This is a genomic window from Corynebacterium sp. HMSC059E07, assembly GCF_001814395.1.
GTDB lineage: Bacteria > Actinomycetota > Actinomycetes > Mycobacteriales > Mycobacteriaceae > Corynebacterium > Corynebacterium hesseae.
Map to the genome: position 1 here is coordinate 2,483 of NZ_KV816299.1, position 41,380 is coordinate 43,862.

Below are 41,380 nucleotides of genomic sequence, written 5' to 3' on the forward strand. Positions count from 1 at the left end.
GGCCGAGGCTTTCGGCACGGTCACCGCAGATTAGGCCCTACATATGGAAAGTGCCCTAGTTGCCAAAACCATTGCTCCCGCCGCGGGTGGCGGGGCGAAGTTTGGCAACTAGGGCAGTTGCACGGCCGAGAAAGCTCGAGCCATGCGCCGGTTGTGTGGCTAGCGGGCGGAGCTGGCCTCTAGGTGCTCGAAGAGCTTCATGACGGTGTCATGGCCCTCGGTGGTGGAGATCTTGATGTTCTTGGCCGCGATCTCGCCGGCGCGAAGGCTGGCCATCTCCTGGTGGTAGCGGAAGACGACGGCAATGGTGGCGGCGACCGGCACAGCAAGGAAAGCGCCGATGATGCCGGCGAGGGCGGAGCCGACCGTGACGGAGAGCAGCACCATGGCGGCATGCAGCCCCATGGCCTTGGACTGGAGCATCGGCTGGAGAACGTTGCCCTCCACCTGCTGGACCACGATGATGAGCAGCAGGGCGAGAAGGGCCTTGGTGAGGCCGTCGGAAACCAGTGCGATGATGACGGCCAAGGCGCCTGCGGTCACCGCACCGATGACGGGGATGAAGCTGGCGAAGAAAGTCACCACGCCGATAACCAGGGCCAGCGGGACCTGCAGGGCCCAGAGGCCGAGGCCGATGAGGAGGCCGTCGACAGCCGCCACGGCAGCCTGGGCCTGGATGAAACCGGACAGCGTATTCCACACGCGGGTCAGCAGCTCAGTGGCGTGCCAGCCGGCGGAGTAGCCGGTGTAGGTGCGCAGCCACGGCAGGAATCTATCGCCGTCCTTGAGGATGAAGAAGGACACGAACAGCATGATGGCCAAGGCCATGACGATGGAGCTGGCCATGGAGACACCAGAAATGACGCCGGTAGCGATCTGGGAGGCTTGGCCCTTGATGAACGCCATGGCGTCATCAAGCACTTCCTGCACCTTCGCCGCATCAATTTCGAAGGGGAGATCCTTCGCCATGACGACGAGCTTGTTCAGGCCGTCCTCGGCCTGATTGACCAGCGCCGCGCCTTGCGTGGACACGACCGGTGCCATCGCGGCGAAGACACCGCCGATGATGGCCAGGAAGCCGAGCAGGGTGGTGATGGCGGCTAGGGCGCGGGGGAATTTCTTGCCCCGCAGCCAGGTGGTCACCGGGAAAAGCACCGTGCAGACCAGGATGGCAAGGATGACGGGCAGAAGGCCTACCCAAATGAATTTCAGCAGGTAGCCGGCCAGGCCCACGCCTGCGACCACGATGATGAAGATCAGGCAGATCTTCGCCAGGGAAATGGCATCGCGGCCGAGGACACGGGACTTGTCGTCGGTTTCTGAGGGGTGAAGGGTGGCTTCTTCATTGATGGGCTTCGCCACCGCGTCGGAGGCCCCATTGTGCTGGGCGTCCGAAGCGGTGGCATCACCGGTGTTTTGACTCATGCGCTACATCTTCTCATATGAGCGCAGGAAAGTAACTATGCGCGGATGCTGCCCACCTCGCGGATGATGCCGAAGCGGTGCATGGTCACCGATACGGCCTGCTCGAGGAGGAAGGGGAGGAGCTCGCGGCGGCCGTCGGCAAGCACAGGCTGGTCCAGCACCACCGAGTTGGACTGTACTGCGGCCTCAAAGACGCCCTCTTCCACGGAGCCTACCGAGCGCACACGGCCGGACTCGAGACTGGAGACCTCGCGGATAAAAGCCTCGAGTGCTACGCCATCGACGCCAAAGCCGAGCTCGCGCAGCTCCGCAGCCTTCTCCGGGGCGGCGCTGAAGCGAACCGGGGAGTTGGTGCGGGTAGCGGCGAGGGTGAGGCGGGCGACGTCGCGAAGCTCGGCGTCCTCAGAAATGCGCACCTGCAGCGGGCTTAGCAGCGGGCGGTAGCGGAAGACGTTGGCCTCGCAGACCAGGCCAGCGCGGTCGTGGTCGCGACCGAACTCCTGCTGCCAGGCCAGCTCGTCGAGCTCGGCAGCACGCCACAGCCAGGCGGTGTCCTCATCAGAAAGGGACAGGTTAGCGAAGGCACGCAGCTGGGCGGCCACCGGCTGGGAAATGTCGACGTCGAAGGGGCGCAGCGGGCCCTCGGACCAGGTGCCGAACTGTGCCACGTAGTTCGGGCCGCCTGCCTTGGCACCCGGGCCCATGACGGACTTCTTCCAGCCGCCGAAGGACTGGCGCTGCACAATCGCGCCCGTGATGCCGCGGTTGACGTAGGCGTTGCCCACTTCGACGCGCTCGAGCCAGTAATCGATCTCATCGTTATCCAGCGTGTGGATGCCGCCGGTCAGACCATAACCGGTGGAGTTCTGCCACTCGATGGCCTCCTCCAGGGTCTCCGCGTGCATGATGCCCAGCACCGGGCCGAAGCACTCGTTGACGTGGAACCAGGAGCCCGGGCGCACGTTATCGCGGATACCCGGGGACCACAGGGTGCCTTCCTCGTTGAGCTTCTCCGGCTTCACCAGCCACTTTTCACCCGGCTCCAGCTGGGTGAGGCCACGCAGCAGCTTCTCGCCCGGGGCCTCGGCTAGGCCATTCATCGTCGTGGTGATGTCGTAGCCGGGGCCGGTGATGAGGGTCTTGACGGCGTCGACAAGCTGCGAGCGCAGGCGCTGCGATTCGCCAGCCGCGCCGACGAAGATGACCAGGGAGGATGCGGAGCACTTCTGGCCGGAGTGGCCGAAGGCGGAGAGGTAGAGGTCCTGGATGGCCAGATCCGGGTCCGCGGACGGGGTGATGATGAGCGCGTTCTTGCCGGAGGTCTCCGCCATGATGTTGAGCTCCGGCTTCCAGGAACGGAAGAGCTTGCCGGTATCGGAAGCACCCGTGAGGATGACGGCATCGACATCGTCGTGGGAGATGAGCGCGCGGCCGGCGTCACCCTCGTCGGTGAAGACGAGCTGGACCAGATCCGGGTCGAGGCCCTGAGCCTCGAGGCCGGCGCGGAAGGCCTCCACGACGAGCTTCGCGCAGTGCACGACCTGCGGCGCTGGCTTGATGATGACGGCCGAACCCGCAGCGAGTGCTGCCGCGATGCCGCCGGTGGGGATGGCCACCGGGAAGTTCCACGGCGGGGTCACCACGGTCACGCGGTGGGGCGTGAACTCGGCGGCGTAGCTCTCCAGCAGGCGCGCGGACTGTGCGTAGTAGGTGCAGAAGTCGATGGCCTCGGAGATTTCCGGGTCGGTCTGCGTGACAGTCTTGTTGGCCTCGTAGGCGGCCACGGAGATGAACTCGCCGCGGCGGTTGGCCAGCTCATCGGCCACGGCCTCGAGGGCGCGGGCGCGGTCCTCGGCAGGGCGCGCGCCCCACTCGGCGCCGAGCTCGGCGGCGCGGGCCACGTGATTGTCGACGACCCCCGCATCCGTCACCTCCTCCACGCCATGCTCACCCGGGTCGGTGGCCAGGGCCTTAAGCGCCCATTCGCGGTTGGCTTCCAGGGCCGGGTCGGTGTCCGGCTCGTTGGCGAAGCGCCCTGTGCGCGGTGCCTGGCGGCCGGCAGCCTGCTCGGCCTCCTCCAGGCGGTTTTGGGTGCGGCGCGGGCCGGCGAAGGTATCCCAGCGCTGCTCGACGGCCTCCCGGAAGACCTCCTCCTGGTCCTTCAGTGCCTTCTCCTCTGGGGCGAAGAGGGCGTAGAGGAAGTTCTGCGGTGCAGAGTTCTCCTCCAAACGGCGCACCAGGTAGGAGACCGCGACATCGAAGTCCTCCATGTGCACCACTGGGGTGTAGAGGATCTGGCGGCCCTCGAAAGCCTCGCGGACCGCAGCCTGCTGGGCCGGGGACATGCCCTGGAGCATCTCGGAATCCATCATGCGCATGACACCGCGCTTGGTACCCAGCTTGTAGGCAAAGGCCGCGGTGTAGAGGTTGTGGGTGGCCACGCCGATGCGCACGCAGTCGGCGAACTCGGGGCGCAGGATGTAATCGAGCAGGCGGTAGTAGTTGGCGTCCACCTCATCCTTGGTGGCATAAGGTGCTGCCGGCCAGCCGTGGATTTCACCCTGGACGTGCTCCATGGAAAGGTTCGCGCCTTTGACGATGCGAATCTTGATGTGGGAGCCGCCCTCGGCCACGCGCTGCTGAGCGAACTCCGCGAGGTGGGCCAGGGCGTCGAAGGTATCCGGCAGGTAGGCCTGCAGGACGATGCCTGCCTCGAGGTTGGTGAACTCCGGCTCGCTGAGCAGCTCGGTGAACAGGCGCACCGTGAGGTGGAGGTCGTGGTATTCCTCCATGTCCAGGTTGATGAAGACCTTATCCGGGCGGCGCGCGGCGGCCTCGTAGAGCGGGCGCAGGCGCTCCTTGAGGCGGACCAGGGAACCCTCGATATCCCACGGGTTGAGCTGGGCCACCATGGAGGAGGCCTTGACGGAGACGTAGGTCACGCGCGGGTTATTGATGAGCTTGAGGGTGCGCTCAGCGCGGGAGCGCGCTTCGTCGTCGCCCAGCACGGCCTCACCGAGAAGGTTGAGGTTGAGCTGCTCGCCGGACTCGGCGGCCTTGTCCAAGGTCTTGTTGAGGGCGTCGCTCTCGGCGTCGAGGACCAGGTGGCCGACCATCTGGCGCATGCGCATGCGGGCCAGCGGCATGACCAGGTTGGGCAGGATGGGCCCGAAGAAACCGCCCAGGCCCACCAGCGAACCGTTGATGAGACCGAGGAAGGACGCGTCATAGGTGGTGGTGACGGACTTCAGCGCGTGTGCGGCTACCTTGTCATCCTCGGGGCGCATGACGCGGTCCACGAAGTCCATGGTGAAGGCCACCCCGTCCGGGTTGCGCAATAAGTCTGCGAGCTGTTCTGTGGCCGGATCCTGCTCGTCGGCGGTGGAGGCGAGCCAGGAGTGGGCCTGGGCCGCGGCGTCGGCGATCAGAGCGGCGTCAATGTCGGTGGATTCGGGCACGGGGGTGTGAGCATCGTTAGTCATGGATTACAACCTTTATGGGTCTCAAGGCACACTGGTACAGCCTTATGGAATGCGGAAAGAACACAAACTATCGAGTCCAGCAGTTGCTCAAGCTCTGTGCGGCGCTGATTAGCCTGTCCAGTTTGTGTGATAAGAGGGCTTACTTAACGTTGGCGTGCACAACTGGAGGCCGGTCGGAAGAACGACGCTGTCTAATGAAGTAAGCATTCATATGTGACCACCCTTCTTGCGTGGGGAAACGGCCAAGCGGTGGCTTGGCCGGGCCAGCGAAAAATAGGCGCCTTTAACATGGTCCGCCACACAGTGGGTGCAGACATGTAACCCATCTCGCTTATATGAAAGCTAGCCCCTTATGTTGGGGTGAGTCAATCCCACAGGTGTTGTTTTGAGGGGAGGTTGCTACCCCCGTGTTAGTGACTGAGATACTCCGTGAGATCTGTCGCGATCTTCTGTGCGCCCATTGGACCTAGGCCGAGTGCCCACGTATCGTCGCTGACCTCGATAGCATGGCCGTCTTTAACCGCTGGAAGCTGCTGGAACGCCGCAGTGGAAATGGCGGTGTCTTGGCCGGTGGCGGAGGGATCTCCGTAGCTGCAGTAGAAGATGTAGTCGGCGTCCGCTTGGTCAATGTTCTCCGGTGAGATTTCTGCAGCGAGCTCTTCGATGTCCTGGTTGGCGGGGCGGGCGAGGCCGGCGTCATCAAGCACCGTTCCAATGAGTGAAAGGCGCCCGTAGAGGCGTACTTTGCCCGGCATGAAGCGCAGAATGGTGACGGTGGTGTCTTCGCTAGCTGGCCCGTCCTTAATGACCTTCTTTACTTCTTCGATCTTCTTGTCGTAGTCGGCCATGACTTGTTCGGTGCGCTCTTCCTCGCCGAGGGCTTCACCGATCAGGTGGAAGTTTTCTTTCCAAGTGTACCCAGGGCGAATCGAGAAAACGGTAGGCGCGATGGAGCTGAATTGGTCATAATACTTATCCATGCGCAGCTGCGAGCCGATGATGAGGTCCGGTTGTAGTGAGGCGATCTTTTCCATATTGACTTCGTTGATCGTGCCTACCGTTTCGATGTCACTTGCTTTGTCGGCCATGTAATCGGGGACGGGGTTCTGACCCTTAGACGTGGTCATGCCGACTGGCTTCATGCCAAGGGCAAGGACGGAGTCGAGCTCGCCGCTTTCGAGAACGACTACTCGTTGAGGCTTCTCTTTGAGCTCGGTCGTACCACGGGCATGTGTGACGGTGCGGGGGAACTGGCCGGGAGCTGCATCGCTGCCAAAGGATTGGGTCTTCTCTCTGGCTCCAGCAAAGCCCTCGCCACCAGTTGCCACGGAGTCATTTCCTGCGGCGGAGTTGGATTTTCCTGTTTCCTTCTCTGCTGGAGAGGATGAGCTGGACCCGCCGGTGTTTGAATCGGCGTTTTCGAGGCTGGCGCAACCGGTGAGAGCTAGCGCTGCGGTAAGGCCAACAGCGGTAAGGCGGAGGAGTGGGATGTGAGACGCGATTTTCTTTCGAGTAGTCATAAAAGGTAGCCTAACCTAAAATAGGTCAAGCTAAGGAAACGTGAGCGTATGAAGGTGTTTGGGTGGTGTTGGTGATTGAGCAGGGGGTGCACACCGGAAAGGGAAATACTCGGCGTCTTGGTCGGGTAGTAGTTGCTGGCCTTGCCATTCTCTGTATCGGCGTGGGGCTGTCGCTGGCGTTGGGGGCGCGCAGCATTCCTTTCAGTGACGTGTTGGCCGCCCTTCGAGGTCAGCCTGGTATAGCTTCCTCGATCGTGTGGGAGAGGCGGCTTCCCCGTACTCTCGTGGCCGTTTGTGCGGGCTGTGCTTTGGCTCTCGCTGGTGCAGTTCTGCAGATTATGACGCGCAACCCTTTGGCAGATACCGGAGTTTTCGGGATTAACGTAGGCGCCAGCTTGGCCGCGGCCATTGCTCTGGGCTGGTGGGGGTGGCAATCACCTTTTGCTTTTTCGCTCGCAGCCATCATCGGTGCGGCAGTGACCATGCTGCTGGTCACCGCGGTAGGGCGTGGCAGAGCTGGCGATGTTGATCCGCTGAGACTGATTCTTGCAGGTGTAGCCATCGGGGCGGTATGTGAAGGGCTTTCCTCCGCTCTCATCCTGGTAGATCCGCACTCTTTTGCACGTATCCGCGCGTGGGTGACGGGCTCTGTTGACGTGGCCTCGTGGACACCGGTGGCGATTACAGCCGGCGGGTTAGCAGTTGGTGTGGTGCTGCTGATTGCCTTTGCGCGCCATTTGCCGCCCCTTGCTCTGGGGGATGACGTTGCGGCGGGTCTCGGTATCAACCTCAAACTGACTCGTTTGGGACTTGTCGCGGCGGTAACAGTGTTGGCTGCTACCGCTACCGCAGCGGCGGGGGTGATTGTATTTGTCGGATTAGTCATCCCGCATGTTGTCAGGCTGTGCGGGATATATGAAGAACGGGCACAGCTTGTCGCCGCTGCCGTGGTGGGGCCTTTGTTTTTGTTGGGAGCCGATATTGTGGGGCGCTACCTCACTGCTGCTGAGTTGCCGGCTGGCGTCACGGTGTCGCTCATTGGTGCCCCAGTATTGATTGCGCTGTCCCATCGCGCTGGAAGGAGGCTGTGATTGTGAGCGTGAGAAGTGTTTTGTCCTTTACGGGCATTGTGATCGTCGCACTGGCTATTGCTGCCTATTCGCTCTTCTCGCCTGGTGCCGGGCAAGAAAGCGCAGCGTTGTGGTCCGTGGCTACGAATCCCAATAGCACTGACTTTGCGGCCACCGTCGTGTGGCAATGGCGTGCTCCGCGGGTGGTTGCTGCGATTGTCGTAGGAATGTGTTTGGGCATAGCGGGCGCCATCTTTCAGATCCTTACTCACAATCCTCTGGGGTCGCCCGACATCATCGGGTTTAATACCGGTGCCTATACCGGTGTCATCGCGGTTTCCTTGGCGGGCTTTAGCTCCGCGTTCAACATTGCGCTAGGCGCATTGGTGGGTGGGGCTCTCACTGCGTTACTCATCATGGGGCTTTCATTTGCAGGAAGGCTTACGGGAGCAAGACTGATTGTGGTGGGGATTGGAGTGACGTTCTTTCTTTCAGCAATAAACAAGTGGTTGATTCTTAGCGGTGAGTTGGAGCAATCCTTAGGCGCGGCGACTTGGGCTGCTGGAACATTGAATGCTGTGTCCTGGGCACGAGTTATTCCATTGGGGGTGCTGGGAGGCGCGGCGTGCGTCGCTGGGTTGCTGCTGCGTGGCTGGTGCGACGCGCTTGCCCTGGGGGATAGCGCGGCGAGTGCGTTGGGGTTGAACGTGAGTCGTGCACGTGTGGTGATGGTTCTGGTTGGCACAGTTCTTGTCGCTGTATCGACGGCGATAGCGGGTCCAATCTCATTTATCGCCCTCGCGGCCCCGCATATGGCTCGGTTGCTCTCGCGTCCAGACAGGACACCGGTGTTGCTCTCTGGAGTCCTCGGTGCTCTTTTCTTGCTCGCTGCCGACTTAGCAGGGCAGCGACTGTTTTTCCCAATTACTCTGCCTGCCGGTCTTATTACGGTGTGCGCCGGTGGCATCTATCTGGCGGGTCTGCTGCTGTGGCAATCCCGAGCTGCCGGAATGAAAGGTCAGTAAAGTGAACCAGCAAAAAGTATGTGACGGTGCGCCGAGCGTGCGGGCTGAGGGGGTGAGCATGTCCTACGGGAGGACTGCCCCGCTAATTCTCGACTCGGTGGATGTGTCTTTTCCGGCCGGGAAATTCACTGCCATTATCGGTCCCAATGGTTGTGGAAAATCCACTTTGGTCAAGGTGTTGGCGCGGTTGGAAACACCGAACGCGGGCGCGGTGCGCATTGGCGAACAAGATGCAGCCGCATTCTCTCGGCGAAGCTACGCTCGGCGCGTCGCCGTGATGTCGCAGCAATCCATAGCTCCCGAAGGGATCAATGTCAGGGAACTGGTCGCGCGCGGGCGCTTCGCCCACCAAGGATTTATGGGGTGGAGGAGTCAGGAGGACGAGCGTGCTGTTAGTCGCGCGCTAGCAAAGGTAGGCCTTGAAGAACTGGAGACGGCCGAGGTAGCGGCGTTGTCTGGTGGTCAGCGTCAGCGTGCTTGGCTGGCTATGGCCCTCGCCCAGGAAACGCCTGTGCTCTTCTTGGATGAGCCAACGAGCGCTCTTGACATCGGATACCAGCATTCCTTCATGCGGCTGATGCGACAGCTGGCAGGAAACAAAACCCTCATTGCGGTCATTCATGACTTGGCGCATGTATTGCGCTATGCGGATCGCGTCGTGGCGATGAAAGATGGAAAGGTGTGGGACGCGGGCGTGCCGCGCGACGTCATTACCCCTGCCCTTATTGAGGAACTCTATGGGCTGACAGTCCGCGTTGTAGATGTGGACGGTGAGCCAGCAATCGTCCCTGTGGGGTGAGTTTCCGCCAAACCGGTTTTGTTTTCCCAGCGTGTGGGCGGTAATTAAAAAAAGTTGAGTGGATCGGGAACAACTTTGGGTTTGCCCGCGTTGTGTAGGTTGAGTGACCGGCGCTCAGGTTTGGATGACAATGGGTGCCGCTTCTGTTAGAGTTCAACCCTGAACGCGGCGGAAGTTGAGTCGCGCACTATCAACTTAAGAACAAACCCCAACAAGCAAGGAGAAGAGATTATGGGACGCGCAGTAGGAATTGACCTCGGTACCACCAACTCGGTCGTATCCGTTCTGGAAGGTGGCGAGGCCACCGTTATCGCTAACTCGGAGGGTTCCCGCACCACCCCGTCCGTCGTGGCTTTCGCTAAGAACGGCGAAATCCTCGTCGGCCAGTCCGCTAAGAACCAGGCGGTCACCAACGTTGACCGCACCATCCGCTCCGTCAAGCGCCACATCGGCACCGACTGGACCATCGACATTGATGACAAGAAGTACACCCCGCAGGAGATTTCGGCCCGCACGCTGATGAAGCTGAAGCGCGACGCCGAGGCTTACCTGGGTGAGGACGTTACCGACGCCGTTATTACCGTCCCTGCTTACTTCGAGGACTCCCAGCGCCAGGCCACCAAGGAGGCCGGCCAGATCGCAGGCCTCAACGTCCTGCGCATTGTTAACGAGCCGACCGCCGCTGCACTGGCCTACGGCCTGGAGAAGGGCGAGCAGGAGCAGACCATCCTGGTCTTCGACCTGGGCGGCGGTACCTTCGACGTCTCCCTGCTGGAGATCGGTGACGGCGTGGTTGAGGTTATGGCTACCGCTGGTGACAACCAGCTCGGTGGTGACGACTGGGACCAGCGCATCGTCGACTGGCTCGTCGATAAGTTCAAGGCTTCCCAGGGCGTTGACCTGACCAAGGATAAGCGCGCTGTCCAGCGCCTGCGTGAGGCTGCTGAGAAGGCCAAGATTGAGCTGTCCTCCTCCCAGTCCGCCAACATCAACCTGCCGTACATCACGGTGGACTCTGAGAAGAACCCGCTCTTCCTGGATGAGACCCTGTCCCGCACCGAGTTCCAGAAGATCACCCAGGACCTCCTGGACCGCACCAAGGAGCCGTTCAACCAGGTCATCAAGGATGCTGGCCTGTCCCTGTCCCAGGTTGACCACGTGGTCCTCGTCGGTGGTTCCACCCGTATGCCGGCCGTGTCCGACCTGGTCAAGGAGATGACCGGCAAGGACCCGAACAAGGGCGTTAACCCGGACGAGGTCGTGGCAGTCGGCGCTGCTCTCCAGGCAGGCGTGCTGCGCGGTGAGGTCAAGGACGTGCTGCTTCTCGACGTCACCCCGCTCTCCCTCGGCATCGAGACCAAGGGTGGCGTGATGACCAAGCTCATCGAGCGCAACACCACCATCCCGACCAAGAAGTCCGAGACCTTCACCACGGCTGATGACAACCAGCCTTCCGTGCAGATTCAGGTCTACCAGGGCGAGCGCGAGATGGCTTCCGCCAACAAGCTGCTCGGCTCCTTCGAGCTCGGCGGCATCGCCCCGGCACCGCGCGGTGTCCCGCAGATTGAGGTCACCTTCGACATCGACGCCAACGGCATCGTCTCCGTCTCCGCTAAGGACAAGGCCACCGGCAAGGAGAACACCATCAAGATTCAGGATGGTTCCGGCCTGTCCCAGGAAGAGATCGACCGCATGGTCAAGGACGCCGAGGCACACGCCGAGGAAGACAAGAAGCGCCGCGAGGAGCAGGAGACCCGCAACCAGGCCGAGTCCACCTCCTACCAGACCCGCAAGTTCATGGATGAGAACTCCGACAAGCTGCCGGAGGACTTGAAGAACCGCGTGACCGAGGCTGCCGATGCCGTCGATGAGGCGCTGAAGGGCGATGACATCGAGGCGATTAAGTCGGCCGTCGAGAAGCTCGGCACCGAGTCCCAGGAGCTGGGCAAGGCCCTGTACGAGGCACAGGCTGCTGAGGCGGGCGCCGAGGGTGCCGCTGCTGGCGACGCCGCTGGTGACCCGAACGTCGTCGACGCCGAGGTTGTCGACGAGGACGACGAGAACAAGGAGAAGTAAACCATGACCTCCCCTCAGGACCCGGGCAACCCGGCCAATACCGACCCTGAGGCAACCTCCGCTGAGGCTGCGGAGGCTGCCGCCGCCGAGGCCGCTTCTGCCGACGGCGCCGTGGATGACGCCACGGCGAACACCGCTGAGGCAGAGGCCGCGGTAGAGGACGCCGCCCGCGACATCACCGATGAAGCGGCCGCGGGTGAGGAGACCGTTGCGGAAAACTCCTTGGAAGCTCAGCTCGCTGAGCGCACCGAGGACCTGCAGCGCCTCAACGCGGAGTACACCAACTACCGCCGCCGCACCGAGCGCGACCGCCAGGCCGTGATCGAGACCACCAAGGCCAAGGTCTTGGCAGACTTCCTGCCAATCCTTGATGACATGGAGCTCGCTCGCCAGCACGGTGACCTCAACGAGGGCCCGCTCAAGGCCATCGCGGACAAGCTCACGGGCGTGCTGACCAAGAACCAGCTGACCCCGTTCGGCGCCGAGGGCGATGCCTTCGACCCCGAGGTGCACGAAGCGATCCAGGACTTGTCCACCGGTGACGAGCAGGTCATCGGCACGGTTCTGCGCCGCGGCTACACGGTGGGGGAGCGCGTTGTGCGCACCGCCATGGTGATTATCGCCGCCCCTGCAGAGTCAGCCGATACCGCTGAGAGTCCGGATAGCTCGGACAACGCAGAATAGGTATTGCAGGTGGCGTCAGGGCTCAATGTTCCTTGGCGCCACTCTTCTTTTCTCTACTTAGTTAGCTTTTTACTTAGCAAAAAATCTTAAAACCCAACCATGAATCGACTCTCCTGAAAGGAGGAGATGCCCAGTGAACGCTAAGCCAGAATGGGCAGACAAGGATTATTACGCGGATCTGGGGGTCTCCTCATCCGCTACCGCCGAAGAGATTAAGCACGCTTACCGCAAGCTGGCCCGCCAGAACCACCCCGATGCCAACCCGGATAACCCCGCGGCGGCGGAGAAATTCAAGCAGGTGGCTGAGGCCTATGACGTGCTCTCAGATAAAGCGACCCGCAAGGACTATGACCAGTTCAAGGCCATGATGCGCGGCGGTGGCTTTGGACGGAGAGGAGGCGCCGGGTTTCCCGGCGGGTTTCGATCCACGCACATGGGTGGACCGGGTGCGCAAGAATTTGACATCTCGGACATCTTCGGAGGATCCGCTCGAGGAGCGTCTCAAGGCGGCGGTCTTGGGGATATCTTCGGTGGCGTTTTCAACCGCGGCGGTGGTGCTGGCCACACAGCTCGGCCGTCGCGGGGGGCCGACGTCGAAACGCAAATAACCCTCGACTTCCGCGAGGCAGCAAAGGGAACCACCATCCCGCTGCAGCTCAGCGGCGAAGCTCCCTGCACCACGTGCCACGGCTCCGGTTCAAAGAGTGGCAAGTTGTCGACGTGCTCGACGTGCGATGGCACCGGTTTCACTTCTGAGCAGCGCGGTACCTTCGGTTTCTCGGCGCCGTGCACGGACTGCGATGGCACCGGCCAGCGCGCCGAGGATCCGTGCGCGGATTGCTCCGGTTCCGGAACGGTGCACCGCACCCGTTCCATCACGGTGCGCATCCCCGCAGGCGTGATCGATGGCCAGAAAGTGCGCCTTGCTGGTCAGGGTGAAGCTGGCCCGAATGGCACGCCGTCCGGTGACCTCTTCGTGGCGGTCACGGTAAAGCCCGACAAGGTCTTCACCCGGGAGGGCGACGACCTGCACGTCACCGTCCCCGTCTCCTTCGCGGAGCTGGCCTTGGGCGACACCATTACGGTGCCGACCCTCGATTCACCCGTGCGCGTGAAGGTACCGGCGGGCACGCCCGATGGCCGCACGTTGCGCGTGAAGGGCCGCGGTGTGGCCAAGCGCGGCGGCAAGGCCGGTGACCTCATGGTGACCGTACAAGTTACGGTGCCCTCCACCCTGGATGCTGCTGCCTCCTCGGCACTGCGCAGTTACGCGCAGGCGGAGAAGGACTCCGGCTTCGATCCGCGCGCCGGCTGGGCCGGCAACACGGTAGCCCGCTAGGAGGAGGTGCATGATGAGCAAAGACAGGATGAACCGAAGCGATGCGGCGCAGCCCAAGGCGATGTACGTCATCTCCGTGGCTGCGGAACTGTCTGGCATGCATGCTCAAACCCTGCGCACGTATGACCGGATGGGGTTGGTCTCCCCGGCCCGCACCTCCGGCGGTGGGCGCCGCTATTCCGAGAGCGATATCGAGCTTTTGCGCAAGATCCAGACGCTCTCGCAGGATGATGGTGTGAACTTGGCTGGTATCAAGTCCATCATCGAGCTGACCGCGGAGCGTGACCGCCTCGCCGCCGAGCGTGATGAGTTGCAGGCCGAAGTTGAGCGCTTGCGCAGCCAGGTGCGGCCATCGCGCGGCGAGCTGGTCCACGTACCGCGTTCGACATCCGTGGTGATGTGGAAGCCGCGTCGCAACCGACGCCGCGACAGCTAGGCACTTCCCCCTCCCTTTGCGGGAGGGGCTTTTGCTGTTTTGGGGCCCGGCCAACTCTGCTCGGACTGAGGCCGCGTGCTCTTCGCGCGCAAGGTGCCCTTGTTGACAAAGTTCTTGTTCAAAATTGCGCTGGGCCTTCGAACTTTGGCAGCAAGGCGCCTTTAGGCAACGGCCTCAAAGCTTTCCTCATTGAAAACGTGAGTTTGGCAATACTTATCGCTACACTCGCGTCCAGCGTTGTGCTGCCTGCCACTTGTAGATGCGATTGTGTGGGCGGCCACCGTGACGGTACTGAATCCACGAGAAAGGCACTAGGCACATGACTTTGTACGCAAACCCAGGCACCCCTGACGCCATTGTCAACTTCCGCGAGCGCTATGACAACTACATCGGCGGCGAGTGGGTACCGCCGGTCGATGGTGAGTACATGGACAACATCACCCCGGTGACCGGTGAGGTTTTCTGCCAGGTGGCCCGAGGTAAGGAAGCAGACATCAACTTGGCCATCGATGCCGCGGAGAAGGCTTTCGAGACTTTCGGCAAGACCACCCCGGCGGAGCGCGCGCTCCTGCTGCATCGCATCGCGGACCGCATCGAGGAAAACCTGGAGAAGATCGCCGTCGCGGAAACCTGGGAGAACGGCAAGGCTGTGCGCGAGACCCTCGCCGCCGATATCCCGTTGGCTGTTGATCACTTCCGCTACTTCGCCGGCGCCATCCGCGCACAGGAGGGCCGCCTGTCCCAGATCGACCAGGACACCGTGGCTTATCACTTTCACGAGCCGCTGGGTGTGGTGGGGCAGATTATCCCGTGGAACTTCCCGCTGCTGATGGCGGCGTGGAAGATTGCACCGGCGCTGGCCGCAGGTAACACCATCGTGATGAAGCCGGCTGAGCAAACCCCGGCATCGATTCTGCTGCTCATTGAGATTATTGAGGACCTCCTGCCGAAGGGCGTGCTCAACATCGTCAACGGCGTCGGCGAAGAAGCTGGCGTGGCTCTGTCCACCTCGGAGCGCATCGCCAAAATCGCCTTTACCGGCTCCACCCCGGTGGGCAAGATCATCAACAAGGCTGCTGCGGACAAGGTCATCCCCGTCACGCTGGAGCTCGGCGGCAAGTCACCGTCCATCTTCTTCGCGGACATCATGGACAAGGACGATGCCTACCTGGAGAAGTGCGTGGAGGGCTTTGTCATGTTCGCCCTCAACCAGGGCGAGGTCTGCACCTGCCCGTCCCGCGCATTGATCCACGAAGACATCGCGGACAAGTTCCTAGAACTGGCGGTGGAGCGCGTAAAGAAGATCAAGATTGGCCACCCGCTCGATACCGAAACGATGATGGGCGCGCAGGCCTCCCAGGAACAGATGGACAAGATCACCGAATACCTTGAGGTGGGCCCGAAGGAGGGTGCGGAAACTCTCGTCGGCGGCCACGTGAACAAGGTGAAGGGGCTGGAGAACGGCTACTACATTGAGCCGACCGTCTTCCGCGGCACCAATGATATGCGCATCTTCCGCGAGGAAATCTTCGGACCGGTGCTCTCCGTGGCCACGTTCAAGGACTTCGAGGAGGCCATCCAGATAGCCAACGACACCAACTTTGGCCTTGGTGCTGGTGTGTGGTCGCGCCACCAGAACACCTGCTACCGCGCCGGGCGGGAAATCCAGGCCGGCCGCGTGTGGGTGAATCACTACCACGTTTACCCGGCGCACAGCGCCTTCGGCGGCTACAAGGAGTCTGGCATCGGACGCGAGAACCACCTCATGATGCTGTCCCACTACCAGGAGACGAAGAACATGCTGGTGTCCTACTCCGAGGAGCACGCCGGCCTCTTCTAAAGGCAGTAACCCCACGTGGCTGCCTTCTAATAGCGTCGTGCGATGACGCCCAGGCCCCGCAGGAATGCGGGGTCTTTCCAATAGGTGCCATGATCGCCCGGACGCCCGCTAGCACCTGGCAGAGGTGTTGCACCGAAGGCGGGGGAGGTGGGATCGGGGCCATGGATGCCACCATGCGGACCGGTGGTAATCGCGATGGGATCCTCGGTGTTTCGCGCGCTCCAGACACGGCCGTGCAGCTGTGTGGCACTATCCACGGAAGCGCCGGGGCTGCCGACGAGCACGACGTCATCCGCAACATAGTCCTGTTGCGCGGCCTTACCTACAACCACCGAGCCATAGGAATAGCCGATGAGGATGTGCTGAGCCCGAGGAAAGCGCTGCCGCAAGGCGCGTTGGAAGCGGCCTAGCTCGGCGGCCCCGCGGCGCGCCGGGTCTTCGTGCGCCGCGCGGGACAATGTGGGCGGGGCGGAGTAGCCAATCCACGCCACCGTAGGCCCATGGGTGGCGCGGGCGATGGCGCGGGCGCGCTCCACGGCGGTGGGCCAGCTTGCTGTATCGGAAGAACCTACACCGCCCACAAACGTGCTGACCTGGGCGGCCTGTGTGCCGATGTTCTCTGGGTCCACGAGCGCCACCAGCCGCCCAGGGCTGGCCTCGAGCACGGTGACATCCGGGTTAGCCGCGGCCAGGGAGCGGACCTCATCGCTGGCCATGGTCAGCTGGAGCTCGTGCAATTCGGTCAGCGAGAGGTCGCCGAAATCCTCCAAACGGCTTGGCGGTTGGGCCAGCTCCGGAGTGCACAGGGCGGTGAGTTGGCGGGCGCAGGCCCAATCGAGGACGTCGCCAAGCGCGTCCAACTGCCCCAGCGCCACGCTGGCGGGTTCTGCAAAGGCGGGGGCCGAAGCCAGCCGCACAGCGCGTGCGCGCAGCTGTTCAATTCTCTCCTGCAGCGGCGCGTAGAGGCTCAGGATGTGCGCGGCAAGGCGCATCTGCTGCACGGGATCCACCAGGTTGTCGCTGGCGCGGTGCAAAGAGCGCCGCGCGGCATCGGCCGCTATGCCGGAAATCGCTAGACCTACCCAATGATGGTGTGACACATCTATATAATGTTCCAGCTCAGATGCGTAGCGTTCCATTTCCAAAGCTTCGAAACGAAGCGTCTCGGACACGCTCATTGCGTTCCTTCCAAATGTGAGGAAAGCTCCGCATCAAGACCGTGGGCCAACCCCACGAAGCGGTCAAGCTCTTCCAATTGCGTCCTCCGAGCTTCTTCGCTGGCCCGCCGGGCGTCCTCCCACTGGGCGCCGAGGAGGGCAAGGGCGCGGGCGGTGCGGGGAGGATCCTGCAAGGTAGGTAGCGTGGCGGGGCAGGCATGGCCGAAGAGGTAGCGGATCTGCTCGCGGGCAGCCCGGTCAATGTTGAGGTGGTTCATAGCATTGAGACTGCGCCAACTGTCCTATCGCCGTAAAGGGCGGCCGCCGCGAATCCACGAAATCTGTGGATAACTAGTCCGGGCTCGTCTACCGTGGGCCGCATGAAGGTAGCAGCAGTTCAATTGACCAGTACCGGAGACGTTGAGGACAACCTCGCCGTAGCCCTCGATAAGATTCGGGAAGCCGCGGACAACGGTGCGCAACTTATCGTTCTGCCGGAAGCTACCACCCAGAGCTTTGATTCCGGGCGCCTCGATACGCACGCGGAGGGCCTCGACGGCCCCACCGCCGCCGCCGTGCGCGCGCTGGCAGAAGAACTCGGCGTGTACGTGGTGCTGGGAATGTTCGCCCCAGCGGATACCGTCCAGCGGGGTGAGAAGACCATTAACCGCGTGGCCAACGTCGCGCTCATCGCCGGCCCCGGAGTGCTCGGCGGCTACGAAAAGATCCACACTTACGACGCCTTCAAGTACAAGGAATCCGATACCGTCCGGCCCGGTGAGTCACTTGTTGTCTTCGACGCCGGGGAGCTCACCGTGGGTGTCGCCACCTGCTATGACATCCGCTTCCCCGAGCAGTTCAAGGAGCTAGCCCGCCAGGGAGCCCAGCTCATCGTCGTGCCCACCAGCTGGGCGGATGGCCCGGGCAAGTTGGAGCAGTGGCGCCTGCTCAGCGCGGCGCGCGCGCTCGATTCCACGACCTATGTTTTGGCCGCGGGTCAGGCTCGCCCCGGTGGGGAGGCGAAGGCGGGGGAGGCCTCCGGGCCCACCGGGATTGGGCACTCCGTCCTCGTGGCGCCGGATGGCACGCGCCTCGCGGAGGCGGGCTATGAGCCGGAGATCCTCTACGGCGAGGTGGATCCAGACACCGTGGCGAAGGTTCGTGAGTCCCTCCCCATTCTGCACGCATAGGCTCCTTTTCCACGCATAAGCGCTTTTGGCGCTTATGCCCACTGGGACTTCTTCCACGCCGCCCAGGCCTCCCAGTCATGGCCCCACCCGTCAAGCTCCGCGGCGGAGGCCGCCCACTCGTGGCCGCGCTGCCAGCTATCCGTGGTGATTGCCTCCTCCGCAACGCCACCGTCGAGTAGCGCCGCGCGCGCTAGTTCGACGCGATCGGCAGGACCGATGAGCACGAAGCGGCGGTTCGTTCCCGCCGCGGCGAGCACCGGTTCCATCGGTTCGTTGGCCACCACTGGGTTGAACCCGGCGGCCAGCGGCCGTGCTCCGAGCAGCCAGGGATCCTGCGAATCCCGAACGATGTGCCGCAGAGTGAGCTCCGGAATCAGGGCCTGCAGGTTGGCCTGAAACTCCGTTTCATAGTGCTCGCCCGGCGAGGGGGCCACGGCATAGACCTGGAGCCCGGAGGGGAGGGTGCTCCCCAGGGCGTCGAGAAGCAGTGCCCGGGCGCCTGCCCACCCGGTGCCGAAGGAAATGAGAGTGGTCTCGGAATCGAGCTGCGGTGGCTCACCGGCGGGCATGCCCAGCGTCCACCAATCGCCCGGCTGGGCCTTCGCCAGCATGGAGGAGGCCTCACCCGCCAGCGCGAGGTGGAATGTCAGCTGCCCTGAATCATCGGAGGGCGCTGCCGGGGTCAGGGGGCGCCAGGTGCCGGGCGTGAGCTGCGAGGTCACCGGTACGTGCTGGCCCGCGCGGTAGTCCAGCGCCATGCCGGATTCCAGCCGGACCACAGCGGTGTTCCGGTTGGGCTTGTCCACCGCCACGACCTGGGCGCTGTGAGCAGGGGGAGTGCCGGCGGCATCCGCCTCCTGGGCGGCGCTGCGCATGATTGAACACACGCTGGAAATGGTGCGCGTGGCCACGTCGTGCTGGTGCGGCGTCAGTCCCAGCACCGTAAGCCCCTGCACCAGGGAATCCTCGAATTTGGGATACACCTCAGGGGGGAAACCGTGGCGGCGATGATCACGCCCCATCTGCGCTAGGCGCTTGGCGACGTCCCCCCGAACCCCACCGTCCTCCACATTCTCCAGCACCCACGCCAGCGCGGGGGCTAGTGAGGGGTGCGTGTCCTTCATCGACAAGGCGAAGACTTGGCGGGATTCGGCCACGGTGGCAAAAAAGTGCCTGTGTACTGCATCGCGATAGTCCTCGGCATGGTTGCGCAGGTGCTCACCCAGTTCCCTCATGCCCGCCCATCCTAGCGCCTGGGGGTAGCGTCAAAACCCCCTAGGGTTATACGTCAGGGGTGGCAAAGCGGGGAGGGAGTTGTAGTGTAATCTACGGTTCATTTCCCGAAAGTGGGTGAGTCTCGTCTCAAGGATGCCGCGATGCGCGGCATGGAAGGAAGATCTCGCATGGAAGATTTCTCTGCGTACACAATCATGACCGACGTGGGCTGGATTTCTTTGCTCATGGTTATCGGCAACGTTTTGCGCCACCAGATCAAGTTCGTATTCCAGGACTTGCTGCTGCCTGCCCCCATCACCGCGGGCCTGCTCGGCTTGATCTTGGGGCCCAATGTCTTGGGCTGGATTGGTTTTTCTGAGAACCTCGGTGATTACACTTCGCTGCTCATCGCCGTGGTCTTTGCTTCCATGGCCTTCTCCATGGAGATGGGCGGCAACATGGGCAAGGGCGCTCGCAACATGTGGGGCTATTCCACCATGATGTTCACCGGCCAGTGGGGCCTGTTCATCATCCTTGGCCTCTTGCTGTTTAAGCCTACTTTCGACACGCCTGACTGGTTCGGCATGATGCTGCCCGTTGGCTTTACTGGTGGTTTCGGTACTGCCGCGGCCGTCGGCGGTGCCCTGGAGGGCGTGGGCGCTGAGGCAGCCTCCTCGCTGGGCTTTACCTCCGCTACCGTGGGTACCTTGGCCGCCATCATCGGCGGCATCATTGCGGGTAACTGGGGCATCCGCAAGGGCAAGGTTTCGCACGTTCCGAAGCAGCTCCCGGAGGAGCTGCGCCGCGGTTACATCTCGCGCCTGGAGGATCGCCCCTCGCTGGGCCGCGCGACGACGAACCCTTCCGCCATCGAGCCCATCACCCTCCACGTTGGCTTCATCGCCCTGACCGTGATGACCGCCTACGGCATTAACAAGGGCATCGCCTCCATCTGGGAGAACGTCTCCATCCCGCTGTTTGCCATGTCCATGGTCGTGGGCCTGCTCTTCCGCGCCGTGATGAACATGGTGGGTGCTAAGGACTACCTGGATAAGGACACGGTGAGCTCGGTCTCCGGTGCGGCGACTGACTACCTCATTGCCTTTGGTGTGGCGGCCATCGTGCCCGCAGCTGTCGCGGCCTACTGGCAGGCCCTCCTGCTGCTCTTCGTCCTGGGCACCATCTACTGCATCTTCTTCCTGATGTGGTTCCCCGCCGAGTTCTTCGGTGAGCGCTGGATTGAGCGCGGCATCTTCGGCTGGGGCTGGGCGACGGCCACCGTGGCCACCGGCATTGCGATCCTCAAGATCGTGGACCCCAAGCTCAAGTCCGGCACGCTGTCGGAGTACGGCATGGCCTACATCGGCTTCGGCCCCTTCGAGATTTCCTGGACCATCATCGCGCCGCTGTCCGTTATGTACGGCTTCACCGCTGGCTTTGGCTGGATCTCCCTGGGCATCGCGGTGGTCATCTACCTCGTGTTCAAGTTCACCGGAATGATGCCGCCGCGCGGCACCATCTTCAAGGAAGGCATCGGGCACGTCGGCTCATCGAAGTAGACGCTAAAGCCCTTCGCGCGCAATCCCCCAGGCCGTGGCCTGGGGGATTGTTTTATTGGTAAGGGTGTGGCTTGACTGAAGGGGAGCTTTTTGAACACATTGCTCTTTAACTGAAGATAGGGGTAAAATTAAGAAGTTATTAGCGTGGCGCTCGCCCAGTGTCTACGTTTCTTCCGCTATGTGAGCGCAAACTTAGGAAGCCGTATGCATTTTCTTTATGAAGACTCACTTCGTGAGCGTGTACTCGAGTCTGCGCTTCATATCGGAGCTGCGGAGGGTGATGAGGCCATCTCCGTCGAATCCGTGGCCAAGCTGGCGGAGCTTAGTGCTGCTCAGGTGCTTGCGGAGTTTCCTGACCGCGAGGCCATCGTGCGGGCGATCCCCGAATATGTGACTGACCGCAAGGTCAAGTTTCTTGAGGAAACGCTCGATGCGGACCCAGGCTACGCCGATCTTTTTACCAAGCTGACAACTTTTACTGAGGCCTATTACGAGTACGCCGAGCGTGAGCCGGAGCTGTTCCGCTACCTCTTTGAAAAGAAGGCCTATGTCTTCGAGGACGAATGGCAGGCTCTCTTAGAAGGAAATTTGACCTATAACCGGACCTTGGACCTGATCTACGAAAGCATTGCGCTCATCGCGACGGAGGAAAAACTCCAGGTTGGAAGCGATGTGTGTTTCGAATCGGTGGCAAAGTTCAGCGTTGCTACCTTGGCCACTGTTCATGGCATGGCGCACCTCAGCGTTCTCGGCGTACTGCGGCACCAGCACTCGGTGGTGCGGCGCTTCAACCTGCGCGAGGTATGCAAGGCGCTCATCGGAACGCTGTTCAAGGCGGCGGAGTCGCTAGAAATGCCGAGCCTGCGCGATCCTATGCAGGATTACCGTGCGATGCTCGCCGGTTTTGTTCCGGACCGCGATCCAGCTCTCGATATCTCTGCGATTGAGGATTTGCAGAAGCTTCCTGCGGAACGCGCGCGCATGGCCGTCATGGAACTCGCCATCCAGCTGGCGGCGCGCGACGGGCTGAAGGCAGTGACCATCGAGAACGTGGCCGAGTACTTCGGCGTCTCCGATGTGTTCATTGCTTCGTTGGTGGACAATGACTTCGTGCTGCGTGAATCCGTGGAGCAGGAAACCGACTGTGAGCTTGAAGCCCGCAGCCTCTACCTCCTAGAGCAGCTGCCGGAGGATGCATCGGCCGTCGACAAGCTCCTGTGCGTAGCGGTGGCCTACTTCGATTACGCGGTGACCTACCCCGAACGTTATAGCGCCTGCATCGCCGCTGCCTCTGGGTCCGTGGTGCCGCTGAGTGCGGATGGCGAGGAACAGACCAAGATGGGTGTGTCCTTCGCATTGTTGATGCGTTTTGCCCGCGAAGCGCTGCGGGAGGCTGGGTACGAACCGGAGGATCGCCTGGTTTATGTCAAGAACTTCACCCTGTGGGCCGGTGCTGACGGCATGTGCCACCTGGCTTCTATGGGTGAGTTCCGTGGTATCGACCTCGAGGAAAAGTGGTCCATCTATTACTTCGTGACGGGCGTGGTCCTAGCAACCTTTGCCTATGATCTTCCCGGCAAGCAGCCGCAGACTGTCTAGCCCGTTTAATCGTAGATAAACGTAGATAAACACCGGCTCTTCCGTTCTGCTGAATCCAGCAGGGCAGAGGGGCCGGTTTTCTTGTGCCCGCGGCGTGCCAGGATAGGCGGTGTGCCAATATAGGCACGCCATTACAGAGGGAAAAGAAAACTTGAGCTTGTGCCGATCAACCTGGCGTAGACGCGGAAATTTAAAAAAGTTCTAGTTGAGTGGAACAGACTCAAGTTCTATGGCGTTATAGACAGTGAAGCTTCCTTCGCCACTGTTGTCGCGGGAAGGTTTGGACAAACAGTAGAAACGGAGAAACACAACAATGAGTTCTTTTAACCCCACCACTAAAACTCAGGAGGCCCTGCAGCAAGCGCTGCAGACGGCCTCCGCCAACGGTAACCCGGACATCCGCCCGGCACACCTCTTAGCAGCCATCCTTGAGCAGAAGGACGGCATTGCCGCCCCGGTGCTCAAGGCCACCGGTGTGGATCCGGAGACGGTGCTCAAAGAGGCGCGCCAGCTTATCGACGCCCTCCCAAAGGCCGAGGGCGCCAACATGGCGAACCCGAACTTTAACCGCGACGCCCTCAACGTCTTGACCCGTGCCCAGGAGCTGGCCGGCGAGCTCGGTGATGAGTTCGTCTCCACCGAGGTTCTGCTCGCAGCTATTGCGGGTTCCAAGTCGGATGCCGCCGAGCTGCTGACCTCCCGCGGTGCCACCTATGACGCGCTCAAGGGCGCTTTCCCCTCCGTGCGCGGCGCGGCCAAGGTGACTTCGGAGAACCCCGAGGAGCAGTTCCAGGCACTGGAGAAGTACGCCACTGACTTAACCGCCCGCGCCCGCGAGGGAAAGATCGACCCGGTCATCGGCCGCGATCAGGAAATCCGTCGCGTCGTGCAGGTGCTTAGCCGTCGCACGAAGAATAACCCGGTGCTCATCGGTGAGCCCGGCGTGGGTAAGACCGCCATCGTGGAGGGCCTGGCCCGCCGCATCGTGGCCGGTGACGTACCGGAATCCCTCAAAGGCAAGACGCTGCTGAGTCTGGATCTCGGCTCCATGGTCGCCGGCGCGAAGTATCGCGGCGAGTTCGAGGAGCGCCTCAAGGCCGTCCTCGATGAGATTAAGGCTTCCGATGGGCAGATCATCACCTTCATCGATGAGCTGCACACCATCGTCGGCGCCGGTGCCACCGGTGAGGGCTCTATGGATGCCGGCAACATGATTAAGCCCATGCTGGCCCGCGGGGAGCTCCGCCTGGTCGGTGCTACCACCCTCGACGAGTACCGCAAGTACATCGAGAAGGACGCCGCCCTGGAGCGCCGCTTCCAGCAGGTCTACGCCGCTGAGCCTTCCGTGGAGGACACCATCGGTATCCTCCGTGGACTCAAGGAGCGCTACGAGGTGCACCACGGCGTGCGCATTCAGGACTCAGCCCTGGTCTCTGCCGCGGAGCTCTCGCACCGCTACATCACCAACCGCTTCCTGCCGGATAAGGCCATCGACTTGGTCGATGAGGCCGGCTCTCGCCTGCGCATGGAGATTGACTCCTCCCCGCAGGAGATCGATGAGCTGGAGCGTATCGTCCGCCGTCTCGAGATTGAGGAGCTGGCTCTAAAGAAGGAATCGGACGCCGCCTCGAAGGACCGCCTGGCAGCCCTTCAGCAGGAGCTGGCGGATGAGCGTGAGAAGCTCGGCGAGCTCAAGGCCCGCTGGGCCAATGAGAAGAAGGCCATCGATGACGTGCAGACCATCAAGGAACAGCTGGAGGATCTGCGCCGCCAGGCCGAGATTGCGGAGCGCGATGGTGACCTAGCCCTGGCCTCCGAGATCAATTACGGCAAGATGCCGCCGCTGGAGAAGGAGCTGGCCGCTGCTGAGGAGAAGGCGAAGCAGCAGCACAACACCATGCTCACTGAGGAGGTCACTCCGGATACCATCGCGGAGGTCGTCTCCGCTTGGACAGGCATCCCGGCCGGCAAGATGCTGCAGGGTGAGACCGAGAAGCTGCTCAACATGGAGTCCGTGCTGGGTGAGCGCGTGGTGGGCCAGAAGGAGGCCGTCACCGCGGTGTCCGACGCCGTTCGTCGCGCGCGTGCCGGTGTGGCTGATCCCAACCGCCCGACCGGTTCCTTCCTCTTCCTCGGCCCGACCGGCGTGGGTAAGACGGAGCTGGCGAAGGCTTTGGCGGACTTCCTCTTTGACGATGAATCCGCCATGGTCCGCATCGACATGTCCGAGTTCGGTGAGAAGCACTCCGTGGCCCGCCTCGTCGGTGCCCCTCCGGGATACGTTGGCTACGACGCCGGCGGCCAGCTCACCGAGGCGGTGCGACGCCGCCCGTACACGCTGGTGCTTTTCGACGAAGTCGAGAAGGCCCACCCGGACGTCTTCGACGTGCTGCTCCAGGTGCTCGATGAAGGCCGCCTGACCGATGGCCAGGGCCGTACCGTGGACTTCCGCAACACGGTCATTATCCTGACCTCGAACCTGGGTGCCGGCGGCACCAAGGAAGAGGTCATGGAGGCGGTCAAGCGCAGCTTCAAGCCGGAGTTCATCAACCGTCTCGATGATGTCGTGATGTTTGAGCCGCTGACTTCGGATTTGCTCACCGGCATCGTGGACATCCAGCTCAAGGGCTTGGCCGAGCGCCTGTCCGGCCGCCGCCTGACGCTAAACGTGTCCGATGCCGCCAAGCTGTGGCTAGCGGAGCGTGGCTACGACCCGGCCTACGGTGCCCGCCCGCTGCGCCGCCTGATCCAGCAGGCCATCGGTGACCAGCTGGCCAAGAAGCTCTTGGCCGGTGACATCGTGGACGGCGATACCGTGCACGTTGACGTCGCCGATGGCGGCGAGCACCTCGACCTGTCTGCCCGCACCGCGTAATCCGCCGACTAAGCGGTGAGCGCTAATTGCGCTCACCGCGCTCACCGGTCGCCAGCACCCGCTCATGCCCCTATGATCTGGGGGCATGAGCATTTTGATCTCCCCTCACGAGCTGAGTGAGAAGATTTACCGCGGTGACAAGACGACCATCCTCGCTTCCCTCTGGGCCCCAGGGGAAGGCGAGGCCTTCAATCTTTTTTCTTCCCTTCACATTCCAACCGCCCAGTACGCGGACGCCGCGTCAGCCTTCGTGGGCCTGCCGGGCTCCAAGGTCGGGCGCAACCCACTCCCACAGGCCGAGAAGATTCAAGAGTGGATCGATCACTGGGGCCTGCGTGAGGATAGCGAGGTCGTGGTCTACGACGAAGGCCGCGGCCTCTTCGCCGGCCGCGCGTGGTGGACGCTGCGCTGGGCGGGCATCCAGAACGTCCGCATTCTCGACGGCGGCCTGTCCAACTGGCGCGCCCAGGCAATGCCCACGCTCACCGGTCCGGGCAACCTGGGCATGACCTCGAACCTTAAAGTGAAGCCGGGCTCGATGCCCACGGTCACCATCGATGAAGTCAAGGAACACAAGGGCCTGCTTCTCGACGTTCGCACGCGCAACCGCTTCGCCGGCCGCCGCGAGAACCTCGACCTGAAGGCCGGCCACATCCCGGGCGCGGTTAACCTGCCCGAGCGCCTGTTCCACACGCAGGACATCACCGTGTGGAAGTCCAAGGAAGAAATCTTGGAAATCCTTAACCAGCACGGCGTGACCAAGGAGAACGTGGACGGCGCCATCATCTACTCCGGTTCCGGCAACCACTCCGCGCTCACCATTGCCGTTCTGGAGCACGTGGGCTTTACCGGCCTGCGCCACTTCGTTGGCGGCTGGTCACAGTGGTCGGCCAACCCGGCCAATCCCGTGGAGCGCGGCGACCGCGAGCACGTCTAGAATCCTCACGTGACCAGCGTGCCAGCGCCTATCGGGCGCGCCGGGCGATTAGAGTCGGTCAATGATGCCTTTCGTACTCTTATCCCTCGCCGCCCTCGCGCTCGCGGCCGGTGTGATCGTGCTCTGGTTGGATCAGCGCCAGCGCGCCGCGCACTCCGCCGGTGACGCAGCAACCGACGCCGTTACCGACACCGATACCGGCGCCTCTGCCGACGTTATTGCCACCGATTCTGCCGACGGCGCAGCCGATGCCGTGGTCCCTGAAGCCGCCGAGCCTGAACCCGCTGAGCCCGAAGCAACCGCAGAGGCCTCCCCAGAGCCCGAGGCCGAACCTGTGCTCGCCGAAGAACCCGAGCCCACAGTAGAGCCCGTCATCGCATCCGAGCCGGAGCCTGCCCCAGAGCCTGAGGCAGAGCCGGCCGTAGAAGCAAGCAATGAACCGGCACCAGCGCACAGCTTTGCCGAGCGCGCAGAGCGCGCCAGGTACCTCGTGCCGGGCAGCGCCCGCCGCGAGCGCAAGGCTTTCGGCCAGCAGCGCGGCTGGGAATACATCAAGCACGATTCCTACCTGGCCGATGAGTGGACCCGCGGCGCAGCCGCCTGCGGCCAGGAACCCCGGGATATCGTCGCCGGAAGCGTCCGCGGCCATGAGACGCTGCTCTTCGACATGGGCTCAATCCCCGTCATGGCCATGCGCACCGGCGCGGCCTCCGACATCGTGGTGGATTTCCGCCGAGCAGGCGAGGAAGCGGAGAACCATTCTGAGGATCTGGTGTACGTGCGTGAGGAGGAAGGCTTCGAGGTCTTCGCCACCGACGCCGGCGTGGGACAGCGCCTCATCGATGCCCGCGTCACTGACGCGCTGAGGCGCCTTCCCGCCGCGGTGACCGCCGTGTGGATGGAGGGGGAGTGGGCGCTTGCCCAGACCACTCGGCAGGCGCGCAGCGCAGAGTGGGAAGCGCTGCTCGAGCCGCTGGCCACGCTCGCCGATTCCGCCCGCGTGCTCCCACCGCGCTCCGAGGCTGCCCAAGTGCTGCGCGTTGATGAGCTCGACCCGAGCCGCGATATCCCGGAGCCCCCGCAACCGGAGCCGACCGGGCCCACGGCAGTTCCGGATCGTGATGATTCCCTCGATACCCCGACCATCCAGCGCCCCACCGAACCGGTGGTCATGCCGAGCCGCACCACCAGCGAGGCCCGCGGCACCATCGACCATTCCAGCTTGGGTGCGGACGAGGTGGACGCGATTGCCGACGGCCACGAACACCCCGCCCCCGAAAATAACCAGGCCCGCCTCCCACGCCGTTTCGACGGCGGCTCCTCCATTTTCGACTAGGCCTGCCAGCCCGGCACCAGCACTAGTCGCGGGCAAGCGTGCGGCAAGAGGGTAAACTACAGGGCGGATTTTTCAAGGCTATAAAGCCACAGACTTTAAGGAGCGAGCGATGAGCCTGGATCAGCAGAAGAAGCAACGCCTAGCAAAGCTGGTGAAGGAGCTGGCCGTCGTCCACGGCAAAGTCACGCTGTCCTCCGGCAAGGAGGCCGATTACTACGTGGACCTGCGCCGCGCCACCCTGCAGCACGAGGCCTCGCGGCTTATCGGCGCGCTGCTGCGTGAGCTCACCGCCGACTGGGACTACGCCGCCGCCGGCGGTCTGACCATGGGCGCGGACCCGGTCGGGTTGGCCATCATGCACGCCGACGGCCGCGATATCGATGCCTTCGTCGTCCGCAAGGAAGCCAAGAAGCACGGCATGCAGCGCCAGATCGAGGGCTTTAACGTTGAGGGCCAGAAGGTGCTCGTCGTCGAGGACACCACCACGACCGGCAACTCCCCACTGACCGCGGTGAAGGCACTACGCAAGGCAGGCGCTGAGGTCGTCGGCGTGGCCACCGTGGTGGATCGCAACACCGGTGCTGGCGATGCCATCGCCGCCGAGGGCTTGGAGTACCGCTACCTGCTGGGCCTTGAGGACCTCGACCTTGCCTAAGCCCGAGGACGAAGCGGAAGCCAAGGGCCCTACCGAATGGAATGAGGGCCGCCACGGCGTCGGCCCCTGGGAGGGCTCGCTCCCGCAGGGCCCGGAGGCGGAGAAATACGATCCCGAGCTGCTCGCGGAAGGGGATCGTCGCAACGTCGTCGACGCCTACCGTTACTGGACGCGCGAGGCGATCCGGGAGGACATCGATAAGCGCCGGCATGCCCTGCACATCGCCATCGAGAACTTCGAGAACGATTCCAACATTGGCACCGTGGTGCGCACCGCCAACGCCTTTGCCGTCGACACCGTCCACATCGTGGGCCGGCGCCGCTGGAACCGGCGCGGCGCCATGGTGACCGACAGGTACCAGCACCTCATGCACCACGCGAACGTCAGCGATCTGATGGCCTGGGCTGCCGACCAAGGCTTAACCGTCGTGGCCATCGATAACACCCCCGGGTGCGTTCCACTGGAGACCGCGGAGTTGCCCGAGCGCTGCCTGCTCCTCTTCGGACAGGAGGGGCCGGGGGTGAGCCCGGAGGCACAAGATGCGGCGCTGATGACCTGTTCCATCGCGCAATTTGGTTCGACTCGCTCCATCAACGCGGGCGTGGCCGCAGGCATCGCCATGCATGCATGGATTCGACAGCACGCCGATTTATCAAAAGCTTGGTGAGATCCCGCGCACTGTGTTTACATCTAGGTAACGAATTCACATTTAAGAATGATGAGACAACAGTGTTAGAGAAATGGTCCCACCGCGCTGACCTCGCGGAGACAGCCATCAATGAGCGCCACGCGCAAGCCGTGTGGGGCTTGCCCCGTACCAACCTTGCCGTGGTGAGTTGGCCGCCCACCACCAAGGAATCGCTCTTTGTGCACTGGCATTATTGGTGGCAGGCGCACTATTTGGACTGTCTTGTCGACGCCGCCTTGCGCAAGAACACCAAGGCCCGCCGCGCGCGCATTTCCGATACCATCCGCGGCATCCACGTGCGCAACCTCCGCGCGCTGACGAAGAACCGTTACTACGACGACAAGGCCTGGATGGCCCTGGCTATTTCCCGTGCCGGTGAGCTGAAGAAGCAGCGCCCCTACAAGAAGCTGGGCGCCCTGCAGCACAACATCCGCGATGGCATCGATTCCCAAGTGGGCGTGCTGCCGTGGCGCGAAGGCGAGACCTTCCTCAACGTTCCCTCCAACGGGCCGGGCGCTATCATGCTCGCCCGCATGGGGCGCGTGGATGAGGCCCGCCACATCGTGGATTGGATCTACGACCACCTGATCGATGACGATGGCTTCGTCATGGACGGCATCCGCATGCGCATGGATGGGCAGGAAGTCGTCCGCAACATTCACCCCTACTGCCAGGGCGTGGTGCTCGGTGCTTGCTTGGAGATTGTGCTGGCGCTGCGGAAGCAGACGGGCCTGCGCTCCGTGGAGGACATCGACACCATTCATGAGGCCGAGCTCGCCGCGGACATGATGGATTACACCACCCGGATCCGCGGCCTCGTCCAGGCGGTGGCGACGGGAATGGCAACGTATACGGGTGTCATTGATTGGCAGACTGGCGACGGCGACGGCGGCCTCTTCAAAGGCATCCTGGCCCGCTACCTGGCTGACGTGGCGGTGCGCCTGCCGGGTGATTCCCCGGCTAACCGCGCAACGAAGAAGCTGGCCGCACGGCTGGTGACGGCCTCGGCGGAATCCGTCTGGGAACACCGCCTAGAAGTGGACGGCTTGCCCATTTTCGGCTCCGACTGGACCGCGGATGCGAAGCTGCCCCACAATTACGGTTTTGGGCCTTCCTCCTTGGGCCAAAAGGTGGGCATTATCCGCGTGGCCGAGCGCGATTTGTCCGTTCAATTGTCCGGTTGGATGTTGTTGGAAGCCTGCACCCGAATTGTGAAGTACAAGTCAGAATCCGCCTGACGGCAGAATATGCCCAGCTCAAAGGGCTGTTTGAGCCTGTGGGAGCCGGGGTTTAAGTGAGGTCACACCGCTTCTCGCGGCGGAAAACCACAATAATAGGCATACTTGGATGTTGGAACGTGTTGTTTCGCTGGATGTGAGACGGCACGGCTTACTGCACAGCAACTCCAAAGGATGGAATTTCATGCCTATTGCAACCCCTGAGGTTTATAACCAGATGCTGGATACCGCCAAGAAGGGCGGCTTCGCATTCCCGGCAATTAACTGCACCTCCTCCGAAACCATCAACGCCGCACTCCGCGGCTTCGCCGAGGCTGAGTCCGACGGCATCATCCAGTTCTCCACCGGCGGCGCCGAGTTCGGTTCCGGCCTGTCCGTGAAGAACAAGGTTGCCGGCGCCAAGGCACTGGCTGCCTTCGCTCACGAGGCTGCAAAGCACTACGGCATTAACGTTGCGCTGCACACTGACCACTGCCAGAAGGAAGTCCTGGATGAGTACGTGCGCCCGCTGATCGCCTTCTCCCAGGAGCGCGTTGACCGCGGCGAGCTTCCGCTCTTCCAGTCCCACATGTGGGATGGCTCCGCTATCCCGATCGATGAGAACCTCGTGATTGCCCAGGAGCTCCTCGAGAAGGCCCACAACGCCAACATCATCCTCGAGGTTGAGATTGGCGTCGTCGGCGGTGAAGAGGACGGTGTTCAGGCCAAGGCTGGCGCAAACCTCTACACCTCCCCGGAGGACTTCGAGAAGACCGTCGATGCCCTCGGCACCGGCGAGAAGGGCCGCTACCTGCTGGCCGCTACCTTCGGCAACGTCCACGGCGTCTACAAGCCGGGCAACGTGAAGCTGCGCCCGGAGGTCCTGGATGAGGGCCAGAAGACCGTCGTGAAGAAGCTCGGCCTGGAAGAAGGCTCCCAGCCCTTCGACTTCGTCTTCCACGGCGGCTCCGGCTCCGAGAAGGAGAAGATTGAGCAGGCTCTGGGCTACGGCGTTGTCAAGATGAACGTGGACACCGACACCCAGTACGCCTTCACCAACCCGGTCGCCCGCCACATGTTCGCTAACTACGACGGCGTCTTCAAGATCGACGGCGAGGTTGGCAACAAGAAGGTCTACGACCCGCGCTCCTACATGAAGAAGGCTGAGCAGGGCATGGCTGACCGCGTGGTTGAGGCCTGCACCGACCTGCACTCCGTGGGCAAGACCGTTTCTAAGTAAACCAACGCCCCGCTGACGCCGGCGCCAACCAGCCGCAGGCTCTAAGCGGCGTCAGCACATCTCAACAAGCCACCCTTCGCCCTCGAGGGGTGGCTTTTGCGTCCCCAACCCCATCAGCAGAACGCGTAAAATACCGGAATCATGGAAGCGCAAGAGTCATCGTCGAATTCGTCACCGGGAGCCAAACGCGTCCGCAGGACCACCCGCGAGCAGCTGCGGTTGGTGGATAAATCTTTGAAGTCGCGCTTCACGCGCATCCGCAACCGCCTGGTGTTCATGATTCAGAGCACCCTCGGTGCCGGTTTGGCGTTCTATGTTGCGCATGACTTTTTCGGCCATGAGCAGCCCTTCTTTGCCCCGATGGCCGTCATCATCATCCTCGGCCTTTCGGGCAGTGACCGCCTCAAGCGCGCCGTCGACATGTCCATCGGCGGCATCGTGGGCGTGCTGGTGGGCACGCTGCTTGTCGACGCCCTCGGGACCGGCCCCATCCACATGACCATCATCATCGGTCTGGCGCTGGTGATCGGCTCCTTCGTCACGGGTTCGCAGATGGTGAGCAACCAGATCGTCATCGCCGCCATCCTTATCGCCACCATTCTTCCGCCGGAAGAAATGGGCGGGCTCTCCCGTGCCATCGACGCCATTATCGGCGCGGTCATCGGCCTCACGATGATCGTGCTGATTCCCTCCTCACCCCTGCGGGCGGGCCGTTCGGAAGTCTCGAAGGTCCTGGGCATTACGGCCTCGGTTCTCTCCGATGTCTCCAGGGGCCTTGCGGACAATGATCCCGAAACCATCATGGAGGCCCGCGATGCCGTGCGCGGCACGCAGGCCGACATCAACAACATGCTCAACGCCACCAAGGGCGGCGCGGAGACCGCAAAGCTCTCGCCCTTCCTGTGGAGCTCGCAGCGCAACGTCCGCTCGCTGGAGCGCATCCTCACGCCCGTCGATAACGTGGTTCGCGGCACCCGCGTGCTGTCCCGCCGCGCCCTTGTGCTCGCTGAGGACGGCGACCAAGCCACAGCCGAGCAAGTGGAGCTTATCGACGAGCTAGCCGACATCACGATGGAGCTCTCCGACCTCTATACCCACCAAACTGCGCATGAGCGCCGCGTGGATGAGGCGCATGCCATTCCGGAGATAGTCAAACGCCTGCGCCAGTTGGCTGCGCGCTGCTCGATGGACGTCGCCGGCGAGGAAGCAGTGCTCTCCGCCTATGCTGTGCTCGCCCAAACCCGCTCCGTCATCGTGGACCTGCTCATGGTGTGCGGCATGTCGCGTGAGTCCGCCGTGGCGCAGCTGGTGCCCACCTCGAAGCACCCGGCCTACCCGCCGGAGGTGCGGGAAGAGGACTAGGGAGAGGACTAGGGCTTGAGACTCGGGCAGTGAGAATTTTGGAGGCAATTCGAGCTATTTGCTCGGTGAGGGTAAATCAGAAGTGACCCTGGCGGCCAATAGCGAACTGCTTTGAAAGTACCGAGGTCTTTTCACAAATGCGGAGCCACGACCGCTAGCCTCGTGCACGATGTCCTGCTTTTCAGCAGTAGTGAGAGTTGAGGGATGCTTAGGCCCACTGAGGTGATAAACCTTGTACGTATTCTCTGGAGGGTAGCTCTTAACGAATGGATTAGAGAGTGCGTAGCTCATAATTTTCCCGAGACGTTGTTCCTCGGGGTCGGATGATTTCTTAAGCGCATCTGAAGTCTTTTTATTCCAGCTAGAAGCGATTTCAATGTCTAAGACCTTTGGAAAGATTCCGACGATTCTCTGGCTGAAGTAGAAACCGATGTAGTCCACTTGTGCAAGAGGCGTAGAGGCTTCCAGGATGACGGCACCTACCCTTTGATAAAAGGTGAAAAGAGAATTGTCGGCATGCCCCAAGATGGCGGTGCTGAGTTTTGGCGTGCGTTGAGCAGCCAGCTTGGTAACACGTTCGAGGTTTTCTAGCCATAGCCTTGCATCTTGGTCTATCCAACTGGCGAGCCTAAGAATTTTCTTTAGTTCTACGGTTGGATCCACGTTGAGAAGTGAGTCCTGATGCGCACACCGGTTTCGAAGGATATTGAGGTCTGTCAACAGGGCTGCAACTATCTTCCTGTTACCTTGGCCTGGGAATGCGTTTCGAAGGTATTTTCTCCAGATTTCCTCATTGGCATCGGATTTCGTGGAAAGAAGTGAAGCCCAGTACCCCATGTTCAGATGCGCGATGATGTCGTCTTTGGTGACAGGACGCTTGTACTTCTTAGCTAGCTTCGTTGATAGCGCTGAAATATCGAAAGAATCTTGGTTCCAGCCGAAGTCAAATGGGTGAGCGTCGGCAAGTGAATCGCTCATAGCGTTTCGAAGCAAGACTTCTGTGTGATGAATTACTTCAGACAGCGCAGCTGCGATTTGCGCGTTGAGTTCATAGAGCTTCCATGCCTCTTCCGCCGTGCCGCATTCTTCGAGGTATGGGGCGAATCTGGCATCAGATACCCAAGAAATTTTGTGCGTTAGTGGCATGGGCTTGTTCTTTCGGGAGCTGAGAGTGGTAGAGTCTTCCGCAGACCGCCTAGGTGCATTGCACAATGCGCATGCGGTGAGGATTCGGTTTCGAGCCTAGTGCCGAAAAGGTAATGCTGGCCGAATCCTCCTTTCGTTTTACCTTCGCCGCGAGAATCGTGCTGGTTTTCCCGGATAGTGGCGCTGTAGTTGAGTGCGGTTGCTCGGAGGCGAGGAAGAGGATTAGGACCGCACTATCTGTAGGTCCCGCAGGTGACGGTAGAACGTCACGCGCTTGACCGGCCTCTTGGCGCGGACTCCATCGACGCTGACGCTGAGCGCCGGTCCCCCTGCCTGCACCGCCCGGCCCTGCACGACGCTGGACGGGTCGAGCTGCCCCGGCTGGGCAGGCTTGCGCAGGCGGGCGAAGAGCCCACGGCGCGGCGCTTCGTTTGCCTCAAAACTTGTCACCGCCTTCGCCGCCACGATGCCCGGCGCATCCGTCATCGGCACGAGCTTCGCGCCGAAGACATCCTTCTCGCGGTCCGCGCGCAGTAGCACGGCATCGTCGACGATGATCTCACCAGTGATCTCCTCGTTCGACCATTCTGCAATCGTTGCCGAACCCGCCACGGCGAGGCCCGCATCATTGCGGATAAGCGGCACTGGCTTGGCGGGTGCGGTTATGGCAAAGGTGAGAGCCTCCTCCAAGGCAGCACCTCGCTCGTCGAGAACTTGCCCCGGTTCTGGTAATTTCAGGCCCCAATTCAGCGCCGCGGTGGAGTGCTCCCCAGTTGGGACATAGCCCACCTCGGCCCACAGGTAATCCGCCCGCATCATGCGGGTCAGCACGGCGCTTAGCGCGGCATCGCTGCCGATGACCACGACGCGCAGCGGCTCACGTAGGAACGGGGCCTGGGGCGCCGGCCCCGGCGCACCGAGGTGGCTCACGTCTGGCTGCGCGGCAATTTCATCCAGCGAAGGAGTGGGATCCTCCGGGAGAATCTCACTGGCCAGGGCGTCAATAGCCTTCAACTCCTGCCGGCTGGGAACCTCTGCGAAGCGGAAGTGCTCGACGCGTATTCCGCGCTGGGAGGCCTCAACGAGGGCAGTGGTATGGGCGTCGGTGAAGTGGCCGCCGCAGTCTACAAGCGCACAGATCATACAAGAAGCATAGAAGCGTGGAAAGAGCTTCGCTAAAACACGCCATGCGCGGCGTGCAGACAGTGGAGCTTTCCCCAGAAAAGTAGTGCACATCACAATGCGCCAGTAGGCTCCAAGGCAACGCCCAACTTCTTAGCAATCAATTCTTAAGCCCCTAACAGCCGGAGGTAAGCACCATGTCCACTCGCATGACAACTCTTGCACTTGTATCCACCGCTGGGCTCCTAATGAGTTCGTGCAGCATCATCGGCGGTGCACTGACGGAAGTCGAGGAGCCAGCATTCACTGAGGCTGCCGCTGAGTCCGCGACGAGTTCGGCGGCGCCTACTTCTTCGAAGGCCACGTCGACATCGAGCAGCACCTCCTCCTCGAGCACCAACGCTGACTGCGACGAGAAGAAAGAACTCGAGGACACTGAACTCAGCAAGATCCTCGAGAATAAAGAAGCCTACGTGAAAGGCTCGACTGAAAAATTTGAAGACGTGAGCGTTAGTGAAGATGAATACGACGCTTGCAAGTTCCTCAGCTACGCGGTGTTGGAGGGCGAGTTTGATGGGGAGGATGTCAAAGTCCCCGTCTTCTTCACCAAGGGCGAACTCAAGGACGAGGATGCCCTCTACATCACGTCCACGTCCTTCGAAGTGGAGGAGGACGGTGAGGGCTATACCTATGAGTCCAAGACCGACGGTGACATCGTCGGTGTTAAAGGCAAAGTAAACAAGCGCCCAGGCGCCGAAGCCACCTCCATGGAAAACTCCTTCGATGGCGTGAATTCGGACATCTTCTTCATCGACGTGGATTCGGAACCAACTGAGTCCGCGGATTTGGCTAAGGATGAAGAAGACCTCCGCGGTGAAGAGCTCTTCACCATTTCCGCCGATGGCTGGAACATGGTCTGCGGCATCATTGAAGAAAACAACGCCATTGACTGTGCGCATGGCGACGGCGGGACTTGGGCCATCAAGGGTGGCAAGACCCCAATGCCGGAGGGCATGGAATTCAACCTGGTGACCTTCCTGCCTCTAGAGGGCAGTACTGAGTTCACTCAGTATGACGATGAAATCCCAACTAACGGCACAAAGATCGAGGGCAACGGGCTCTACCGAATCGGCATCGGTGACATCGAGGCCCAAATCGCCGTTGTCGACGATGGCATCATCGTCAGCACCCCGGACAAGTCGCGGTTGATGTTCACCAGTGACACCATCTACTTCGATGAGGAGGGCTCGGGCGGCGGCAGTGCCGACGATGAAAACACCGAAAACGTCTAGCCCACCCCATGCCGACACCGCATCAATTCCTGATGACCATGTCACAAACCCACCGCCATACCGTTATGCCGGGTAAAGTAGGTGCGTATTTGACTTCAATAAATAGGAAGTGACACCAATATGGCAGCGATCGTCATCGTCGGCGCCCAGTGGGGCGATGAAGGCAAGGGCAAGGCTACCGACATCCTCGGCGGCAAGGTCGATTACGTAGTAAAGCCCAACGGCGGTAACAATGCCGGCCACACCGTCGTGGTCGGCGGCGAGAAGTATGAGCTGAAGCTCCTTCCCGCCGGCATTCTCTCTGAAAACGCCACCCCGGTCCTGGGCAACGGCGTGGTCATTAACTTGGAAGCCCTCTTCGATGAGATCGATGGCCTCGAAGCCCGCGGCGCTAACGCCTCGCGCCTCAAGATTTCCGCCAACGCCCACCTCGTGGCGCCCTACCACCAGACCCTGGACCGCGTTCAGGAGCGCTTCTTAGGCAAGCGCGCCATCGGCACCACCGGCCGCGGTATCGGCCCTGTCTACGCCGACAAGGTTGCGCGCATCGGCATCCGCGTGCAGGACATTTTTGATGAGTCCATCCTGCGCCAGAAGGTCGAGTCCGCCTTGGATATTAAGAATCAGATGCTGGTGAAGATGTACAACCGCAAGGCCATCGATCCGGAGCAGGTTGTGGAGTACTTCCTGAGCTACCGTGACCGCCTGCGCCCAATGGTCATTGAGGCCGAACTTGAGCTGAACCAAGCCCTGGATGCTGGCAAGCACGTCCTCATGGAGGGCGGCCAGGCCACCATGCTGGATGTTGACCACGGAACCTACCCCTTCGTGACCTCCTCGAACCCGTCGGCCGGCGGTGCTTCAGTCGGCTCCGGCATTGGTCCTACGCGCATTAAGACTTCCCTGGGCATCATCAAGGCCTACACCACCCGCGTGGGCGCTGGTCCTTTCCCCACTGAGCTCTTTGACAAGTGGGGTGAGTACCTGCAGACCACCGGCGGCGAAATCGGCGTCAACACCGGCCGCAAGCGCCGCTGCGGTTGGTACGACTCCGTGGTGGCTCGCTACGCCACTCGCGTCAACGGTTTCACGGACTACTTCCTGACCAAGCTGGACGTGCTTACCGGTATTGGTGAGATCCCCATCTGTGTGGCCTATGACGTAGACGGCAAGCGCTACGACGAGATGCCTCTGACCCAATCTGAGTTCCACCACGCCGAGCCCATCTTTGAGACCATGCCGGCCTGGGATGAGGACATCACCGGCTGCCAGACCTTCAAGGAGCTTCCCCAGAAGGCACAGGATTACGTCCTGCGTCTGGAAGAACTCTCCGGCTGCCGCATCTCCTACATTGGTGTCGGCCCCGGCCGCGACCAGACCATCGTGCGCCACGACGTCATGCAAGACCAGTAAGGCGCCAACAAGTTCAAGCCGCACAACCTCAGGCACCGCCTCACGGCGACGGTGCCAGCCAATAACCGCCCCACTTCTCCTACAGCATCGTGCACACAACCATCAGCACGCACCATGCATAGGGAAGCGGGGCGGTTTGTGTTCTTATGGCTACATTTGTGCGTTCAATACGCCCTGCTTGGTGCCGCCTCCGGCAACGCCGCTTACCCATGCGCTGGACAAAACACCCCCGTAAGGAGTTTATTCCTGGGGAAATGTTACGGATGTGACGATGTGAGATATTTAACAATATTAACCGCGTGTCGCGATCGGACCAAATAAGGGCAGGTCAAGCATGTGTCTCAACTTGTTGTCCCCAAAAAGTTGTATTCATGGAATTTTCAGGGTTCCGTACGGTTTCTTTAATTCGTGAATGGCGTTAACGTTGGAGACGGGTTTGTTCATCGACCCTTGGAACCTCTGACCTTCTTCCAAGGTGGCAAATGTGAGCTGCTCTCGGTTGCGTAAGCTGGTTTTACCCCTTGCGCGGTCGCGCACCCCTAGCGTGATCAATACTTTCAAGTCTTAAGGAAAGGACTTCTTGATATGAACAAGAAGGCAATCAAGCGTACTGCTGTACGCCGTCGCGGCACTACGATTGCTGCCGCGGCGCTCTCTGTTGCGCTGGTTGCTCCGTTTGTGCATCCTGTTGTTGCACCGCAGACGGCCGCCGTGGCGTCTGCTGCTGAGATCACTGATGCAGATGGTAACTACATTCCGGCGGATACTGGGCGAATTTACGACAACGGTGAGGATGACGGCCTGCGATATGCCGGCCTTGTGCCGGAGTTCGTGGATGCACAGCAAAACGACCCGCAGTACGTGTTCAAGGTTCCGCATTTGAGGAAATCGGTTTGGAATACCGGTAAGACCCCGGAGGGGGATACAGATGCGAACGGTCAGTTCATCCGTTTCCGTGACAAGGCGCTGTACGACGAGATTTCGCGCATCGAGCTGGTGGGTGTGAATGGTGATCACCAGGGGTCGTTTGTAAAGCGTGATCCTCAAGGCTCCGAGTGGGGTCTGAAGTTCGAGGACTCCAAGAACTTTCCAGGTGCCTCGGGCGTTCCATATGCGTCCTACATTCAAATCTTCCTGAAGAACGGGACCCCTATTACCGATCTGGCTCTTCCGAAGGAGGGTTCCCAGGTTGACTACTACTGGGTTCGCAAGGACGGCCGGATCTTTAACAACTCCGTCCAGCACGTAAACATTGTGAATCAGGGGCAACTTGCTGCTGATACCAACGTACCGGCGAAAACCTTCGAAGCTACGGGCGCGAATGTTTACCACAACGGTATCTCGAAACAGCTGAAGTATGATCAGGGGAACGGGGTCATTAAATCCACCACAACCGCCACTATGGCGGGTAGGAACTTCGGTGGAAACAGCTATTGGAACTGGATGCTCAATGAGTACATCAGCCCAGATGTAGCAAAGCACATCACCGACGTCACGGTCTACAAATCTGACATGGAAGGCAATCCAGTAAAGGGTGCCAAGAAATGGAAGATGGACTTCGACAAGGAAACCGGTTTCGCGACCACCGCGACTCGGCCCGAACTGTCCTACAAGCCACACGAGCCTGGCATCGATGCCAAAACCAAGGATGAAGTGTGGGCCAACATGGACAGTATCGTGGGCATCCCCGCTAATGTGACCGGTAGCTACACCATCGAGTATCAGCTTGAGGAGGGGGCTGATAACCTTGCCAACTCCCCGTATGGCAAGCGCATCGACACCACCTCCTGGATCTCCGTGGACTTCACTGATGCGTGGCCGAAGACGTTGCCGAACGAGGATAAGCAGGACGGTGGCGCCGATCCGACGCTGCTGAAGAACACGCTGAAGTTCGACTACCTCAACATTGCCGATTCTGACGGTGATGGCCTCACCGACGACTACGAACGTGAGTTGGGTACGGACCCGTCAGTCGAAGATACGGATGGCGATGGTATCCGCGATGACGTGGAGGTCCTTACCGATGACACCGATCCGTTAGACCCGAAGTCTTTCCTCCCTGCTGCTCCACAGCCGGAAGCTAAGCAAGTTCTCCCACAGCCTGAGTCTCTGTCCGGCACGATTGCTCGCGAACAGGATAAGGACACCAAGGGCGAGGATATTCCGCTGCTTGATGTCACCAATGCGGATGCGGCGCCGGTGAAGATTGTTGCTGTTCCTACCGACAAGCTGAGTGAAGACGAGAACGGTAAGCCGACTTTCGACGCTGCAGACGCCATTGACGTCGCAACGCTTGATGACGTCGCCGCGATTAAGAAGGGTAAATTTACTTCCGGCAAGCTTGAACTGCAAGACGGTACGGATTACACCCTCGTTGCGGAGTCCCCGAATGGCGAGCGAACCAAGGGCGGTACGTTCAAGGCCACCAAGGATGCCCCGACTGAAGCAACCGCGACCCCGTCCATCGAACCAGTGAAGGCTGATGACACCAAGGTCACTGTCACGGCTCCTGCAGGCAGTGAGGTGAAAGTAACCCTCCCGTCCGGTAAGGAAGTCACCGCAACCGAGGACCCGGACAAACCGGGTACCTTCACTGCAGACATTCCTGAGGACGAAGAGCTCAAGGAAAACGATGAGATCTCGGCTACTGCAACGGAGGATGGTAAGAAGCCTTCCGAGCCGGCAACCGTAAAGGTTGAGGCTGCGGACGCACCGGGGCCGGAGACTCCAACCGACCCTGAGGCTGATAAGACCTACGGCGTTGACTACCCAGCACTGCAGAACCTTGCCGTGGACGGCGAGAACGCCACCGCTAAGGTTTCTCCGAAGCTGACCCTCAACGGTGAGGCCGTGGATACCTTGCCTGAGGGATCCACGTTCACGGCAGATACCTCCAACGCCCCTGAGGGCACAGAGGTGACCTTCGATGAGAATGGTGTTGCAACCATCACCGTTCCGAAGCAGGAGCCGGGTGCGCCGGCCAAGGTTTTTGAGTTGCCGATTACCGCGACTATCGACGGCACTGAGTACACCGATACCGTCGTTGTTAACGTTCCTGCCGGCGATGAGAAGCCGGCGCCGAAGGATTTGGTCATCGACAAGCTCAAGGGCCAGGAAGCATGGTCCGATGATGCCATCACTCCGATTCAGGTCTCGGCCAAGACAGCTGATGGTGCGGCGCTGTCCAACCCCACGTATGAGCTCGTCGGCGCACCCGAGGGAATCTCCATCGATGAGAATGGCAAGATTACGGGTACTCCTGCGTACAACAAGGACGCGGCTGACCTCGTGACCGAGGACGGCAACGCCGTCTACAACGTCACCGTGAAAGTCACCGATGGTGAGAGCACCGGCACGCAAACCTTCCCGCTCGTGGTCAAGGACGCAACCGCGGATACTGACGGCGATGGCCTGACGGACAAGGAAGAAGCCGAAAAGGGCACCGACCCGAAGAAGGCCGACACTGATGGTGATGGTCTGACCGATAAGGAAGAGGTTGACGGTTCCAAGAACAACGGCCAGCCGACCGATCCGACCAACGCAGACAGCGACGGTGACGGCGTTAGCGACGGCGACGAGGTCAACAACACTGATGCTGAGGGCAACCCTGCCCCCACTGATCCGAACGATGCGAATGATAAGCCTGTTGGTGAGTCTGAGGGTAAGACCTCGGTTGAGGTT

The 41,380-nt window shown here is 61.4% G+C and carries 30 protein-coding genes; 21 read left to right on the forward strand and 9 right to left on the reverse strand.

From position 1 onward, the window contains the following. Nucleotides 1-159: 159 nt before the first annotated feature. The 3 genes from HMPREF2967_RS05860 to HMPREF2967_RS05870 all read right to left on the reverse strand — a co-directional run bounded on the left by HMPREF2967_RS05860 (nucleotide 160) and on the right by HMPREF2967_RS05870 (nucleotide 6,427). Complete coding sequence (locus tag HMPREF2967_RS05860; RefSeq protein WP_232770687.1) at nucleotides 160-1,425, reverse strand: AI-2E family transporter; 1,266 nt, start codon at nucleotides 1,423-1,425, stop codon at nucleotides 160-162. A 35-nt stretch (nucleotides 1,426-1,460) separates the two neighbouring features. Continuing rightward, entirely contained in the window at nucleotides 1,461-4,907 is a 3,447-nt protein-coding gene (locus HMPREF2967_RS05865; RefSeq protein WP_070685457.1) for a bifunctional proline dehydrogenase/L-glutamate gamma-semialdehyde dehydrogenase, read from the reverse strand. Nucleotides 4,908-5,317: 410 nt separating this feature from the next. Next, a complete protein-coding gene (locus tag HMPREF2967_RS05870) occupies nucleotides 5,318-6,427 on the reverse strand; it encodes an ABC transporter substrate-binding protein (RefSeq protein WP_046647137.1) in 1,110 nt (369 codons plus the stop codon). A gap of 161 nt (nucleotides 6,428-6,588) precedes the next feature. Here HMPREF2967_RS05870 and HMPREF2967_RS05875 point away from each other — a divergent pair, with 161 nt between their 5' ends. From HMPREF2967_RS05875 to HMPREF2967_RS05910, 8 genes are all read left to right on the forward strand, one after another. Beyond that, nucleotides 6,589-7,518: a FecCD family ABC transporter permease gene (locus tag HMPREF2967_RS05875; RefSeq protein ID WP_232745446.1), complete on the forward strand. Its 930-nt coding sequence runs from the start codon at nucleotides 6,589-6,591 to the stop codon at nucleotides 7,516-7,518. 2 nt (nucleotides 7,519-7,520) lie between these two features. Continuing rightward, on the forward strand, nucleotides 7,521-8,522 hold the full coding sequence (locus HMPREF2967_RS05880; protein ID WP_052750500.1) for a FecCD family ABC transporter permease: 1,002 nt from the start codon (nucleotides 7,521-7,523) through the stop codon (nucleotides 8,520-8,522). Nucleotides 8,523-8,580: 58 nt separating this feature from the next. Further along, a complete protein-coding gene (locus tag HMPREF2967_RS05885; protein WP_232770689.1) occupies nucleotides 8,581-9,321 on the forward strand; it encodes an ABC transporter ATP-binding protein in 741 nt (246 codons plus the stop codon). A 231-nt stretch (nucleotides 9,322-9,552) separates the two neighbouring features. Further along, a complete protein-coding gene (gene dnaK, locus HMPREF2967_RS05890; protein ID WP_070523650.1) occupies nucleotides 9,553-11,397 on the forward strand; it encodes a molecular chaperone DnaK in 1,845 nt (614 codons plus the stop codon). Between the two features lie 3 nt (nucleotides 11,398-11,400). Beyond that, nucleotides 11,401-12,081 carry a nucleotide exchange factor GrpE gene (gene grpE, locus HMPREF2967_RS05895; RefSeq protein ID WP_070685460.1) on the forward strand — a complete coding sequence of 227 codons (681 nt, stop codon included), beginning with the start codon at nucleotides 11,401-11,403 and terminating at the stop codon, nucleotides 12,079-12,081. 133 nt (nucleotides 12,082-12,214) lie between these two features. Further along, complete coding sequence (gene dnaJ, locus HMPREF2967_RS05900) at nucleotides 12,215-13,420, forward strand: molecular chaperone DnaJ (protein ID WP_070564019.1); 1,206 nt, start codon at nucleotides 12,215-12,217, stop codon at nucleotides 13,418-13,420. A gap of 13 nt (nucleotides 13,421-13,433) precedes the next feature. Further along, the gene (locus tag HMPREF2967_RS05905; protein WP_070523924.1) at nucleotides 13,434-13,856 is read left to right on the forward strand and encodes a heat shock protein transcriptional repressor HspR; all 423 of its coding nucleotides are present in this window, start codon (nucleotides 13,434-13,436) and stop codon (nucleotides 13,854-13,856) included. Nucleotides 13,857-14,175: 319 nt separating this feature from the next. Beyond that, nucleotides 14,176-15,696, forward strand: coding sequence for an acetaldehyde dehydrogenase ExaC (locus HMPREF2967_RS05910; protein WP_070685463.1), 1,521 nt, complete (start codon nucleotides 14,176-14,178; stop codon nucleotides 15,694-15,696). Between the two features lie 26 nt (nucleotides 15,697-15,722). Here the strand turns inward: HMPREF2967_RS05910 and HMPREF2967_RS05915 are convergent, their stop codons facing one another. Next, the gene (locus tag HMPREF2967_RS05915; RefSeq protein ID WP_232770692.1) at nucleotides 15,723-16,796 is read right to left on the reverse strand and encodes an alpha/beta hydrolase; all 1,074 of its coding nucleotides are present in this window, start codon (nucleotides 16,794-16,796) and stop codon (nucleotides 15,723-15,725) included. 74 nt (nucleotides 16,797-16,870) lie between these two features. Continuing rightward, a complete protein-coding gene (locus tag HMPREF2967_RS05920) occupies nucleotides 16,871-17,131 on the reverse strand; it encodes a hypothetical protein (RefSeq protein ID WP_070685468.1) in 261 nt (86 codons plus the stop codon). A 102-nt stretch (nucleotides 17,132-17,233) separates the two neighbouring features. Between HMPREF2967_RS05920 and HMPREF2967_RS05925 the strand changes: the two genes are divergently transcribed. Beyond that, nucleotides 17,234-18,043, forward strand: coding sequence for a carbon-nitrogen hydrolase family protein (locus HMPREF2967_RS05925; RefSeq protein ID WP_070685471.1), 810 nt, complete (start codon nucleotides 17,234-17,236; stop codon nucleotides 18,041-18,043). Nucleotides 18,044-18,075: 32 nt separating this feature from the next. On the opposite strand, the gene HMPREF2967_RS05930 is transcribed toward HMPREF2967_RS05925, so the two are convergent. Next, nucleotides 18,076-19,278: an FAD-binding oxidoreductase gene (locus HMPREF2967_RS05930; protein WP_070685474.1), complete on the reverse strand. Its 1,203-nt coding sequence runs from the start codon at nucleotides 19,276-19,278 to the stop codon at nucleotides 18,076-18,078. A gap of 168 nt (nucleotides 19,279-19,446) precedes the next feature. Between HMPREF2967_RS05930 and HMPREF2967_RS05935 the strand changes: the two genes are divergently transcribed. The 10 genes from HMPREF2967_RS05935 (at nucleotide 19,447) to HMPREF2967_RS05980 (ending at nucleotide 32,726) form a co-directional block, all read left to right on the forward strand. Then, entirely contained in the window at nucleotides 19,447-20,817 is a 1,371-nt protein-coding gene (locus tag HMPREF2967_RS05935; protein WP_070685477.1) for a sodium/glutamate symporter, read from the forward strand. A gap of 204 nt (nucleotides 20,818-21,021) precedes the next feature. Next, on the forward strand, nucleotides 21,022-22,416 hold the full coding sequence (locus HMPREF2967_RS05940; protein WP_070685481.1) for a TetR/AcrR family transcriptional regulator: 1,395 nt from the start codon (nucleotides 21,022-21,024) through the stop codon (nucleotides 22,414-22,416). A 313-nt stretch (nucleotides 22,417-22,729) separates the two neighbouring features. Beyond that, nucleotides 22,730-25,291: an ATP-dependent chaperone ClpB gene (gene clpB / locus HMPREF2967_RS05945; RefSeq protein WP_070562387.1), complete on the forward strand. Its 2,562-nt coding sequence runs from the start codon at nucleotides 22,730-22,732 to the stop codon at nucleotides 25,289-25,291. 85 nt (nucleotides 25,292-25,376) lie between these two features. Further along, entirely contained in the window at nucleotides 25,377-26,228 is an 852-nt protein-coding gene (locus tag HMPREF2967_RS05950; protein WP_070685484.1) for a sulfurtransferase, read from the forward strand. A 61-nt stretch (nucleotides 26,229-26,289) separates the two neighbouring features. Then, nucleotides 26,290-27,564 (forward strand): type III secretion system chaperone family protein, encoded by a 1,275-nt coding sequence (locus HMPREF2967_RS05955; RefSeq protein WP_232770694.1) that lies wholly within the window; start codon nucleotides 26,290-26,292, stop codon nucleotides 27,562-27,564. Between the two features lie 109 nt (nucleotides 27,565-27,673). Then, nucleotides 27,674-28,219: an orotate phosphoribosyltransferase gene (gene pyrE, locus HMPREF2967_RS05960; protein WP_070685486.1), complete on the forward strand. Its 546-nt coding sequence runs from the start codon at nucleotides 27,674-27,676 to the stop codon at nucleotides 28,217-28,219. Further along, nucleotides 28,152-28,886 (forward strand): TrmH family RNA methyltransferase, encoded by a 735-nt coding sequence (locus HMPREF2967_RS05965; protein WP_369816019.1) that lies wholly within the window; start codon nucleotides 28,152-28,154, stop codon nucleotides 28,884-28,886. The genes pyrE and HMPREF2967_RS05965 overlap by 68 nt, the downstream gene beginning before the upstream one ends. Nucleotides 28,887-28,948: 62 nt before the next feature. Next, nucleotides 28,949-30,145 carry a glycoside hydrolase family 76 protein gene (locus tag HMPREF2967_RS05970; RefSeq protein ID WP_070685492.1) on the forward strand — a complete coding sequence of 399 codons (1,197 nt, stop codon included), beginning with the start codon at nucleotides 28,949-28,951 and terminating at the stop codon, nucleotides 30,143-30,145. Nucleotides 30,146-30,329: 184 nt separating this feature from the next. Further along, the gene (fbaA, locus tag HMPREF2967_RS05975; RefSeq protein ID WP_070523601.1) at nucleotides 30,330-31,364 is read left to right on the forward strand and encodes a class II fructose-bisphosphate aldolase; all 1,035 of its coding nucleotides are present in this window, start codon (nucleotides 30,330-30,332) and stop codon (nucleotides 31,362-31,364) included. Between the two features lie 141 nt (nucleotides 31,365-31,505). Continuing rightward, nucleotides 31,506-32,726 (forward strand): FUSC family protein, encoded by a 1,221-nt coding sequence (locus HMPREF2967_RS05980; protein WP_070685495.1) that lies wholly within the window; start codon nucleotides 31,506-31,508, stop codon nucleotides 32,724-32,726. 54 nt (nucleotides 32,727-32,780) lie between these two features. Here the strand turns inward: HMPREF2967_RS05980 and HMPREF2967_RS05985 are convergent, their stop codons facing one another. From HMPREF2967_RS05985 to HMPREF2967_RS13550, 3 genes are all read right to left on the reverse strand, one after another. Beyond that, nucleotides 32,781-33,872, reverse strand: coding sequence for an Abi family protein (locus HMPREF2967_RS05985; RefSeq protein WP_232770696.1), 1,092 nt, complete (start codon nucleotides 33,870-33,872; stop codon nucleotides 32,781-32,783). Between the two features lie 222 nt (nucleotides 33,873-34,094). Beyond that, on the reverse strand, nucleotides 34,095-35,015 hold the full coding sequence (locus tag HMPREF2967_RS05990) for a hypothetical protein (protein ID WP_070685498.1): 921 nt from the start codon (nucleotides 35,013-35,015) through the stop codon (nucleotides 34,095-34,097). A 1,045-nt stretch (nucleotides 35,016-36,060) separates the two neighbouring features. Continuing rightward, nucleotides 36,061-36,108, reverse strand: a complete 48-nt coding sequence (locus HMPREF2967_RS13550; RefSeq protein WP_118781210.1) for a hypothetical protein — start codon at nucleotides 36,106-36,108, stop codon at nucleotides 36,061-36,063. Nucleotides 36,109-36,406: 298 nt separating this feature from the next. Here HMPREF2967_RS13550 and HMPREF2967_RS06000 point away from each other — a divergent pair, with 298 nt between their 5' ends. Beyond that, on the forward strand, nucleotides 36,407-37,699 hold the full coding sequence (locus tag HMPREF2967_RS06000; protein WP_070685504.1) for an adenylosuccinate synthase: 1,293 nt from the start codon (nucleotides 36,407-36,409) through the stop codon (nucleotides 37,697-37,699). Between the two features lie 585 nt (nucleotides 37,700-38,284). Next, a partial coding sequence (locus HMPREF2967_RS06005) for a Rad2 family DNA repair protein (protein ID WP_158014676.1) occupies nucleotides 38,285-41,380 on the forward strand: 3,096 nt, incomplete at its 3' end.

Bases quoted from the DNA above. Each gene is read 5' to 3' on its own strand.
- HMPREF2967_RS05980 (WP_070685495.1), top strand. From the start codon at position 31,506: ATGGAAGCGCAAGAGTCATCGTCGAATTCGTCACCGGGAGCCAAACGC.
- fbaA (WP_070523601.1), top strand. From the start codon at position 30,330: ATGCCTATTGCAACCCCTGAGGTTTATAACCAGATGCTGGATACCGCC.
- grpE (WP_070685460.1), top strand. From the start codon at position 11,401: ATGACCTCCCCTCAGGACCCGGGCAACCCGGCCAATACCGACCCTGAG.
- HMPREF2967_RS05940 (WP_070685481.1), top strand. From the start codon at position 21,022: ATGCATTTTCTTTATGAAGACTCACTTCGTGAGCGTGTACTCGAGTCT.
- pyrE (WP_070685486.1), top strand. From the start codon at position 27,674: ATGAGCCTGGATCAGCAGAAGAAGCAACGCCTAGCAAAGCTGGTGAAG.
- HMPREF2967_RS05985 (WP_232770696.1), bottom strand. From the start codon at position 33,872: ATGCCACTAACGCACAAAATTTCTTGGGTATCTGATGCCAGATTCGCC.
- HMPREF2967_RS06000 (WP_070685504.1), top strand. From the start codon at position 36,407: ATGGCAGCGATCGTCATCGTCGGCGCCCAGTGGGGCGATGAAGGCAAG.
- HMPREF2967_RS05925 (WP_070685471.1), top strand. From the start codon at position 17,234: ATGAAGGTAGCAGCAGTTCAATTGACCAGTACCGGAGACGTTGAGGAC.
- HMPREF2967_RS05865 (WP_070685457.1), bottom strand. From the start codon at position 4,907: ATGACTAACGATGCTCACACCCCCGTGCCCGAATCCACCGACATTGAC.
- HMPREF2967_RS05965 (WP_369816019.1), top strand. From the start codon at position 28,152: ATGCCATCGCCGCCGAGGGCTTGGAGTACCGCTACCTGCTGGGCCTTG.
- clpB (WP_070562387.1), top strand. From the start codon at position 22,730: ATGAGTTCTTTTAACCCCACCACTAAAACTCAGGAGGCCCTGCAGCAA.
- HMPREF2967_RS05885 (WP_232770689.1), top strand. From the start codon at position 8,581: ATGTCCTACGGGAGGACTGCCCCGCTAATTCTCGACTCGGTGGATGTG.
- HMPREF2967_RS05910 (WP_070685463.1), top strand. From the start codon at position 14,176: ATGACTTTGTACGCAAACCCAGGCACCCCTGACGCCATTGTCAACTTC.
- HMPREF2967_RS05930 (WP_070685474.1), bottom strand. From the start codon at position 19,278: ATGAGGGAACTGGGTGAGCACCTGCGCAACCATGCCGAGGACTATCGC.
- HMPREF2967_RS05955 (WP_232770694.1), top strand. From the start codon at position 26,290: ATGATGCCTTTCGTACTCTTATCCCTCGCCGCCCTCGCGCTCGCGGCC.
- HMPREF2967_RS05860 (WP_232770687.1), bottom strand. From the start codon at position 1,425: ATGAGTCAAAACACCGGTGATGCCACCGCTTCGGACGCCCAGCACAAT.
- HMPREF2967_RS05935 (WP_070685477.1), top strand. From the start codon at position 19,447: ATGGAAGATTTCTCTGCGTACACAATCATGACCGACGTGGGCTGGATT.
- HMPREF2967_RS05990 (WP_070685498.1), bottom strand. From the start codon at position 35,015: ATGATCTGTGCGCTTGTAGACTGCGGCGGCCACTTCACCGACGCCCAT.
- HMPREF2967_RS05950 (WP_070685484.1), top strand. From the start codon at position 25,377: ATGAGCATTTTGATCTCCCCTCACGAGCTGAGTGAGAAGATTTACCGC.
- HMPREF2967_RS05905 (WP_070523924.1), top strand. From the start codon at position 13,434: ATGAGCAAAGACAGGATGAACCGAAGCGATGCGGCGCAGCCCAAGGCG.
- dnaK (WP_070523650.1), top strand. From the start codon at position 9,553: ATGGGACGCGCAGTAGGAATTGACCTCGGTACCACCAACTCGGTCGTA.
- HMPREF2967_RS05870 (WP_046647137.1), bottom strand. From the start codon at position 6,427: ATGACTACTCGAAAGAAAATCGCGTCTCACATCCCACTCCTCCGCCTT.
- HMPREF2967_RS05920 (WP_070685468.1), bottom strand. From the start codon at position 17,131: ATGAACCACCTCAACATTGACCGGGCTGCCCGCGAGCAGATCCGCTAC.